Raw genomic sequence first — 57,671 nt, forward strand, 5'->3', positions numbered from 1 at the left:
CGTGAGCGCGTCCGCCCCGACGAGGGCGCCCTCAGCCAGGGCTACTGATGCGGCGCGGCTGGACCGGGCGCGTCCTCGCCCTGCCCGGCAGCCGCGGCCTGCTCCCCGTCTGCGTGCTGCTCGCCCTCGTGGTGGCCGCCGCGGTCGCGGTGCAGTGGACGCTGCTGGCCCGGGTGGTCGGGCGGGTGGTCGACCAGGACGTGGCACCGGCGGCCCTGCTCCCGCTGCTGGCGGGGGTGGTGCTCGCCTGGTTGGTCCGCTCCGGGGCGCTGGCGGTGCGGGACCGGACGGCGGCCCGGGCCTCCTCCCGCGTCCGCGCGGGGGCCCGTCGTGCGCTGGCGGAGAAGCTGCTGCGGCTCGGGCCCGAGGCGGCGGCCGGCGAGCGGGCGGGTGAGCTCGCCAGCACGGCCACCGAGGGCGTCGCACGGCTGGACGCCGTGGTGGGACGGTTCCTGCCCGGCGCCGTGAACGCCGTCGTGGTGGCCGGCTGCCTGCTGGTCCTCGTCCTCGTCCTGGACCCGCTCAGCGGGCTGCTGCTGCTGCTCACGGGCCCGCTGCTGGTGGTCTTCCTCTGGCTCGTCGGGACCCACGCCGGCCGCGCCGCCGAACGCCAGTGGGAGTCCCTCGGGATGCTGGGCGCCCTGCTCGTCGACACCCTGCGGGTGCTGCCGGTGCTCGTCGCCCACCGCCGCGGACCGTCGGCCGCGCGCTGGCTCGCCGGGGTCGGCGAGGCCTACCGCACGGCCACCCTGAAGGTGCTCCGCACCGCGTTCCTGTCCGGGTTCGTGCTGGAGCTCGGCGCGGCGCTGTGCACCGCACTCGTCGCGGTGACCGTCGGCATCCGGCTGTTCGAGGGAGGGCTGGAGCTCGAGCGGGCGCTGCTCGTGCTGCTGCTCGCCCCGGAGTTCTTCGCCCCGCTGCGCGCGCTCGGGGCCGACCAGCACGCCCGGCTCGAGGGCCGGCCGGCGGCCGAGCGGCTGTTCGCCCTGCTCGACCAGCCGGAGCCGCCGCGCGGCCGCCGACCCGTGCCGCCGGGGGTCCCGCACGTCCGGCTGGTGGGGGTGACGGTCCGGGCCCAGGACCGGGTGCTCCTCGACGCCGTCGACCTCGACCTGCCACCCCGGTCCCGGACGGCCCTGGTGGGGCCCAGCGGGGCGGGGAAGACGACCGCGGCCCGGGTGCTGCTCGGACTCACCACCCCGTGCACCGGGGCCGTGCTGGTCGACGGGGTGCCGCTCGCCGAGCTCGACCCGGACGCGTGGCGGGCGCGGGTCGCCTACGTGCCCGAGCGGCCGTGGCTGCTGCCGGGTTCGGTGGCCGACAACGTCCGGCTGGGGCGCCCGGACGCCGACCACGCCGCGGTCGGACGGGCGCTGGCGGCGGCCCAGCTGCTCGACGTCGTCCGCCGGCTGCCGCGCGGGGTCGACACCGTGCTCGGCGAGGACGGCGCCCGGCTCTCCGGCGGGGAACGGCTGCGGCTGGCCCTCGCGCGCGCCTTCGTGGCCGACGCCGGGCTGGTCGTCCTGGACGAGCCCACGTCGCAGCTCGACGCCGCCGGCGAGGCCGCCGTGCTCGCCGCCCTCGACACCCTGGCCGAGGGACGGACGGTGCTCACCATCACCCACCGGCAGGCTCCCCTGGAGCTGCACCAGCGGGTCGTGCGGCTCGCGGGCGGGCGGGTCGCGACGGAGACCGGGGTGGCCGCGGGGGAGGGCCTCACGGTGACCGGCACGGTGCCGGCGGGCGGGGAGAGCCGGGCATGAGGACCGTGCTGGCGCTGGTACCCCGCGGGCGGGGGCTGCTGGCGGTGCTGCTCGGCGCGGCCGCGGTGCTCACCGGCACGCTGCTGCTGGCCACGTCGGGGGCGTTGATCACCGCGGCCTCTCGGCAGCCGGAGTCCCTGCTGGTGCTGCTGCCCATGATCACCGCGGTGCGGCTCTTCGCCGTCTCCCGGGCCACCCTGCGCTACGCCGAGCGGGTGGTCGCGCACGACCTCACGCTGCGGGTGGTCGCCCGGCTGCGGGTGCTGGTGCTGGAGCGGCTGGTGCCGCTGGCGCCCGCCGCCCTGCTCGGCACCCGCGGCGGCGAGCTGCTGGCCCGGGTCCGCAGCGACGTCGACGAGCTGCAGGGGGTGGTCCTGCGGCTGGCGGCCCCCGTCGCCGTGGCCGCGGTGGCCGGCGGGGTCGCCGTGGGCCTGACCGCGACCGTGTCGCCGCCGTCGGCCCTGGTGCTCGCGGTGCTGCTCACCGTGCTCGGGGTGGCGGTGCCGGTGCTGGCCGCCCGGGCCGGCCGCGGCGCCGCCGTCACGACCGCCCGGGCCGAGGCGGCGACGGGGGCGGAGGTGCTGGACCTGGTGCGCGGGCTGGCCGACCACCTGGCCTCCGACGGCGGACGCACGGCGCTGGCCACGCTGGACCGCGCCCTGGCCGCCCAGCAGGCCGCCGAGACCCGGACCGCCCGGCTCACCGCCGCCACCACGCTGGCCCGCGAGGGCGTCCCGGTCCTCGGCGTCGTCGCCGCGCTGTGGTTCGTGGGTCAGGACGTCACCACCGGCCGGACGGACCCCGTGCTGCTCGCCGCGGCCGCGCTGGGTGTCCTGGGGGCCTTCGAGGCCGTGGCGTCGCTGGGTCCGGCCTGGGCCTCGGCCGGGCGGATCCGCGCCGCCGCGGCCCGCGTGACGGCGCTGTCGGCACAGACCCCCGTGGTCACCGCCCCGGAGCAGCCGGCGCCCCGCCCGGCGGGGTGCGGCCTCGTGCTGGACCAGGTGGGGTTCAGCTACCCGGAGGCCAGCAGTCCGGTCCTCGCCGGGATGGATCTCGAGGTGGCGCCGGGGGAGAAGGTGGCCCTGGTCGGGCCCAGCGGGTCCGGGAAGAGCACCGTGCTCGCGCTCGCGCTGCGGTTCTGGGACCCCACCTCGGGGCGCGTGCTGCTGGGCGGCGTCCCGGCCGACCGGCTGGCCCTGGACGACGTGCGCGCGGCGGCCGCGTGGGCCCCGCAGGCGCCGCAGCTGCTCGGGGGGACGCTGGCCGGCAACCTGCGGCTGGCCCGCCCCGACGCCACGCCCGCGCAGCTCGAGGCGGCGCTGCACGAGCTGGGGCTCGGGGAGGTGCTGCAGCGGGTCGGGCTCGACGGCTGGATCGGTGAGGCCGGGGAGCGCCTGTCGGCGGGGGAGCGGGCCCGGGTCGGGCTGGCCCGGGTGCTGCTCGGCCCCGCCCCCGTCCTGCTGCTCGACGAGCCCACCGCGCACCTGGACCGGGCCGGCGCCGACCGGGTGCTGCAGCTCCTCCTCACCGACCCCCGCGCCGTCCTGCTGGTCACCCACGACGAGCAGCGGCTCGACCCGGCCTGGCGCGTGGTCAGGCTGGCGGGTGCTCCGGGCTGAGCCGTGCCCAGACCGCGGCCACGACCTCCTCGGCGCTGTGCCGGCCGGTGTCGAGGACGAGGTCGCAGGGGTCCATCCCGGCCCGCAGCTCCTCGAACCGGCGGTACGTGCGCCGCAGGAAGGCCGGGTCCTTCGACAACCCCCGCAGCGGGTCGCCCTCGACCCGTCGCAGCGCCGCGTCGAAGGAGCTGAGCAGCAGCACCCGCAACACCGCCACGTCGCCCGGCACCGACGCCATCAGCGCGTCGGTCTCCTGGCGGGAGAAGACGGAGCCGTGGGCCACCACCACGTCGACGTCGGTGGCCAGCCAGCCGGCGACCAGCGCGCCGTGGGCGCGGTGGGCCTGCTGCCAGTGGTGCGTGGTGAGGCCACCGGGGGCGGCCACCATCCGGGCCACCTCGTCGACGTCCAGGCAGGCCACGGTGTGCCCGGCGCCGACCAGCCGCTCGGTGAGCAGCCGTGCGACGGTGCTCTTCCCGGCGGCGACCGGTCCGGTGACCAGCACCAGCCGGGCGGTCGGTCGCGGTGTCGTCATCGGGAGCCGAACCTACCCCGCCGTGCCCGCCGGCGATGTCAGCGGGAGCGCAGAACTATCAGCCACTGATAACGCCGGAGCCCTTGTGGCCCGCTCCCGCGGGTCCCTAGGTTGTCGCCGAGCCGCGGAGGTCCCAGGACGACGGTGTCCGGCCGCGGCAGGACGGAACACCCCCATGCGCCGTAGTGCTCGTACCCCCCGGCCGAGGCACGCCCCGGCCGTCTGCCTGCTGGTGGCCTCGCTCGCCGCCATCCTCGCCCTGGCGCCCGGCAGCGCCTCCGCCGAACCGCCCGGGACGCCCCCGACGGCCTCCCGCGACGTCGCCCGGGACGGCACGGCGACCGCGGCGAGCGTCTACACCGGCGACCCCGCGCGGTTCGCCGCCGGCCACGTGAACGACGGCGACCTGTCCACCCGGTGGGGCTCGGACTACGCCCGCGACGGCGTGGTGGAGCCGCCGGCCAGCGACCACGACCCGAGCGCGGACTGGGTGCAGGTGGAGCTGGCCGAGCCCAGCCCCGTGGACCACGTCGTCATCGTCTGGGAGACCGCCCACGCCGCCGAGTACGAGCTGCAGGTGTCGACCGACGGGTCGCGCTGGACCACCGTGGTCGACGTCGAGGACGGTCGCGGTGGCCGCGAGGTGCTGCAGGTCGACCAGCCGGAGCCCGTCAGCCACGTGCGCATGCAGGGTGTCCGGCCGGCCACCGGCTGGGGCTACTCGATCTGGTCGCTGGAGGTGTGGGACGGTCCCGCTCCCGGCAGCGGTGAGGCCGGCCGCATCCTGCCCGCCCCGGTGAGCCAGCAGCCGGGGGAGGGGCCGGCGTTCCAGCTGACGGCCGCCACCCGCATCTCGGCCCCCGACCCGGACGCGGCCGCGGTCGCCGGACTGCTCGCCGAGGAGCTGCGGCCCGCCACCGGGTTCGCCCTGCCGGTCGTCGACGACCCCGCCGGCGACGGCGACATCGGTCTCGACCTCGTCGCCGACCTGCCGCTCGAGGAGCAGCCAGGCGGTGAGCAGCAGGAGGAGGCCTACGTCCTCGAGGCGACCTCGAGCGGCGTGCGCATCGCCGCCACCAGCCCGCACGGGCTGTTCAACGGCACCCGGACGCTGCGCCAGCTGCTGCCGCCGGAGGTGTACGGCGACGTGCTGCGCCCCGGTCCGTGGCCCGTGGAGCCGGTCCGCGTCGAGGACCACCCGCGCTACGGGCACCGCGGGCTGATGATCGACCCGGCGCGCAACTTCATCGAGGTGGACGAGGTCAAGCACATCATCGACGACCTGGCCGCCCACAAGGGCGACGTGCTCCACATCCACCTCACCGACGACCAGGGCTGGCGGCTGCAGATCGACAGCTGGCCGCGGCTGACCGAGGTCGGCGGGGCGATGTCGATGCCGGGCGGACGCACCGGGTTCTACACCCAGCAGCAGTTCGGCGAGCTGGTCCACTACGCCGCCGAGCGGTTCGTGCAGGTGGTGCCCGAGATCGACATGCCGGCCCACTCCACCGCGGCCATCGCGGCCTACCCGGAGCTGACCTGCGGCGGGGGCGTGCTCTGCCCCACCAGCGAGCGCACCTACGAGTTCATCGACGACGTCCTCGGCGAGGTCGCGGCGCTCTCGCCCGGCCCCTACCTGCACATCGGCGCCGACGAGGCCCCGATGGCCCACGACGACTACGTGGGCTTCGTGCGACGCGCCGAGGACATCGTGCAGAGCCACGGCAAGACCATGATCGGCTGGTCGCCCAGCCCCGGCGTCGGGCTGGACCGGGAGACGGTGCACCACTACTGGCAGGACCAGAGCCGCGAGATGACCCCCGCCTGGTTCGAGGCCCGGCACCCGGTGGTGCTCTCGCCCACCCAGCAGCTCTACCTCGACTACCCCTACCCCGGCTACGACACCCGCCGCGCCTACAGCTGGGACCCCGCCGACATCACCGACGGCTGGACCGGGGAGTCGCTGAACGACCACGGCCTGCGGCAGGAGGACGTCCTGGGGCTGGAGGCCCCCATCTGGGGTGAGCGGATGCTCGGCGGGCTGCCCGACATCCAGCACCAGGTCTACCCCCGCCTCGGCGCCGTGCTGGAGAAGGCCTGGTCGCCGGCCGGGGCCACCGCCGACGCCGCCCCGCTGCTGGGACGGATGCAGACCCAGGGCGCCCGGTGGCTGTTCTCCGGCACCACCTTCTACGTCGACCCCGAGATCGACTGGACCGGGGCGGCGGCCGGACGCGTGCTGACCCTGGACTCCGGACGCACCGTCCGCGGTGACGTCGCCGACCTCGCCGTCCCCGGCGTCGACCCGGCCACCCTCAGCGCCACCATCGACTGGGGCGACGGCTCGTCGGACCCCGCCGAGGTGGTCGGCGGCACCGGCAGCCGACCCGCACTGGTCCGGCTCCGGGGCGAGCACACGTACCCGGCCCACGGCGACCACACCGGCACCGTGCGCGTCACCGGCCCCCGCGGGCTCGAGCTGAGCGCCACCTTCGAAGCCCGCACCGTGCCGCTGCTGGCGGGCGTCGCCGCGGCCGACGAGTACGTCGAGGACGGCAGCGCCGAGGTCGAGATCGAGCTGTTCAACTCCACCGACCGCCCGCTCCGGGCCGTGGTGACCCCCGCCGGGCCCGACGGCGTCCGGTTCACGCCCGGGAGCCGGCCCGTGGCCGTCCCGTCCGGCGCGGTCCGGACCGTCCGCTTCACCGTGCGCTCCACCGCCCCGGCCGGGCCGCTGCCGCTGACCTTCGCGGTGAGCACGACCTCAGGTCGTGACCAGGTGAGCCTGCCGGAGCTGTCGGTGGTGGTGGAGCAGCCGCACCGCGACCTCGCCGCCGCCTACGACGGGCACGGCATCACCGACGACGCCGACCCGGGCCCCCGCTGGCTGGGCGGCGGGATCGACGGCGACGGCTCGTCCTTCTCCTGGCAGGCCCTGGCCGAGCAGGGCGTCACCCCCGGTGGCGTCGTCGAGCGCGGCGGGTTCAGCTTCCGCTGGCCCGACGGCGGCGGGGACCCCGACCACGTGATCGCCGACGGCCAGCTGGTGGAGCTGGCGGGCCGTGGCCGGGAGCTCGGGCTGCTGCTCACCGGCGCCTACGCCCCGGTGTCGGGCACCGGCACGCTGCGCTACAGCGACGGCTCGGTGCAGGAGTTCCAGCTGCGGACCCCGGACTGGCACCAGCCGGGGACGTCGGAGGCGGAGCTCGTCGTGGCCACCGGCTACAACAACTTCCGCGACGGCACGCAGGTGCAGCGGCCCGCGAACGTGTTCCTGCAACGGGTGCCGCTGGACCCGGCGAAGACCCTGACCCACCTGGAGCTGCCCACCTCCGACCAGGGCGGCCCGTTTCACCACCGGGTCTTCGCGGTCGCCCTCCGCTGAACCGCGCCGGTGTGGTGCACGTCACACCGCCGCGCGCGTCACGGGCCGTGCTCCCGTGCGTCCTCCTGGTGAGGTCGCGACGAGCGCACCGCGGAGATGACGGTCGGGGGACACGTCCGCGGCAGCACCACCGGCCCCGGACGACAGAGGGCCCCGTGCGCACACGCACGGGGCCCTCTGCTGGTTGTCCGGGGCCGCCGGTCAGATCGCTCCGCCCGGCGGGCGTCACCACCTATGAAGTGGCCCTCGCTGCGCTGAGACGGGGAGCGACTGTGGAGCCGAGCCGGGACGTGTGCAAGCCGGACGCGACGGACGGGCCGCAGGCGCGCGGGCGTTCGCGGCCCGGAGCCGACGCCCGGCCGTCGTGCGGCGTCGCGTCGATCAGAAGGTCGCCGACAGGCCCCCGTCCACGGCCAGCGAGGTACCAGTCACGTAGGTGTTGTGCGGGCTGGCCAGCCACGCCACGTGGCGAGCCACCTCGACAGGCTCCCCGGCACGGCCGGCCGGCAGCTTGCCGAACCGCTGGTAGACCTGGGCGAACTTCTCCGTGGTGAGGTCGGTTCCGCGGGTGTCGATGAAGCCAGGTGCGACGGCGGTCACCAGGATGCCGTGCTCGGCCAGCTCCATCCCCAGCGTCCTGGTCAGCGCCGCCAGGCCGGCTTTGGAGATGTCGTAGGCCAGGCAGTGACGCGCGCCCCGGGAGCCGTGGATCGAGGTGATGTTGACGATGCGTCCGTAACCTCGTCGGGACATCCCGCGGGCCACAGCCTGGGAGAGGAAGACCGCAGCCTCGAGGTTGACCCGGAGCACCTGCTCGAAGTGATCAGGCTGCAGCTCCGGGAACGGTACGCGGCTCGGCACGGCGGCGCAGTTGACCAGGATGTCCAACGGCCCGTGCTCGTTCTCCACGCGGCTCACCAGACCAGGGATCCCGGCTGTGTCGGCGAGGTCGAACTGGTGGTGGGGGCGCCCGTCCGCGGCCGGGTCGACGTCCACGGTCACCACGTCGCAGCCCTGCTCCTCGAACGTGTCGGCGATCGCCGCTCCGATGCCGCGGGTCCCTCCAGTGACCAGGGCTCGCTGTCCAGTCAGGCTCATCGTCGTCTTCCTCCTGTGCTGTCGGACCGCCGTGGCGACGGTTCCACGGATTCGTCGGGGTGCTGCGTGCTCAGGGTCAGGAACGGCCCACGACCGGATGCACGAAGCGCCGGGACTCGGGGGTGGGACCGGTCAGGTAGTCCAGGTCGCAGCCCTGCGGTGCCTGCAGGACGTGCTCCTGGTAGTGGCGGGGCCAGCCGCGCAGGTGCTGCCGTGCAGGGGGATCGGTCTGCTGCCTCCGCCGATCGAGTTCGGGCTCGTCCACCTCGAGGTCGAGCCGTCGCCGCTCCAGGTCCAGGGTGATCCGGTCACCGTCGCGCACCAGCGCGAGTGCGCCCCCCACCGCGGCCTCGGGCGCCACATGCAGCACGACGGTGCCGAAGCTGGTGCCGCTCATCCGCCCGTCGGTCACCCGCACCATGTCCCGGACCCCTGCGGCGACCAGTCGCCGTGGGATCGGGGCCATGCCCCACTCCGGCATGCCCGGGACGCCGACGGGTCCGCAGCCACGGACCACCAGCACGTCCTCCGGGTCGACCGCCAGGTCCTCGTCGTCCAGCCGGACCCGCATCTCCTTGTAGTCGTCGAACACCACCGCCCGACCGGAGTGCTGCAGCAGGTCCGGGCTCGCCGCCGCGGTCTTGATCACCGCACCGGAGGGCGCGAGCGTGCCGAAGACCGCGGCCAGGGTAGGACCGGGCCGCAACGGCTCCGCCACCGTGCGGATCACTCCAGAAGGCGCAGGTGCGGCAGCCGCGATATCCGCCAGCGGTGCCCCCGACGCCGTCGCAACGCCACCGTGCAGCAGCCCGGCCGGGATCATCGCCGCGGCCAGCGAGAGCAGCCCCCCGGCCTGGTGGAAGTCCTGGATCAACCGCGTCCCGCACGGCTCCACGTCGACCAGCAGCGGGACGTCCGACCAGAGCCGATCGACCCGCTCGAGGGAGCAGTCGAGCCCCAGCCGGCCGGCGACGGCGGCCAGGTGGACGACCGCGTTGGTCGATCCACCGACTGCCGCGAGCAGGCGGAAGGCGTTGTCCAGAGCCGGCTGGGTGAGCCGGTGCTGCGGCAGCTGGTCCTGCTGGACCTGGCGCACGACCTGCACCCCGGTGGCGTGGGCCAGCCGGGCCAGCTCACCATCGGCGCTGGGACAGCCGGTGCTCCCGGGCAGGGCCATGCCCAGCGCCTCAGCCATCAAAGCCATGGTTGAGGCGGTGCCCATCGTGTTGCACGAACCGGGACCGGCGCAGCTCAGCACGCGCTCGACCTCGCCCCACTTCTCGGCGTCCACCAGGCCGGCCCGGCGCTGCTCCAGCAGCCGCCACAGGTCGGTCCCGCTGCCGAGCGGACGGCCGTCCAGCCGGGGAGCGCTCCGCGCGCCACCCAGCAGCAGCAGCGACGGGAGCTCGACGCTGGCCGCGGCCATCAGCGCGGCCGGCACGGTCTTGTCGCAGTTGGCGAGCAGGACCAGACCGTCGAGGGGATGTGCCCGTGCGTTCTCCTCCAGCTCGATGGCCAGAAGGTTGCGGTACAGCATGGCCGAGGGCTTCATGAGGTCCTCGCCCAGCGACATGGCCGGGAAGCGGACGGGGATGCCGCCGGCTTCGCGCACACCTCGCTCGAGCTCTGGCAGCACCAGCTCGAAGGCGGCGTTGCACGGGTTCAGCCCGCTGCTCGTGTCGGCGATGCCGATCACGGGTCTGCCGCGGTCGTGCGGTCCGACGCGCAGCGCGACGCGGTTCAGGACCGCGACCTCGTCGTCGCCCTCGAACCACTCCGCACTGCGGTACCGGGCCGCCGGCCCTTCGCCGCGGCCCTCTCCGTCACGCTCAGAGGCCGAGATAGCCGGTCTCCTTCCAGATCTTCTCCGCCTCGGCGACGGCCGCGTCGCTGGGCACCAGCTGACCGCGGACGCTGGGCCAGGGCTGACCGGGGCGGCGGTCCTCCGGCCACGGCGACCAGTCGTCGTCCTCGTGCAGCTTGCGCTGCTCCTCGTCCCGGAAGTCCGGCAGGTCGAAGGCGGCACCGTCCTGCAGCGCCGACTTCCAGGCCAGGATGCCTACTACCGACATCGCCACGGCCCGGTACACGTCGAGGTAGGGCTGCTGGCCGGAGCGGATGGCTTCGGCGAAGTGATAGGAGGTCCAGAAGTCCCCGCCGCCGTGGCCCGCCCGCTGGGCGAGCTCCTCGTGCCTCGGGAACCGGGCTTTGAACACGATTTCCTCGTGCTCCTCCGGCCCGATCTCCCAGGCGTTGCGGACGACACGGACGGACTCGTTGCTGACGTTGTCCAGCCGGCCCTCGAAGCCGTGCACCCGGTAGTAGTTGCGGTAGCCGGCGAACCCCCCGGTGAGGATCCGGAAGACGGCTCCGTTGTCCATGCGGCACAGGATCACCGCTCCTGGGTCGCTGGTCTTGACCCGGGTACGGAGCTGGTCGTCCGTGGCGGCGATGGCCAGGGCGTTAACACTGACGGGTCGGGTGTCGGTGATGTACATCAGGGGCGCGACCGCGTGCGTGCAGTAGTAGGTCGGCGGCATGTTGTTGCGCCAGTGGTCCAACCCGGGGGCGATCCGCATCGACTCCCGCGGTGGCATCGGGTGCACGTACTCACCCTCGGCGTAGCGCACCTCGCCCACCACACCCTGCTGGTAGAGCCGGCGCATCTCCTGGTTGGTGGCGAAGTAGGGGTAGTTCTCGGCAAACATGTAGATGAGCCCGCTCTTCTCGACCTCACGGCACAGCTCCACCCCCTCCTGCAGGGTCTTGCAGGCCTGCGTCTCGCTCATCACGTGCTTGCCGGCCCGCAGCGCCTTGATCGCGAAGGGGACGTGCTGGTGGAAGTAGTTGGCGACCACCACGGCGTCCATCTGGAACTGCAGGAACTCGTCGTAGTCGGTGAACACCTCGACCTCGGGGTGCGCCTGCTTGAACTCCTCGAGCTTGACCTCGTTCAGGTCGCAGACGGCGACGAGCTTGATGCCCAGCACACCCGAGTCCCTGGCGAAGGTGCGGCCCCGGGAAAGCCCGAGGACCCCGAGTCGGATAGGTGTCGGTTCTTCGTTGGTGGTCATGGTCTTCCTTGTGGGATCGGTGGACGGGCCCGGGCGGGCGGGTCCTGGGGTCAGTGCGCGGCGAGCTCGTCCAGCAGCTCGAGGACGCGTTCGGTGAGCAGGTCGGCGCTGTGGTGGGCGAAGGCCATCTGGTCCACCTCGTAGCCGCCGACCGCCGCCGCCGCCGGCGTCGGCAGGTAGCCGTTGGCACCGTTGGAGTAGCCGCTCAGCAGGGTGTGGCGGAAGGGAGACCGGGCGCGGACGGCCATCCCGATCTCGCAGAAGGGTTCGACCGGGAGCCCGATCAGCACCACGTCCCCGATGACCGTCAGATGCACCTCGAGGTCGTAGGTCGCCCGGCCGTGGAACTCCCGGGAACGCTGCAGTGCCATGTTGCTGCGGCGCAGCCGGAAGGCGACGTCATGGACCTCGTCCTCGGGGGCGCCGGTGCGCCTGAGCTCCTCCAGCAGGGCGAACAGCTCTTCGCTGCGTTGCTGGACCATCGCCGGGGGCGGCTGCTCCTGCAGCGGCAGCGGGACCGGCACGGAGGCCACCAGCAGAGGGGTCTCCGGGACCGGCCTGGTGGTCCTCGACCACACGCCGAGGTCGGCGCCCGAGCGCACCACGGTGGAGAAGGCGTAGTCGAAGCGCTGCTCGCCCGCCTCCAGCAGGGCCTGGCTGGCGGCGCAGCCGAGCTGGGTGCCGATGCTGTGGACGACGTCGAGGTTGCTGAGGAAGCCGCCCGGGCCGGGGCCCACGTCGCCGGCGGCGCCCTGCAGGAAGAGGCAGGTGCCGCCCACCGTCGCCTCGACGAACCGCTTCGTCACGCCGGGGTAGTCGGGGCTGAGCAGGTCGTTCGTGTAGCCCAGCGTGGTGGGATGGGCCGCGTAGTGGACGATGCTCGCCACGAGCCGCCCGTCCAGGTCGTCGAAGCGCACGACCGAGACGGTGGGGTCGGCTGTCCCCTCGGGGTCGTAGCCGGCGACCACCAAGCCGTCCTCCAGCCGCTGGCGCCGGCTCCGAGCCATGGTGCAGTGCCCCTGGTTCGCGCTGACGCGGACCGGGACCCGCTCGCGGGCCGCCTGCAGCGCGGTGCCGACGCAGTGCTCGCGCAGATAGGTGATGTAGTTCTCGTCGCCTCCGGGATTGACCGTGTAGTGGTCGGCACGCAGCACCGGCCCGGCGTGGGTGTGGGTCACCGAGACCCGGACCGCCTCCCGGCGGATGCCCAGCGCGGCGGCGACGTCGTCGCGGATCCGGTCCGCCCGCGAGTTGGGGATCGTGCACAGGTCGAGGTCGAGCAGGACGCTGGTGACGGGACCCTCGCTGAGAACCAGGCAGGTGACCCAGAAGTCGGACTCCAGCCCACGAGGAGTGACGTGCGCCTTGGCACCCCACACGCCCTGCTCCAGGGTGAGCGGTGGGTTGACCGTGGCGCGGGCGACGCCGGCGGTCAGCACGGAGGGGCTCATGCCGCCGCCGAGGGGTCGTCGTCGGGTCGGTACGTCAGCAACGGGCGGGTCCCTCTCAGCCGCGGGTCCGGGATCGGTACCGCGGAGAGCAACGCGCGGGTGTAGTCGTGCTGGGGGTTGCCGAACACCTCGGTCGCAGTGCCCTCCTCGACCAGCCGGCCGAAGTACATCACCGCGACGCGGTCGCAGATGCGCTCCACCACGGACAGGTCGTGGGAGATGAACAGGTAGGTCAGCCCGAGGTCCTGCTGGAGCTCGGCCATCAGCTCCAGGATCTGGGCCCGGACGGACACGTCCAGCGCCGAGACCGCCTCGTCGGCGACCACGAGGCGGGGCCGGGTGATGAGCGCCCGGGCGATCCCGATCCGCTGCCGCTCACCGCCGGAGAAGGCGTGCGGATAGCGGCTGGCCATGTCCCGGCGCAGCCCCACCCTGACCAGCATGTCGGCCACCCGCTCCTCGATCTCGTCCTTGCCGACGCGGGCGGCCCGCAGCGGGTCACCGATCACCTGCCGCACGGTGAGCCGGGGGTTCAGGGAGCCGTACGGGTCCTGGAACACCATCCGCACCTCGTGCCGGTAGGGCTTCAGCTGCTTCTCGTCCATCGCGGCCAGGTCGACGACGTCGCCGCCGGCCGAGCGGTAGAGCAGCTGTCCGCTGCTGGGCTGGTAGGCCCGCAGCACGCAGCGCCCGAGGCTGGTCTTGCCGCAACCGGACTCGCCGACCAGGCCCACGGTGCTGCCCTCGGCCACGTCCAGGGAGACCCGGTTCACCGCGTGGACCGGTGTCCCGCCCCGGCCGAACAACCGCCCCGAGGAACCGCTGAAGGTCAGGTCCAGCTCCTTGATCTGCAGCAGCGGAGTCGACTGCCGCAGCGTCGTCGGGCTGGTGCGCTGCCGCGCCCCGGTGCCCACCGCCCAGCCGCCACTGGCGTCCCGCTGGGGGAGCGTGGACAGCAGCCGCTGGGTGTACTCGTGCTGGGGCCGGTGGAAGATGTCGTCCACGCTGCCCTGCTCGACGACGGCGCCGTGCCGCATCACCACCACCTCGTCGGCGATCTCGGCCACCACGCCCAGGTCGTGGGTGATGAACATCATGGTCATCCCCATCGTCTCCTTCAGCTCCGCCAGCAGGGTCAGGATCTGCGCCTGGGTCGTGACGTCCAGAGCAGTCGTCGGCTCGTCGGCGATCAGCAGGGACGGCTTGCAGATCAGCGACATGGCGATCATCGCCCGCTGCCGCATCCCACCGGAGAGCTGGAAGGTGTAGGCGTCGAAGCGCTCCTCGGGGCGGGGGATCCCCACCCGCGCCAGGGTCTCGACGGCCCGGGCCCGCATCTCCTCCTTGGGTGCCGGGTCGTGCAGCCGGAGCACCTCCACGATCTGGTTGCCGATCGTGTGCACCGGGCTGAGGGCCGACATGGGCTCCTGGAAGACCAGTCCGATCTCCTTGCCCCGGATGGAACGGAGCGCGGCCCCCGTCGGCTCGAGCGCGGCCAGATCGATCACGGGTGCGTCGGGTGTCCGGCGGTAGAGCATCCGGCCGGCCTCGATCAGACCTGGGTTGTCCACCACCTGCAGGACCGAGCGCGCGGTTGCTGACTTCCCCGAGCCGGACTCGCCCACGATGCAGGTGGTCGCGCCGCGGCGGATGTCGGCGTCGATCCCGTCCACCGCGTTCACCACGCCATCGTCGGTCCGGAACACCGTGCGGAGGCCCCGCAGGCTCAGCAGCACCCCGGGGTCGGGTTCGTCGGCGCCGTCGACAGTCGCGGCATGTAGTCCCCGGGCGACGTCCAGGTCGAATCGCGTCCGCGCCCGGGCGGACCGACGTCCTGCCATCAGTCTCTCCTTCCGTAGGGATCGGCGGAGTCCCGCAACCCGTCGCCGACGAAGTTGAACGCCACGACCGCCAGCACCACGGCGATGCCGGGGATGAGCAGCCACGGAGCGCTGTACAGGGTCTGCACGTTCTGGGCGTCCTGCAGCAGCACCCCCCACGAGACCGCGGGAGAGCGGAGTCCGAGCCCCAGGAAGGACAGCGCGGTCTCGGCCAGGATCATCGAGGGCACGGCCAGGCTGACCGTGGCGATGATGTGGGAGGCGAACGAGGGGAGCAGGTGGCGGCCGATGATGTGCGCGGAGCTGACCCCGTCCAGCCGGGCCGCCATCACGAAGTCCTCACCACGTGCCTGCAACAGCCGTCCCCGGATCACCCGGGCCAGGGTGGTCCACCCGATGAGCGACAGGATCATGGTGATCATGAAGTACGTGAACGTGGAGCTCCACCGGGGCGGGATGGCCGCCGCCAACCCCAGCCACAGCGGGAGCGTGGGGATCGACATGATGATCTCGATCACCCGCTGGATCAGGTTGTCCACCCAGCCGCCGAAGTAGCCGGAGATGCCACCGATGAGCAGCCCCAGCACCAGCGACCCGGCCACCCCGAGCAAGCCGATCGACAACGAGATCTGCGCGCCGTAGATCGTCCGGGACAGCAGGTCGGCTCCCGAGCGGTCACCTCCCAGGGGGTACCAGCGCTCGCCCGGCTCCTTGGGCCCGAAGAGATGTCGGTCCGCGTCGATGAAACCCAGCAGCTGGTAGCTGTCACCCTTGACGAAGAAGCCGAGCTCGATGATGACGGTCTCGTCCTCCACGAACTCCAGGTTCATCGTTTCCAGGTTCGTCTTGCCGACGCTGGGGTGGACGTGGAGTCCGTGCTCGGTGGAGAACTTGGGCAGCTGCGGCGGTTGCAGCGCCTGCTCGGCGTTGAAGCTGGACTTGGAGAAGGGGGCGACGAAGCCGGCGAAGATCGCGACCAGGTACATCACCACCATGACGACCATGCCGATCATGGCCAGCCGGTGCCGGCGGAAGCGCCGCCACACCAGCCGCCACTGGGCGGCGTCGGTGCCCTTCACGCGCGGGTCGGACTCGGCCTCGGGACCGTGCTCCTGGGGTGGCAGCTCGGTGTGCAGGGTCATCGCTCTCACGCCTTCCCGAAGCGGACGCGGGGGTCGACCAGTGCCAGCAGGACGTCCGAGATCAGGGTCCCGACCACGGTGAGGACGGCGATGATCAGCAGGATCGCCCCCGCCAGGTACATGTCCTGCGCCTTGAGCGCTGACAGCAGCAGAGGCCCCATGGTTCCCAGTGCAAGCACCTGGGCGACGATCACCTCGCCGTCGAAGATCGCCGGGAGGTGCCATCCCGAGGTCGAGATGAACGGATTCAGCGCAATCCTCACCGGGTACTTCGTCACCAGCCGACCCTCCGGCATGCCCTTGGCCCGCGCGGTGGTGACGTAGGGCTTGTGGAGCTCGTCGAGCATGTTGGCCCGGGTCACCCGGATGATGCCCGCGGTGCCGCCCAGCCCGATGACCAGCACGGGGATCCACAGGTGGGCGAGCAGGTCGACGATCTTGGCCCAGCTCCACGGCGTGTTGGCGAACTCGGGGGAGAACATACCTCCGACGTTCTGCCCCAGCAGGAAGCCCACGTAGGCCAGCAGCAGGGCGGCCAGGAAGTTGGGGATGGCCAGCGCCAGGAACCCCAGTCCCGAGATGGCGTAGTCGCCGGCGGATCGCTGCTTGATGGCGGAGTAGATGCCCGCCGGCAGGGCGATCAACCAGGTGACCAGCATGGTCGCCACACCCAGCAGCAGCGTCAGCGGCAGCCGCTCGGCGATCAGGTCCCAGACCGGCCTGGAATACTGGAAGGACAGCCCGAAGTCGCCCTGGAACATCCCGGTCATCCACTTGCCGTACTGGACCAGGAAGCCCTGATCCAGCCCGTAGCGCACCCGCAGAGCCTCCAGGAACGCCTCGTCCACGACCTGGCCCTGCTCCTGCATCGTCGCCGTCAGCGTCGTCAGGTAGTCACCCGGAGGCAGCTGGATGATCGCGAACACGATGATGGAGATGGCGAGCAGGGTCGGGACCGCGTAGAGCAGCCTCGCGACGAGAAACCTGACCACGAACTATCCTCCCTCCCCGCGGCGGCCTTCCTGGGGGCCGCTCACGAGGCGTAGTACAGCTGCTCGGGGTGGGTGGCGCCGTCGAAGCCGTGGAAGAAGACCAGCAGAGCCTCCGCGTCGTCGCGGACGTTCTGCAAGGAGCTGTTGACCACGATCGGGCGGAAGGGGATGTCGATCAGGCCGAGTACGTAGACCTGCTCGTCCCACTGCCGCGTGATCTGCTGGCCGACGCTGATCCGCTCCTCGTCGGTGGGCGCCTGCACGAGCTCGTTCCACAGCGTCCACAGCTGCTCGAACTCGGGGGTCGGACGCAGGCCGCTCTCACCGCCGGTGAGCAGCCAGTCGGCGTAGGCGGGGGCGGCCCGGAACTGGGTGCTGGTGGGGGTGAACCAGATGGGCTCCATGTCCCAGTCCACCATGTGCCCGCTGTACTGGATGAAGTCGTAGTCGTTGGCCGGCAGCAGCTGGTAGTAGAGGGTGTTGTCCACGGCCTTGAGGGTCAGCTTGACCCCGATCTGCTGCCACGCGTTGGCGACGTACTCGAGCACGTCGGACACCTGCGCGGTGGCGTTGGCCTCGACGAAGATGACGACGAAGTCCAACGGCTCGCCGTCGGGACGCAGCCGCGTCCCGTCCCCGTCGCGCTGGTCCAGGCCCAGGCCGTCCAGCAGCGCGTTGGCCCGGGCGACGTCGAACTCCAGGAAGCGCTCCCCGGCGCCCTCGACGTAGTAGTCGTCACCAGGACCCGGGCAGAACTGGCGGTAGGTGCCGATGCTGCCCAGCAGCTGCGTGTTCAGCTCGTCGCGGTTGATGGCGTGCGACAGCGCGGCCCGGAAGTCGAGCTGCTGGAAGATCTCCCGCACCGCCTCGTCCTTGTGCGACAAGTTGGGGAAGATGTTGAGCTGGCTGGAGGCGGGCTTCCAGCGCAGCACCCGGTAGCCCTTGGACTGGGCGCTCTCCTGGAGCAGGCCGGTGCTGCTGAAGGAGAGCGAAAGTCCCTGCAGGTCGAGCTGGCCTCCGGCTGCGCGCAGGTTGAGGGTGTCCGGCTCCAGCACCTGCGCCTGCACCCGGTCGATGTAGGGCAGCTGGCGGCCGTCGGGGTCGGTCTTGTGGTAGTAGGGGTTCCTCTCGTACTCAGCGGTCCCCGTCTGACCGGTGGCGGCCGTCTTCAGCACGTAGGCCGCCGCTGTGGGCCGGTCGGGGTTGAGCCAGGCGTTGTCCCGGGCGATGAAGGCCTGGTCCCAGGTGTCGAAGCCGCCCTTCTTCGCCTTGGCCGCCACCTCGTCCTTGTCGGTGTAGTCGGGGTGGAAGGCGCTGAGGTAGTGCTTGGGCTTGATCGTCTGCGGGCCGAGGAACGGCATGTAGAGGTACTTGCGGAACAGCGCGAACGGGTTGGCGAAGGTGACGACGATACTGCCGTCCACCTCCTCCACCTGCGGGTCGGAGCCGTCGGTGTTGCGCAGCCACGTCGGAGGGGTGGGATTCAGCGTCTTGTGCTGGATGACGTCCTGGAGCGCGAACAGCACGTCGCCGTTGGTCAGATCCTCACCGTCGGACCACTTCAGACCCTTCCTCAGGGTGATCGTGAAGACCGTGTTGTCCTCGTTCGCCTCGAAGGTCTCCGCGAGGCTGGGCACCCCGTCGGTACCGAGCATGTTCCACTCCAGCAGCCCGTAGGTGCCGTACATGGTGTTCAGCTGCTCCTGCAGCGCGGTGGTCTGGGCGGCGCGGATGGTGCCGCCGTAGGGGCCGGGGCCGCCGAAGAGCTCTTGGACCATGGGCACCTCGGGCAGGCGCTCGGCCAGCGGGGGCAGCGACCCAGCCTTCACCCGCTCGGCGAGCATGGGTGCCTCGAGCTCCGCGCCCGCACCGGCGCCGCCGGACGGCGGCGTGGGCGTCGGGCTGCCGCCGCTGGTGCAGGCGATGAGCCCGCCTCCCAGGGCGGTGACCGCGAGGGCCCCGGCCCCCATGCCCAGCAAGCTACGACGACTGAAGGCGTGCGACGTCATTTTTGGTCCGCCCTTCTCACGACCGGTGTCGGCCGACTACGGGCCAGCCTTTCGGCCAGCGCAAGACGTTTTCACTGTGGCAAAGTTAGAGGCTGCTTTCACTCACCGTCAAGAGGTTCCGGCCTCCGACATCGGTGACCGCGGTGAGGACCGTCACAGGCTCCTCCGTTGTGCAGCCACGCACCGGCGCGTCCCCTACGCCACGGCTCGGTCCGAGCCGGCTGCCGGCCCGAGCAGGAGGTCGCGGCCGGCCGCGGGGCTCACGCGCCCAGGTGCCCCAGCTCGGTCGAGATGGCGGCTGCGGCCCGTCGGACCGCTTCGGAGATGCGCGGCACGGCGTCGAGGGTGATCCGGTAGGTGGGCCCGCTGACGCTGATGGCGTAGGTAGGTGCCCCGTGCGCGTCGCGCACCACCGCTCCGACGCACCGCAGGCCGATCTCGCTCTCCTCGTCGTCCACGGCCACCCCGTCGGCGCGGACGCGTCGCAGCGAGGCCAGGACCTCGTCGGGATCGGTCAGGGTGCGGCTGGTGAAGCGCTCGAGCGGACCCTGGCACAGCAGGGAGCGCGCCTCGTCGGGATCCAGCTCGGCGAGGATGGCCTTGCCCAGGGAGGTGGAGTGCCAGCAGTCCTGCTCGCCCACCTTGGCGCCCTTCGCGACCCCGTGGGAGGCCTCCACCGCCGCGATGATGACCAGCCGGTCCTCGTCGTGCACCGCGAGCACCGACGTCTCGCCGAACTGGTCGCGCAGCGCCTCCAGGTGGGGACGCGCAGCGGCCCGCGGGTCCTGGCCCCGCAGCGCGCTGTGGCCGAGCTCGAACAGCTTGATCCCCAGCGTGTAGGTGTTGGACTCGCTGTCGCGGGTCACCAGACGGTGCTCCCGGAGCGCCGCCAGGTACCTGTGCGTGGTGGGCTCGCTGAGACCGGTGGCACGCGCGACGGCGGCCAGCGTGGCGCCGGGGGACTCCCGCAGGGCGTCCAGGACGGCGACGATCCGGTCGAGGCCGTTGAGGCTGGAGGAGGCCTTCACCTCGTGCTTCTGCGCCGTCACGGTGTCCAACACTACCTCCGCCGCCTCTCAGCCGGGGAGCTGCCGGAAGGAGGCGCCGACCGGCGTGGCGCCCAGCAGGTCGTGGCCCACGGCGACCGACAGCCGGTCCACCAGCCGGTCCAGCTCCTCGCGGGTCTGGTCGTCGAGCACGAATCCCACCGGCTGCCGCTGACGGTCGCTGGGCAGCACCCCCTGCCGGTGCAGCAGATGCTTCTCCATGGCGATGTAGGAGTCGAGCCCGCTGACCAGGTTGAGCACCGGGCTGAGGCACTCCTGGATGCGGTACGCCCGCTCCAGGTCGCCGTCCACCAGGGCGCGCCACAGCGGCACGATGGCCCACACGAGGTCCGGTCCAGGCATGGAGCCGACGATCCCACGCTGGTAGTTGTCGACCAGAGCCAGACCACCGCTGCCCTCGAATACCCGCGCCGTGCCGTCGGTCATCTCCAGCAGGGCGCTCAGCCGCCCGCCCAGAGGCTGCGCCTCGGGCTTGAACTGCACCTTCACGGGACCGTACCTGCTGTGCAGCTCGACCAACGTCTCCAGCGACAAGGGCGTGCCGATGTAGCCGGAGGCGTCCTGGACGATCAGCGGTACGTCGCCGGCGGCGTCGGCGATGGCGGAGAAGTAGCTGAGCAGCTGCTCGTCGGACAGCGCGGCGACGGTCAGCGGCGGGTTGGCCATCACGGCGTCTGCCCCCACCGAGACCGCGTGGGCGGTGAGCGCGAGCGCCTGGTCGGTGGACTCCCCGCCGACGGAGACGACGCTGATGGCGCGACCCTGCACCGTGGTGACGACCGCCTCCGTGAGCTCGCGCCGCTCCTCGTGCGTGAGCCGGAGGACCTCCGACACCATGGCCACCGTCACGCCGTCGGCACCGTGGTCGAGCAACCAGTCCACCTCCGCCGCCAACGCATGACGGTCGAGCCGCCACTGGCCGTCGAAGGGTGTGGAGACGACAGGCAGGACGCCCTCGATCTCGCTCATAGTGATCACTGCACCGCCTTAGTTCCGGACATTGATAGCATCCTACGCACAGTGAAGGACATCAGCAATCGACGGACACGACGGGAACTCGGCATGGACAACTGGAGGCTGGTGGCGGAGGCGCGGGGGGTCCTGGTAGGGACCCTGGCCGGCGCCACGGGAGGTGGGGGCGTCCGCAGGTTCGGCGCAGCCGGGTCGCTGGTCCCGGCACTGGAGGAGCGGCAGGGCGTGGCGGCCCTGCTGTGGCACCCGACGCTGCCGGTCCTCTACGGGCTGACCATGGGACCGGAGGGGCGGCTCTTCGCCTGGCGGGAGGAGAAGGGCGTGGTGCACCTGGCCGCCGACCGTCCCTCGCACGGGACCGTCCCATGCCACCTGGCGGCGGACCCCCGAGGCGCCTTCCTGCTGCTGGCCAACTACGGCACCGGCTCCCTGACTGTCTTCCCCGTCGAGGAGGACGGGGTTCCGGCCGCGGCACCGGCCTGGTTGCAGGCCCTCGCCGGGCGGGGCCCGAGAGCGGACCGGCAGCAGCGTTCCTTCGCCCACCACGTCGCCTTCATGGACGACGAGGTCGTGCTGGTCAACGACCTGGGTGGGGACGCCCTGGTGAGCTTCCGGCTGGACCGCGGGACCGGTCGGCTGGAGCAGCTCGAGGTCTCGCCGATGCCGGCGGGGTCGGGTCCGCGACACATGGTGGTGCTGCCCGACGACCGGGTGGTGGTCTCCGGCGAGCTGGACAACACCGTGGTGCTGGGGCACTACGACCGCGCCTCGGCCCACGTGACGGTGGCGGCTGTGGCGCCCAGCAGCTGGAGCACCGAGGTCCGTCGACCGGTCGGGGAGAGCCTGGCCAGCGACATCCTCGCGGCGGGCGCGGACGTGGTCTACGTGGCCAACCGCGGCTACGACACCATCGCCTCCCTGCGGGTGGGCGCAGACAGCCTGACGCCGGTGTCCGAGCTGGCCGCAGGAGGATCGTGGCCCCAGCACCTGGCGGTGGTCGACGACACCCTGCTGGTGGCGTGCCAGCGCTCGGACGCGGTCGCCGTGTGGGTCGGAGCGGCCGGTGCGCGACCACGGCTGCTGGGCACCGTCCCGGTCGAGCGGCCGGCCTGGCTGCTCACCGCCCCCGGGGGGCGCGGCCTCAGTACGTGGCCCGACCGCCGCTGATGTCGTACACCGCGCCGGTCGAGAAGCTGAGCCGGTCCGAGCAGAGGAAGGCGACCAGCTCGGCCACCTCCTCCGGGCGGCCGACCCGCTTCATCGGGATGAGGCTGGTGATGTGGGCCAGGACGTCCGGAGCCGTGTTCTCGTTCATCGGGGTGGCGATGACGGCGGGGGCGATGACGTTCACCAGGACGCCCGTGGTCGCCAGCTCCTTGCCCGCAGACTTGGTCAGCGCGATGACGGCGGCCTTCGAGGCGGAGTAGACCGACAGGTTGGGGTTGCCGTCCTTGCCCGCCATGCTGGCGAAGTTGACCACGCGCCCCCACCCGCGCTCGACCATCCCGGGTACGAAGGCGCGCATGGTGCTGACGGTGCCGCCGACATTGACGTCGAGGACACCGCGCCACTGGGCGGTGGTCGTCTCGAGCAGAGGGAGGTTCGGTCCCACCACGCCGGCGGCGTTGACCAGCACGTCGACGGGCCCGACCTCGGCGGCGGCGGCGGCGAGGGCCTGCTCGTCCGTGATGTCGAGGGTCAGGTCGGCGTCGACGAGGTCCAGGGTGAGGACCCGGAGCCCTTCCGTGCGCAGGCGCTCGGCGCTGGCCGCACCGAGACCGCTGGCGCCACCGGTGACGAGGGCGGTGCGGGTCTGCTTCATCGGGTCTCCTCCGGTCCGGGTGAAGGCTGCATGTGCCTCGGCCTCCGAAAAGCAATCCTTCATTCGCTGAAAGATGCATCTGCTGAGTGGAACCACGATAGGTCGCCGTCGACCACGGGCGCAAATCTCCCAGGCGCCCCGGCGCCACGGCGGCACCTCGTGCGCACCGGAGGTGCCGGGCCCACGGCGGGCGGGTGCCCGGTGACGGCCGAGACGGTGCGCCGTCACGGCGCGGCAGCACCTCGAGAGCCGTGGGCGACCGGTCTGGGCTGGGACCGGAGAGGACCTCGCCCCGCGGCGGCATCCGGGGCGCGGACGACAGAGGGCCCCGTGCGCACACGCACGGGGCCCTCTGCTGGTGTCCGGACTCAGCTGAGCCGGCTCGTCTCGTCCTGGATGTTCAGCGCCACCTGCTTGAGGCGGTCGGCGTGCTCCTTGCCGTGGTGTGCGCAGAAGAGCAGCTCGCCCCCGCTGGCGAGGGTGACCCGCATGTAGGCCTGGGCGCCGCAGCGGTCGCAGCGATCGCCCGCGTTCAGCGCCCGGGCGTCGCCAATCACAGTTGTGCTCACGTGAGGCCTCTCTTTCACTCTGGGTCAGGACCCATTGTCGCAGTGGTCCTTGGCAGTGACCGCTGATGTCAACAGCCGAACGAGGGGGATTGTTCCTCCGCCCGGCTGCCGGTGCCATGAGACTACCCACCTGGGGCCAGCTGCACCGGGAGAGCCGGGCAGTGTTGCACAGTTGTCACCGACGCCACCCGGACGCCGGCCCGCGGGCGGTCCTGACGGCGGCGCACCGCGTGGTTCCCGGGCCGCTGCGGGGTGGCTGGCTAGGCTGACCGGGTGCCGGAGCCCCACACCACCAAGCCGCCCGAGTCCCGTGACTACGAGGCCCGCCACCTGCTCGTGCTGGAGGGCCTGGAGGCGGTCCGCAAGCGGCCGGCGATGTACATCGGCTCCACCGACACCCGCGGGCTGATGCACTGCCTGTGGGAGATCATCGACAACGCCGTGGACGAGGCGCTGGCCGGCTTCGGCGACCGCATCGAGGTGACGCTGGACGCCGACGGCTCGGTCCAGGTCGTCGACCACGCCCGCGGCATCCCGGTCGACCGCGAGCCGCGGACCGGGCTGAGCGGGGTCGAGGTGGTCTTCACCAAGCTGCACGCCGGCGGCAAGTTCGGCGCCGGCTCCTACAACGCCGCCGGCGGTCTGCACGGCGTGGGGGCCTCCGTGGTCAACGCGCTGTCCGCCCGGCTCGACGTCGAGGTGGACCGCGACGGCGCCACCTACGGCATGTCGTTCCGCCGGGGCACCCCCGGCACCTTCGCCGGCCCCGGCCCCGACGCCGCCTTCACCCCCGGCGGGTCGCTGCAGAAGCTGCGCCGGGCCCGCAAGGGCGCGAGCGGCACCCGGATCCGCTACTGGCCGGACCGCCAGATCTTCACCCCCGACGCCGGGCTCGACCTCGAGCAGCTCACCGGGCGGGCCCGGCAGACCAGCTTCCTGGTCCCCGGGCTGTCCCTCGTCATCACCGACGCCCGCAGCGGCGAGCCCGTCACCGAGGAGCACCGCCACGACGGCGGCATCTCCGAGTTCTGCGAGTTCCTGGCCCCCGACGCCTCGCTGACCGACGTCGTCCGGCTGCAGGGCCGCGACACCTTCACCGAGACCGTGCCGATGCTCGACGACGAGAGCGGTGCGCTCCACCCCACCGACGTGGAGCGGACCCTGGAGGTGGACGTCGCGCTGCGCTGGGGCACCGGCTACGACACCGTCACGCGCTCCTTCGTCAACATCATCGCCACCCCCAAGGGCGGCACCCACGTGACCGGCTTCGAGCGGGCGGTGACCCGCACGGTGGTCAAGGTGCTCGAGGGCACCCGGCTGCTCAGGTCGGGGGAGGAGGTCACCAAGGAGGACGCCCTGGAGGGGCTGACCTCGGTGGTGACCGTCCGGCTCGACGAGCCGCAGTTCGAGGGCCAGACGAAGGAGGTGCTCGGCACCCCCGCCGCCAGCCGGATCGTGGCCAAGGTGGTGGAGGGCGAGCTCAAGCAGTTCCTCACCTCGACCAGGCGCGAGGAGAAGGCGCAGGCGCGCTCGGTGCTGGAGAAGGTCGTCTCGGCCTCCCGCGCCCGGGTGCAGGCCCGCTCCGCCCGCGAGGCGCAGCGGCGCAAGAACGCGCTGGAGTCCTCCACGCTGCCCGCCGCGCTGGCCGACTGCCGCAGCACCTCCACCGAGCGCAGCGAGCTGTTCATCGTCGAGGGGGAGTCGGCGATGGGGACGGCCAAGCTGGCCCGCAACTCCGAGTTCCAGGCGCTGCTGCCCATCCGCGGCAAGATCCTCAACGTGCAGCGCGCCTCGGTGGGCGACATGCTCAAGAACAAGGAGTGCGCCCAGATCATCCAGGTGGTCGGGGCCGGCAGCGGTCGCACCTTCGACCTCGACGCGGCCCGCTACGGCAAGATCATCTTCATGGCCGACGCCGACTCCGACGGCGCCCACATCCGCTGCCTGCTCGCCACGCTGTTCTTCCGCTACATGCGCCCGCTGGTCGACGCCGGGCGGGTCTTCACCGCCGTCCCGCCGCTGCACCGCTTCGAGATCACCAACCCGCGCAAGGGCCAGGACCGGTACGTGTACACGTACTCCGACGTCGAGTACCAGCGCAAGGCGGCCGAGCTGACCAAGAAGGGCATCCGCTTCTCCGAGCCGCAGCGCTACAAGGGGCTGGGCGAGATGGACGCCGACCAGCTGGCCGAGACCACGATGAACCCGCGCCACCGCTCGCTGCGCCGGATCACCGTGGACGACGCCGCCGCGGCCGAGCGGACCTTCGAGGTGCTGATGGGTGACGAGGTCGCGCCGCGCAAGGACTTCATCGTGCAGGGCGCCTACCGGCTGGACGCCGAGCGCATCGACGCCTGACCGGGCTCCCGGGCCCGGTGCGCGGGGCCCGGCCGCGGCGAGCCGCGGTCGGCGGGCGGTGGGAGAAGCTGGTCCGGCGAGGACCCTTCACGGGTTCCTCGCCGGCGTGACCGAGTATGCCGGGCGGTGCACGCGACGCGCCCGGCCCCACCCGGAAATCACCCCTCGCTCACCCCGGCCCGGCCGGGCACCGCTCAGGCGACCTCGGTGAGCAGCCCGGAGTCCACGTCGTAGAGGAACCCGGCGACGGTCGCCCGCCCGGCCAGCAGCGGGTGCTCGCGCAGCAGCTGCAGGTCGGCCCGCAGCCGGCCGAGCTGGTCCGGGTCGGCGCCGGGGACGAAGCCCTCCGGCTCGAGCCCGGAGGCCTGCCGGACCCGGTCGAGGATCTCCTCGTCGGTGCCGCTGGCCATCGCGCAGCGGGTGTGGGGGACGACCATGATCCGCTGCACGCCGAGCAGGTGGACGCCGAGCACGCAGCCCACCACGGTGTCGGGGGTGACGTGCCCGCCGGGGGTGCGCAGGATCTTGGCGTCGCCGTGGCTCAGCCCGAGCATGGCCAGCGGGTCGATCCGGGAGTCCATGCAGGTCACCATCGCCACGCCGGCACGGGCGATGCCGTCGAAGCCGGCGACGTCGGCCGTGGCCGCGTAGCGCCGGTTGGCCTCGAGCAGGTCGGCGAAGTCCCCGGTGGTGGTGCTGTCGTCCATGGCCCGCACCCTAGCCGCCCGGGAGCCGCTGCCCGGCGCCGTCCCACCGCGCCCGCGGCAGGCTCAGGGCCGCCACCCGACGGCCTCGACCGGCTGGGCGACCGGCTGGCCGGAGCCGTCACGGCGCGGGTCGACGGCCGGCAGCTCCACCGGCGCACCCGACCCGGCCGCGGCCGCGGGCGAGGGCCCGACCCAGGCGGTGAGCAGGGCGTCCTCGCCCTTGAGCAGCCGCATGCAGCGCACCCCGGCGGTGCCGCGGCCCTTGCCGGGGTAGGCGTCCAGCGGGGTCACCTTGGCCGAGCCGGTGTCGGTGCCCGGCAGCGCCGAGGAGCTGCCGGCCACGGTGACCACCGAGGCGCCGGCGCGGGCGGCGCCGAAGTGCAGCACGCCGGCCCCCGCGGCGAGCTTGATGCCGGCGATCCCGCCGCCGGACCGGCCCTGCGGGCGGACCGCGGAGGCGGGGAAGTGCAGCAGCTGGGCGTCGCTGGTGATGAAGACCAGCTCCTCGGCGTCTGGGTCCTCCAGCTCGACCGCCCCGACCACCTCGTCGCCGTCGCGCAGGGTCACCACCTCCCAGGCGTCGCGGTTGAGCACCTCGGGGTTCACCCGCTTCACCACGCCCTGCCGGGTGCCCAGCGCCAGCCCGGGGGAGTCCGGGCGCAGGCTCGTCAGGCACAGCACCCGCTCGCCGGGCTCCAGCACCACCAGCTCGCTGAGCGGCACCCCGCCCTGCAGGTTGGGTGCGCTGGCCGTGGTGGGGATCTGGGGCAGGTCGAGGGCCTGCACCCGCACCAGCCGGCCGGCGCTGGTGACCACGCCGAACTCGCCGCGCGCGGTGGTCCGCACCCGGCTGGTGAGCACGTCGTGGGAGGCCCGGGCCCCGCCGCCGGGCAGCTCTTCGCCGTCCGGGCCCGCGGGCGTCCGCGCGATCAGCCGGCTGCTGGACAGCAGCACCCAGCAGGGGTCGTCCGCGACCTCCAGCGGGGCGGCGGTGGTGGCGGCGGTCACGCCGCTGGAGGCCAGCAGCACCGTCCGCCGCGGCGTCCCGAACTGCTTGGCGACCGCGGCCAGCTCCTCGCCGACCACCTGGCGCAGCACGGCCTCGTCCTCGATGATCCGGTTGAGCCGCTCGATCTCCTCGGCCAGCCGGTCCCGCTCCGACTCCAGCTCGATCCGGGAGAACCGGGTCAGCCGGCGCAGCTGCATGTCGAGGATGTAGCTGGCCTGGGCCTCGCTGAGCTCGAAGATCTCCATCAGCGAGGTGCGGGCGGCCGCGGCGTCGTCGGAGCGGCGGATCACCGCGATCACCGAGTCGATGTCGAGGATGGCGATCAGCAGCCCCTCGATCAGGTGCAGCCGGTCGACCGCCTTGTCCCGGTCGTAGCGGGAGCGGCGCAGGGTGACCTGCAGCCGGTGCTCGAGGTAGACGGTGAGCAGCTCGTGCAGCGACAGGGTGCGGGGCTGGCCGTCGACCAGGGCCACCGAGTTGATCCCGAACGAGGTCTCCAGCGCGGTCAGCCGGTACAGCTGCTCGAGCAGCACGTCGGGGTTGAACCCGTTCTTGACCTCGATCACCAGCCGGGTGCCGTGGGTGAGGTCGGTGAGGTCCTTGACGTCGGCGATGCCCTGCAGCTTCTTGGCCTGCACCAGGTTCTTCAGCTGCTCCATCACCTTCTCCGGGCCCACCGCCAGCGGGAGCTCGCTGACCACGATGCCCTTGCGACGCGGGGACGTCTGCTCCACCCGCGCGGTGGCGCGCATCTTGAAGCTGCCCCGGCCGGTGGCGTAGGCGTCGCGGATGCCGTCGAGGCCGACGATCTTGCCGCCGGTGGGCAGGTCCGGGCCCGGGACGAAGCGCATCAGCGTGTCCAGCGTCGCGTCCGGGTGCTTGAGCAGGTGCCGCAGCGCCTGCACCACCTCGACCAGGTTGTGCGGGGGGATGTTGGTGGCCATCCCGACCGCGATGCCCGAGGTCCCGTTGACCAGCAGGTTGGGGAAGGCCGCCGGCAGCACCGTCGGCTCGGACTCCTTGCCGTCGTAGTTTGGCCTGAAGTCGACGGTGTCCTGGTCCAGGCCGGTGGTCATCGCCAGCGCGGCGGCGTCCATCCGGCACTCGGTGTAGCGCATCGCCGCCGGGCCGGCGTCGGGGGAGCCGAAGTTGCCGTGGCCGTCCACCAGCGGCACCCGCATCGTCCAGGGCTGGGCCAGCCGCACGAGCGCGTCGTAGATGGCGCCGTCACCGTGCGGGTGGTACAGACCCATCACCTGCCCGACCACGCGGGCGCACTTGACGTGCCCGCGGTCCGGACGCAGGTTCATCTGGTCCATCGTGAACAGGATGCGGCGCTGCACCGGCTTGAGGCCGTCACGGGCGTCGGGCAGCGCGCGGCTGTAGATGACGGAGTAGGCGTACTCCAGGAAGCTGGTCTGCATCTCGGCGGAGACGTCGACGTCGAGGATCCGCTCGGTGAAGTCGTCGTCCACGGGAGGCGTGGTCTTGGCCATGGGTCGCCGGGCTCCTGGTCGGTCGCGGGACACGCACCCGGGCAGGCACGCGCGGGCTCATTGTCCCCGGTGGGGGCGGCCCCGCGGTGCAGGCACGCGGGGCCGGACGGCTCAGGCCCCGACGCGGGCCCGCAGCCGCTGGCGGATCTGGGGGAGCAGCCCCGCCCCGTCCGGGGCGCGGACCTCCGGCACCGGGCCGTGCGGGGCGTGCGACTCCTGCTCCTCGAGCCGGGTCACCGGCGTACCGTGCGCCAGCACCTGCTCGACCGGGTTCAGCTGCCGGATGCCGATGACCTTGACCCGGTCGGGGAAGCGGGAGGCGAACTGGTTGTACAGCGTGGGGTCGTGCTGCCCGTCGTCGCCGACCAGCACCCACGAGATCTCGGGGAAGTCGTGGGCGAGCGCGTGCAGGCAGTCCAGCTTGTGCTGGGGTCCGCTGCGGAACCAGCCGGTGTTGGTGGGACCCCAGTCGGTCAGCAGCAGCGGCCCGGGCGGGAAGTCGTGGTGGGCCAGGAAGCGGCGCAGGGTGGGCGCGGTGTTCCAGGCACCGGTGGAGACGTAGACCAGCGGGGCGCCGGGGTGCTCGGCCAGCAGCGTGCGGTACATCTCGGCCATGCCGGGCACGGGCTGACGGGCCGACTCCTCGAGCACGAAGGTGTTCCAGAAGGCCAGCAGCGGACGCGGCAGCGAGGTGCTGATGACGGTGTCGTCGATGTCGCTGACCACCCCGAAGCGGACGTCGTCGTCGAGCACGACCACCTCGACCTCGACCGGGTCGGACTCCTCGGTCTGCACGGTGACCGTCTGCCAGCCGGGTTCGAGGCCGTGCTCGAGGATGCGCAGGTCCAGGTAGCCGTTGCGGCTGACCGTCCCGGTGCTCCACCGGTCCCCGGTCCGCACGGTGACCGTGGCCCGCGTCACCGGCGCACCGAGGAAGTTGCGCCAGCCACGCCGGTCCAGGGTCTGCGCCACCGGCAGCGGGACCACCTCGTCGGTGGGGTCGAGCACGACCCGGGCAAGCACCCGCACGAAGTGGCGGTTGCCGTAGCCGGTGTAGCCCACCACCCGCTCGCGCCAGCCGAGCCGCCGCAGCACCCGGTTGAGACTGCTGTGGATCCCGTCCTCGATCCGCGCGGCGTAGAAGGGTCGTTCCGACATGCCTCCGACCCTAACGGACCCGCGGGGCGGCGACTCCGCGGAGCCCAGGGGCGGCGGCGCTAGCATGAGGCGCGTGTCCGCCCAGGAGTCCGAGCTGCCGGTCGGCTACCCGGTCGAGTGGGAGGCCGACGTCGTCCTCTCCGACGGCGGGACGGCCCGGCTGCGCCCCATCCGGCCCGACGACGGCCAGCTGCTGGTGGACTTCTACGCCCGGGTCTCGGAGGAGTCGAAGTTCCTGCGCTTCTTCGCCCCCTACCCGGTGCTCAGCCCACGTGACGTCGAGCGCTTCACCCACGTCGACTACGTCACCCGGGCCGCGCTGATCCTCACCATCCGCGACCAGATGGTGGCCGTGGGCCGCTTCGACCGGGTCGAGAACGACGAGGCCGAGGTGGCCTTCCTGGTCGAGGACTCCCAGCAGGGACGCGGGGTGGGGCCGCTGCTGCTCGAGCACCTGGCCGAGGCCGCGCGGGAGCGGGGCATCACCCGGTTCACCGCCGAGGTGCTGCCGCAGAACCGGGCCATGGTGCGCGTGTTCACCGACGCCGGCTACCGGGTCAGCCGCCAGTTCGAGGACGGGGTGGTGCTGGTCGACTTCCCGATCCTGCCCACCGACACCTCGGTCGGGGTGATGGAGCGCCGCGAGCACCGCGCCGAGGGCAACTCGATCCGCCGGCTGCTCACCCCGGAACGGGTGCTGCTGCTCGGCCCGGGCCGCCGGATCCAGCCGCTGGCCGACACGCTGCGCCGCAACCAGTTCACCGGCGAGGTGGTGGCGGTCGCCACCGACGAGGCCGAGGTCACCGGGGTGCCGGTGATCGCCTCGGTGCAGGACTGCGGGGACCCGCTGGACCTGGCGGTCGTCGCCGTCGCGGAGAGCGAGCTGGGCGGGGTGGTGATCGACGCCGCGCACCAGGGCGCCAAGGGGATGCTGGTGCTCAGCCCCAGCGGCTCGGCCGCCGCCAGCCGCGGCACCGTGGTCAGCCTGGCCCGGGCCTACGGCCTGCGGGCGCTGGGCCCGGACACCCTCGGGCTGATCAACACCGACGACGCCTACCGGCTGAACGTCACCCCCGCGCCGATGCCGCGGACCGGCCGCGTCGGGCTGTTCTGCCAGTCGGCGGCGGTCGGGGTGGTGCTGCTGTCGGCGGCGCTGGAGCACAACATCGGCATCTCGAACTTCCTCTCCACCGGCGCCTACTCCGACGTCACCGGCAACGACGTCATGCAGTTCTGGGAGGACGACGAGCGCACCGCCGTCTGCGTGCTGTCGCTGGACAAGATCGGCAACCCGCGCAAGTTCACCCGGATCGTGCGCCGGCTGGCGCGCCGCAAGCCGGTGGTGGTGTTCTCGCCGAGCCGCTCGCTGCGCTCCTCCCCGCAGGTCCGCGGGCGCTCGTCCCCGGTGGCGCCGCCGGAGGCCATCGACTCGCTGTTCCGCCAGTCGGGGGTCATCGTCTGCGAGCGCCGCGACGCCATGTACGACGTGGCCAAGCTGCTCGGCCGCCAGCCGCTGCCCTCGGGCCCGCGGGTGCGGGTGATCACCAACGACGACACCCTGGCCGCCCAGGTCACCGCGGCCGCTGCCCGGATGGGTCTGACCCCGAACGAGCCGGTGGCGCTGCCCACCGACACCGGCCCCGACGCCATCGTCGACGCCGCCCGCGCCGCCCTGGACGACCCCGTCAACGACTCGGTGCTGTGCGTCGTGGTCGGGGTCTACGACACCGTGGCCAGCGACGCCCACCACCGGCTGTCGGCGCTGGCCGACACCACCGTCAAGCCGCTGATCGGCGTCTTCGTCGACTTCGAGCGGGTGGCCCGCCGCGCGACCGGCACCGACGGCCCGGGCCAGCTGCCCACCTACGCCAGCTACGGCGACGCGCTGGCCGCCCTCAACGCCGTCTCCGCCTACGCCCACTGGCGGGCCCGCGACCCCGGCGCGGTGCCGATGCTCGAGCTGGACGTCGACGCCGCCCGCCGCATCGTCCACGACGTGCTCACCGACGCCCCGGAGGGCCGGGCGATGACCGACGACGAGGCCACCGCGCTGCTGCGCGCCTTCGGCATCCGGGCGGTACCCCGCTACCGGGTGAGCACCCTGGAGGAGGCGACCCGGGTGGCCTCGCGGCTGGGCTGGGACGTCGTGCTCAAGGCCACCGCCCCCGCGGTGCGCGGGCTGCCCGACCTGGCCAGCGTGCACCGCCACCTCGACGACCCGCAGGAGATGGCCGCGGCCTGGGCCGACCTGGGCCGGCTGATGGTCGAGCTCGGCCTGGGCTCCGTGGACGACCAGGCGCTCGCCGAGCCGGTGGTGCAGGCCACCATGCCGCCGGGGGTGTCGCTGGCCATCAGCTCGGTGGAGGACCCGGACTACGGTCCCGTCATCTCGCTGGGGCTGGCCGGTCTCGCCTCGGACATGCTGGGCGACGTGGTGCACCGGGTGCCGCCGCTGACCGACGTCGACGCCGCCGCCATGGTCCGCTCGCTGCGCGCCGCCCCGCTGCTGTTCGGCCAGGGCCGCAGCCGCGGGGTGGACGTCGCACGGGTGGAGGAGCTGCTGCACCGGGTGGCCGAGATGGCCGACGAGCTGCCCCAGCTCAGCGAGGTCGTGCTCAACCCGTGCCTCGCCTCGACCCGCGACGTGGCGGTGCTGGGGGCCCGCATCACCGTGCTGCCCACCCGCGAGGTGCGCGACCCGCAGGTGCGGGCGCTCTGAGCCGGGCGGTGCCCCGCTCGGCGGCGGCGCGGGGCGGATGCGTGCGAGGATGGCCGTCATGACCTCGAGCTCGACCCAGGCCGCCGCGCTCTACGAGGAGATCGCGGCGAGCGGCTACTTCCCGGCACTGATCGCCGACGCCGTCGCCGAGGGGGTCGACGAGGAGGAGATCCGCGCCTACTGCCTGCACCTGGAGCCGACCTTCACCCACGACGAGATCCACCGCCACCTGACCGTCCTGGTGCTCACCCCCAGCCGGCTCGTGCTGGTCCACACCGACGAGGCCCCGGCCGGCCAGGAGCCGGTGGGTGACGGCCGGCCGCAGGCCATCCTGTCCACCGAGTCGATCAGCCTGTCCGGGATCACCGCGGTGGGGCTGACCACCGTGGTCGCCGATCCGGCGGCGTGGCGCCCGGGCCACCGCGGCATCGCGGAGGTGTGGCTGAACGTGGGGTGGGGGACGATGCGCCGCATCGAGCTGGAGCCGGCGGGCTGCGACGACCCGCAGTGCAACGCCGACCACGGCTTCACCGGCACCGTCTCCACCGACGACCTGACCGTGCGGGCCAGCGTGGCCGCGGACGGGGCCGCCCAGGTCGAGCGGCTCAGCTCCTTCGCCCGCGCGCTGCAGCGGGCCACCGGTGCCGCCGGCCGGACGCGCGGACGCTGAGGGTGCCCGGGATGTCCTTGCCTGAGATGGTGCTGCCCGCCTACGGGCGCAGCAGCCTGGCCGACCTGCTGCCCGCGGTGGCGCACCGGCTCGGCGCCGAGCTGCCCGACGGCCGGGCCGCCCCGGCCGAGCTCGGCCTGCCCGAGGGCGAGCGGTGGGTGGTGATGCTGGTCGACGGGCTCGGCTGGGACCTGCTGCGCTCGGTCTCCCGCGAGGTGCCCTACCTGCACGGGCTGCTGAGGCGGGGCCGCGCCATCACCGCCGGCGTGCCCAGCACCACCGTGACCAGCCTCAGCTCGCTCGGCACCGGTCTGGCGCCCGGCCAGCACGGGATGGCCGGCTACAGCTTCCTCGTCCCGCGCACGATGGAGGTGCTCAACGCGCTGGTCTGGGACTCCGCCGTGCCGCCGCGGGAGCTGCAGCCGTGCCCGACCGTCTTCGAGGGGCTGCGGCCGGGCGTCTCGGTCTCCAGCGTCGCCCCGTCCCGCTTCCGCGGCAGCGGCCTGACCTTCGCCGCGCTCCGCGGCCCGGACTTCTTCGGCCTGGACGACGAGCGCGACGAGGACCGTCGGATCGAGCTGATCGCGCAGCGGGCGGTGTCGGGGGAGCGGACCCTGGTCTACGGCTACGAGCGCGAGCTGGACCACACCGGGCACGTCCACGGCAGCCGGTCCGAGCAGTGGCTGCGCCACCTGATCCGCATCGACGCCATGTGCGCCCGGCTGCGGGCTGCGCTGCCCGACGACGTGCGCCTCGTCGTCACCGGCGACCACGGCATGGTCGACGTCGCCTGGGCCGACCAGCTGGTGGTCGAGGACGAGCCCGGGCTGCTGGCCGGGGTGCAGCAGCTCGCCGGAGAGGGACGGCTGCGCCAGCTCCACGTCGGCCGTGAGCCCGAGGCCGCCGTCGCGGCCCGCTGGCGCGACCGGCTGGGGGAGCAGGCCTGGGTGCGGACCCGCGACGAGGCGGTGGACGAGGGCTGGTTCGGTCCCTGCGACGACCGCGTCCGGGCCCGCTTCGGTGACGTGCTGGTGGCCATGCGGGGTCCCGGTGCGGTGATGACCCGCAGCCTGGACCGCGAGCTGAGCCTGGTGGGCATGCACGGCTCGCTCACGCCGGCGGAGATGCTCGTCCCGCTGCTGGTCGACTGAGGGGGAGCGCGCGTGCCGGAGCTGGTCTTCTTCACGGGTCCGATGGACTGCGGCAAGTCCACCCTCGCCCTGCAGATGGACCACACCCACACCCTGGGCGGGCGCACCGGCGCGCTGTTCACCAGCCACGACCGGGCCGGCGAGGCGCGGATCTCCTCGCGGCTGGGGCTGCAGCGCCCGGCGGTGGAGGTGACCGCGGAGCTGGACCTGTGGCGGTGGGTGGTCGAGGAGCTGACCGCCGGCCGGCGGGTCGACTACCTCGTCTGCGACGAGGCGCAGTTCTACACCCGCGAGCAGGTGGACCAGCTGGCCCGGCTGGTCGACGAGCTGCAGCTGGACGTGTTCGCCTTCGGCATCCTCAGCGACTTCCAGACCCGGCTGTTCCCGGGCTCGCAGCGGCTGGTCGAGCTGTGCGACCGGATGGAGACCCTGCAGACCCGACCGCTGTGCTGGTGCGGCGCGGTGGCCACCCACAACGCCCGCATCGTCGCCGGCAGCATGGTCACCGAGGGCTCCCAGGTCGCGGTCGGCGACACCCTGGCCGAGGTGGAGGCCGGGGCCGGTGACCGGGTCGACCCGGCCGAGCCCGGTGCAGGTGGTCCGGACGACGCGGGAGTCACCTACGAGGTGCTGTGCCGCCGGCACCACCGGGCGAGGATGACCGCGGCCCGCTCGCGCGCCCTGCGCTACCCCGAACCGCTGCCCTTCGAGGAGGAACGATGACCGCGCAGACCCGACGCTGGCTGGTGGACGCCGACGAGCTGGCCCGCCTGCTCGCCGGTGACGACCCGCCGCTGGTGCTGGACGCCCGCTGGAACCTGCTCGGCCCCGACGGACGCGAGGAGTTCGAGGCCGGGCACGTGCCCGGCAGCCGGTGGGTCGACCTCGAGCACGAGCTGAGCGGGCACGACGACCGCTCCCGCGGTGGGGCGGGACGCCACCCCCTGCCCACGCCCGAGGTCTTCCAGGCCGCGATGCGACGCGTCGGGCTCGACCCGGGCCGTGCGGTGGTGGCCGTCGACGGCGGCGCGCTGCTGCCCGCCGCCCGGCTGTGGTGGCTGCTCCGCGACGCCGGCCACGACCGGGTGCAGGTCCTCGACGGCGGCTTCGCGGCCTGGCGCGCGGCCGGGCAGCCGGTCGAGACCGGGCCCTCGGCCGCGGTGGCACCCGGCGGCTTCGTGGCCGGACCGCCCCGGCTGCCGGCGACCGACGCCGCGGGGGTGCAGCAGGCGCTGGCCGAGGGCCGTCCCGTGGTGGACGTCCGCGCGGCCGCGCGCTACCGCGGCGACGAGGAGCCGGTGGACCCGGTCGGCGGCCACGTGCCCGGGGCGCAGAACCTGCCCTCGGCGCTGCTCTTCGGCCAGGACGGCCGGCTGCTGCCACCGGCTGAGCTCGCCCGGGTGCTGGGCGACCTGGGCCCGGAGCCGGTGCTGTACTGCGGCTCGGGCGTCACCGCCTCCCAGACCGTGCTGGCGCTGGCCGAGGCCGGGCGCGAGGACGGCGTGCTCTACGCCGGCTCGTGGAGCGACTGGGTCAGCGACCCCGGCCGCCCGGTGCAGACCGGCGGCTGAGGCCGCCCGTCCGCCCTCAGCTGCGGGGCGCCCCGAACATGATCTCGTCCCAGCTGGGGACGCTGGCGCGCTTGCGTCGTCCGCTCCTGCGGGCCGGGGCGGGCTGCTCGGTCGCCGGGGTGTCGGAGTCGTCCAGCAGGGACGGCTGCTCGAGGTCGCCGGACGCGGTCTGCGGCTCCGGCTCGTCGGCGGTCTCGTCCCCGGCCGCGGCGACCGGCGCCGGCTCCTCCCGGACCGGGTCGACCGGTTCCGGCTCGGGCTGGTCGGCGTCCGGCTGCACCGGCGGCTGCTGCGCCGGGTCCGCCGGCGCAGCGGTGACGCCCCCCTCAGCGGCGCCCGCCTCACCGGTCCCGGCGTCGCCCGAGGGAGTCTGCGGCTGCTCGTCGGCGTCCTTGTCGCGGCGGCGGCGACGACGTCGCCGCTCGGCCCGCGAGGTCGGTGCCTCCTCCGCCGAGTCCGGACCGGGCACGGGGTCGGAGAGACCGGCGTAGATGTTGACCGAGTCCTCCTGCAGCCCGCCGAGCATCTCGTACAGCACGTCGAGGTCGGACTGGTCGCTCGGGATGATGTCGTAGGGGTCGTCCAGCGGGGCGCCGGCCGGCTCCTCCACGGCCGGCCGCGGCGGCGAGGGCGGGGTGGATGAGCGGGGTGCCGGCGCGGGCACGGGGCGGTGCGCGGGGTCGAGGCGGGGCAGCCGTCCGGAGTCGTGGCGGGGGGCGCCGGGACGCCACACCGGCCCCGAGTCCTCCCGGTCGTCCTCGGGCTCGGTCAGGAAGCCGGGGTCGGCCAGCGGGCGTCCCTGCGAGAGCGCGCGGACCAGCGCCAGCTCGTCCTCGAGGTCCTCGGTGGGCTCGCTGTCCGGGTCGCCGGTGCGGGCACCGGGCCGCGAGGGCTGGCTCAGCTCGCCCAGCATCCAGCGGGCGTCGTCATCCTCCGCCGCGCTGGAGCGGGCCCGCTGGTCGAAGCGGAAGGTGGCCCGCCGCTCCGGCGAGCCGTCGCCGCCGGGGAGCGTGGCCCGCAGCCACCACTGCCGGTCCTCCGTGCGCCAGGCGTCCCAGACGAGGGCGTCGGCGCGCTGACCGACGGCCCCGAGCTGCTCGCCGACGACGTCGCGGAGGGTCCGCCCGGCCTGCGCCTCGCCACGGCGCCGGACCGGGGAGGCCAGGGCGAGCGAGGTGATGTGGTTGCGCTCGGCGAGGACGGGCGCGGCGAAGGCCTGGATGCGCTCCAGCGGCACCCCCGCCTCCTCGGCCACCTGCTCCGGCGAGGCACCACCGCGGATCCGGTCCTGGATCTCTCGTGGTCTCAGTTCGCTCTCCATCTGCATCTCCACCTGCGCCAGCCCGGGTCGGTCGCGCCGCAGCGCCGCCGCGAGACGCTCGTCGTTGGCGACGGCGACCTCTTCACCGGAGTCGGTGACGACGATCAGCGCCGAGCCGTCGGGGCTCAACCCCGTGGGCCGCGCGGTGCGCATTCGATCGGTCGCCTCCACTGTCGGATAGTCCCCCCAACCTACCCCGGCGGCGCCCGCCGGGCCGGGAGCCGCCTCGCGGACAGTGCGCGTCGTGGGAAGGACGCTGCGGTGGCTCGTCGCACCGACGCTCCGTCGCGGGCCGGTGCGGAGGCGTCTGGCAGGATGCGGGGCATGTCCTCCTCGTCCCCCGGGCACGGGCTCGCGCCCTACGACGCCCTGCTGCTGGTCTCCTTCGGCGGGCCCGAGGCACCGGAGGAGGTGATGCCCTTCCTGCGCCAGGTCACCGGTGGACGCGGCATCCCCGAGGAGCGGCTGACTGAGGTGGCCGGGCACTACCTCGCCTTCGGCGGGCGCAGCCCGATCAACGACCAGTGCCGGGACCTGCTGGCGGCGCTGCGCGCCGAGCTGGCCGGCCGCGGGCTCGAGCTGCCGCTGTACTGGGGCAACCGCAACACCGCACCCTGGCTCGGCGAGACCATGGCCGAGATCGCCCGGGACGGCCACCGGCGCGTGCTGGCCATCACCACCAGCGCCTACCCCTCCTACTCCTCCTGCCGGCAGTACCGGGAGAACCTGTGGGACGCCTGGTCCCCGGTGGCCGCCGCCGGCACCGAGCTGCAGGTGGACCGCGTCCGCAACTACGCCCAGCACCCCGGTTTCGTCGACGCCAACCTGGCCGCCGTCCGGGAGGCGGTGGAGCGCCTCTCCGACGAGGTCCCGCACCTGCTGTTCGTCACCCACTCGCTCCCTACCGCGATGGCCGAGACCGCCGGCCCGCCGCCCCGCAGCGAGACGGGCTCCTACGTCGACTGGCACCAGTCGGTGGCCCAGGAGATCACCTGGCAGCTGCGCCAGGAGACGGGGGTGGCGCACCCGTTCGACCTCGTCTACTGCTCCCGCTCCGGCCCGCCGAGCCAGCCCTGGCTCGAGCCCGACATCAACGACCGGATGGCCGAGCTGGCCGCGGCCGGCGTCCGCAGCGTGGTGGTGGCGCCCATCGGCTTCGTCTCCGACCACATGGAGGTCGTCTTCGACCTCGACACCGAGGCCCGCGAGACCGCCGAGGAGCTGGGGCTCAGGATGGAGCGCGCCGCCACCGCCGGCACGCACCCGGCCTTCGTCTCGGGGCTGGTCGACCTCGCCCTGGAGCGGGCCGCGGTGGCCCGTGGCGAACCGGCGGCGCCCAGCGTGATCGAGGGCGGCAGCCCCGGCCTGGTCGTCTGCCCGGTGGGCTGCTGCCCGAACCTGCGCGAGCCGGGACGTCCGGCCCTGTGCGGGGCCGTCGCACCGGGCTGAGCGGCCGCCGCCGGAGGTCCCCGGAGGCGCCGGACGGGCGTCCCCGGGAGGCCGGAGGAGCCTGCGCCGAACCCTGCGGGGCCGGCGCGTCTGGGGGTGCCCGGAAACGGGAACAACAAGTGGGCCCGGCTGGTTCGGGTGCTGTGATATGCATGCGCTCGTGCTCCTGCGTCTCGGGGGCACGTTCACGATTCAGGAAGGAACCATGGCGACCGACTACGACGCCCCTCGCAAGTCCGAAGAGGAGCTGAGCGAGGACAGCATCGAGGCGCTGAAGACCCGCCGGAACGACAAGAACTCGGGGAAGGTCGACGAGGACGAGGTCGAGGCGGCGGAGTCGTTCGAGCTCCCCGGGGCCGACCTCTCCCACGAGGAGCTCACCGTCCGGGTGCTCCCCAAGCAGTCCGACGAGTTCACCTGCGCCGGCTGCTTCCTCGTCCGTCACCGCAGCCAGATCGTCGAGCGGCGCGGGAACGACGAGTACTGCATGGACTGCGCCGGCTGACCCAGCGGCACCAGCCCACCACACCACGACCACACGGGTGCGGACCGACCGGTCCGCACCCGTGCTGCGTCCCGGCTCCGGACGGGCCTCGACCCGGGGAGCGGGCTAGGTTGGGCGGGTGATCCACCGCGAACGACTGACCGTGCCCTGGCTGTGGGTGCTGCTGGCCGCCGGCGTGGTGGCCTCGCTGGTCCTCACCTGCCTCGTCGTCACCCCGGGCTGGGTGACCGTGGTGGTGACGGTGCTCTCCACCTCGGTCACCGCGGTGCTGCTGTGGCAGCACTCGGCCCCCGTGGTGGCCGACGAGCACGGGCTGCGGGCCGGGCGGGCCCGGGTGGAGTGGGACTGGGTGGCCTCGGCGCGGGTGCTGACGGCCGAGGAGGTGCAGGACCGGCTCCGCGGCCGCGCCGACGTCGGCTGCTGGCGGCTGCAGCGGCCCTACCTCGACCGCCTGGTGCGGGTCGAGCTGTCCGACCCGGCCGACCCCCACCCGGCCTGGCTGGTGGCCACCCGGCGCCCCGAGGCGCTGGTCGAGACCATCCGGCACCACCTCTCCACCACCCGAGCAGGAGCTCCCGCGTGACCTCGCCGACCCCGCCCGTCCCGCCCCGCGACGTCGAGGAGCAGCCGGAGCAGCCGCTGGTGCCGGTGCGCCGGCTGGACCCCGGGCTGCCGCTGCCCGGCTACGCCCACGAGGGCGACGCCGGAGCCGACCTGTTCACCGCCGTCGACGTCCGCCTGGAGCCGGGGGAGCGGCGGCTGGTGCCCACCGGCATCGCCGTGCAGATCCCGCCCGGCTGGGTCGGCCTGGTGCACCCGCGCTCCGGGCTGGCCGCACGCTCCGGGCTGACCGTGGTCAACGCCCCGGGGACGGTCGACTCCGGCTACCGCGGCGAGGTCCAGGTGTGCCTGCTCAACACCGACCGGGAGCACCCGGTCGAGCTGCACCGGGGCGACCGGATCGCCCAGCTGGTGCTGCAGCGGGTCGGGCAGGCCCGGTTCGTCGAGGTCGAGGAGCTGGCGTCCTCGGCCCGGGCCACCGGCGGGCACGGGTCCAGCGGTGGCGTCCGTGCGTGGCAGACTTCGCAGGCGGAGCCGTCCGAGCACCCCCAGGAGAGCACACGATGATCTTCAGCCGTCGCCGCAAGGCCGCCGACGACGAGACCCCCGAGGTACCGGCCGAGCCGGCCGCCGAGGCGGAGGTCCCCGCCGAGCCGGCCCCCGCCGAGGACGGCGGCGAGGAGACCGGCGAGGGCGGCGAGCGGGACTGGGCGGCCTTCGACCGCTCCCGCGACTGGCGCGCCGACGGCCCCTTCGACATCTCCGAGGTCGACCTGGACGCCGACGACGTCCAGCGGATCGACCTCGGCTCGCTGGTCATCACCCCTCGCGAGGGGATGGAGCTGCGCCTCCAGGTGGCCCAGGACACCGGCGCGGTGGTGTCGGCGATGGTGCTGATCGGCCAGTCCGCGCTCGAGCTGGCCGTCTTCGCCGCACCCCGCAGCGGCGGGCTGTGGGCCGAGATCCGCGAGGAGGTGGTGGCCGCCACCCGCGCCCAGAAGGGCACGGTGACGCTGGTCGAGGGCCCCTACGGCACCGAGCTCCGCCGGCTGGTGCCGGTCACCGGGCCGGAGGGCCAGCAGGGCTACCAGCCCTCGCGCACCTGGGCGGCCGAGGGCCCGCGGTGGCTGCTGCGAGGGGTGCTGTACGGGCAGGCGGCGCTGGCGCAGGGGCTGGCCTCGCCGGCCGACGAGCTGCACGACGTGTTCGCCTCCACCGTGGTGCGCCGGGGCGACACCGCCATGGCCGCCGGTGAGGTGATCCCGATGACCGTCCCCGACGACGTGGCGATCCGTCCCGCACCGGGCTCGCAGCCGCCGGCCGCCCGCGGCTGAGGCGGCCGCCGGCCCCCCGACGGCGCCCGCCCGCCCGCCGGGGCGACGACACCGTCCAGCAGCACGTGCAACGGCTTCGCCACCGGCCCCGGGCGAGGCACAATGGGGTGCGGACCCGGGACTCCTCCCGGGCCCGGACCGATGTGGAGCGAAGCGATGGATCAGCAGGTCGGGGAGCGTTCCCGACGTGGCGCGTTCAGCCGGGCACTGGCCCGGCTGGTGTCCTCCAACGAGGAGCTGGAGTCCGAGCAGCTCCAGCGTGAGGTGCGCCAGTGCGGGGCGACCCCGCTGGCGGAGTGCGCCGACCGCAGCCGGGTCACGGCCAGCGGCACGGTCACCTGCATCACCATGCAGCCCCGTGGCACCACCCGGTGGCTCCAGGTCGACCTCAAGGACGGCTCGGGCACGCTGACCCTGGTGTGGATGGGCCGGCGCTCGATCCCCGGGATCGAGCCCGGGGTGCGGCTCAAGGTCGAGGGCCGGATCACCACCGTCGAGGGCCAGCGGGTGATGTTCAACCCGCGCTACGAGCTGCTCAGCGTCGCCCGCTGACGCCCCCGCGGGGTCGTCCCCGCGTCCCGCTCAGAGCCCGACGGTGTTGTCGATCACCGAGGGACGGACGTGGTGCGGCGTCAGCAGCTCGGCCAGCTCCCGCTCGTGCTCGGGGTCGGTGACGAAGAGCAGCTCGTCGCCGCCCTCCAGGGCCGCGTCGCGCTGCGGCGCCTGCGCCCGGCCGTCGCGGATGATCGCCACCAGCACCACCTGGCGCGGGAAGGCGATCGTCCCGATCCGCTGACCGACGGCGGGGGAGTCGTCGGGCAGGGTCATCTCGACCAGGTTGCTGTTGCCCTTGCGGAACTGGAACAGCCGGACCAGGTCGCCCACGGTGACGGCCTCCTCGACCAGCGCCGACATCAGCCGCGGCGTCGACACGGCGACGTCGACCCCCCACACGTCGTCGAACATCCACTCGTTGCGGGGGTGGTTGACCCGCCCGACCGTGCGGGGCACCCCGAACTCGGTCTTGGCCAGCAGCGAGTGGACCAGGTTGACCTTGTCGTCCCCGGTGGCGGCGATGGCCACGTCGCAGGAGTCCAGCCCCGCCTCCTCCAGCGAGGACAGCTCGCAGGCGTCGGCCAGCAGCCACTCGGCCTCGGCCACGGACTCGGTCTTGATCGCGCGGGGGTCCTTGTCGATCAGCAGCACCTGGTGGCCGTTGGCCAGCAGCTCGGTGGCGATCGAGCGGCCCACGTTGCCGGCGCCGGCGATGGCTACCCGCATGGTCGGTTCCCCTTCCGGGAGGTGGTGGCAGGTGGGATGTCGGGCACGGTCACTCCCGCGGCGGAGGACCGGCGAAGAGCGTCTCGACCTCGCTGATGCGGCCCTTCTCCACGGCCATGTAGGCGAGGTCGCCGTCCTGGAAGATCGTCTTGGGGCTGGCCACCTGGCCCTGCCCCAGCCGCAGCAGCACCGGGATCGGGGTCCGGGCGGCCCGCTGCATCTCGGCGATGGAACGCCCCACCCAGTCGCGGTGGACGTGCACCTCGATCAGCTGCACCTGGCCCGACACGTCGCGCCACAGCGGCTCCGAGCCCTCGGGCAGCAGCCGGCGCAGCACCTGGTCGGCGGCCCACCGGACGGTGGCCACGGTGGGGATGCCCAGGCGCTCGTACACCTCCGCCCGTCCGGGGTCGTAGATGCGGGCCACCACGTTGGAGACGCCGAAGGTCTCGCGCACCACCCGGGCGGCCAGGATGTTGGAGTTGTCGCCGCTGGACACGGCCGCGAAGCCGCCGGCCCGCTCGATCCCGGCCTCGACCAGCACGCCGCGGTCGAACCCGACGCCCTTGACCGTCGCGCCGTCGAAACCGGGCCCCAGCCGCCGGAAGGCGTCGACGTCGACGTCGATGACCGCCACGGTGTGGCCGCGCCGCTCCAACCCGCGGGCGAGGCTCGAGCCCACTCGTCCGCAGCCCATGATCACGATGTGCACACAGATCTCCTGCCGGCGATGTCCCTGCGGGGCCGACGCTATCTCACCGCGCGGGCCGGGCGGGAGGTGGCCGCGGACGTCGTCGGGCGGCCGTGCTGCCCTGCCGTGGCGGAACGGCCACCGGTTCAGGCGTAGTGTCGGCGCCCGTGAAGTTGATCGACGCGGGCAAGCGCCTGCTGGTCGGCCGGAAGCTCGAGAGCACGCAGCTGGGGGAGACCCTGCTGCCCAAGCGGATCGCGCTGCCGGTCTTCGCCTCCGACGCGCTGAGCTCGGTGGCCTACGCCCCCGACGAGATCCTGATCACCCTGTCGCTCGCAGGGCTGGCCGGCTACGCCTGGGACTGGAAGATCGCCCTGCTGGTCGCCCTGGTCATGCTGGTGGTGATCGCCTCCTACCGGCAGAACGTGCACGCCTACCCCTCCGGCGGCGGCGACTACGAGGTGGCCACCACCAACCTCGGCCCGCACGCGGGCCTCTCGGTCGCCAGCGCCCTGCTGGTGGACTACGTCCTCACCGTGGCCGTCTCGGTCTCCTCGGGGATCCAGAACGCCAAGGCGGTGCTGCCCTTCCTCGACGGGCACGAGGGCACCGCGGCCGCGGTGGTGATCCTGCTGCTGATGGCGCTCAACCTGCGGGGCATCCGCGAGTCGGGGACGATGTTCGCCATCCCCACCTACTGCTTCATGGTGGCCATGCTCGGCATGATCGGCGTCGGGCTGTTCCGCATCCTCGTGCTGGACGAGGACCTGCGCGTCCACTCCGCCCAGTACGGCATCGAACCCGACCCCGAGTTCGCCGGCTTCACCGGGCTGGCGATGGTGCTGCTGCTGGCCCGGGCCTTCTCCTCCGGCTCGGCGGCGCTGACCGGCATCGAGGCGATCTCCAACGGGGTGCCGTCCTTCCGCAAGCCCAAGAGCCGCAACGCCGCCACCACCCTGGCCCTGCTGGGAGCCACCTCGATCACGATGATGCTCGGCGTCATCTGGCTGGCCAAGCTCACCGGGCTGAAGGTGGTCGACCTCGGCAACTCCCACTACACGCTGGACGGCGAGCGGGTCGAGGTGGTGGAGCGCACGGCGATCGGCCAGCTGGCCGAGACGGTGTTCTCCGCCTTCCCGCCCGGCTTCTACTTCGTGGTCGCCGCCACCATGGTGATCCTGTTCCTGGCCGCCAACACCGCCTTCAACGGCTTCCCGGTGCTGGGCTCCATCCTGGCCCGCGACGGCTACCTGCCGCGCCAGCTGCACACCCGGGGGGACCGGCTCGCCTTCAGCAACGGCATCGTGGTGCTCGCCGTGGCCGCCGCCGTGCTGGTGCTGGTCTTCCGGGCCGAGGTGACCGCGCTGATCCAGCTCTACGTGGTGGGCGTGTTCGTCAGCTTCACCATCAGCCAGTTCGGGATGCTGCGGCACTGGACCCGCCACCTGGCCACCGAGCAGGACCCGGCGGAGCGCCGGCGGATGCGGCACTCCCGGGTGGTCAACGCCATCGGGCTGACCATGACCGGCACCGTGCTGGTCATCGTGGTGGTCTCCAAGTTCACCCAGGGGGCCTACCTGGCGATCCTGGCCATGGTGGTGGTGTTCCTGCTCATGAAGGGGATCCGCCGCCACTACGACTCGGTGGCCGAGGAGATCGCCCTCGAGCCCGGCGACACCGGCGAGCTGCCCAGCCGGGTCCGCGCCGTGGTGCTGGTCAGCCAGGTCCACAAGGCCACCCTGCGCGCGGTCTACTTCGCCAAGGCCGCGGCCCCCAGCACGCTGGAGGCCGTCACCGTGGCGGTCGAGCCCGAGCGGACCGAGCGGCTGATGGCCGCCTGGGACGAGCTGGGCATCGACGTCCCGCTCAAGGTCGTCGCCTCGCCCTACCGGGAGGTGACCACCCCGCTGCTGGACTACATCAAGGCCATCCGCACCGAGTCCCCGCGCGACGTCGTGTGCGTCTACGTCCCCGAGTACGTGGTCGGCCACTGGTGGGGCCAGCTGCTGCACAACCAGTCCGCGCTGCGGCTCAAGGCCCTGCTGCTGTTCACCCCGGGCGTCATGGTGACCTCGGTGCCGTACCAGCTCCGCTCCTCGGCCCGGGCCCGTGACCGCCACAAGAACGACCGCCCGGTGCGCCGCGGCGGCAGCCCGGTCGCCCGGTGAGCACCGAGGCGGGCCCCGGCGCGCTGGTCGGCCCGGTCGAGGTGGGACCGGTGGCCCACGGCGGGCACTGCGTGGCCCGGCACGAGGGCCGCGTGGTGTTCGTCCGCCACACCGCCCCCGGCGAGCTCGTCACCGTCCGGCTCACCGACACCAGCCACGACCGGTTCTGGCGGGGGGACGCCGTCGAGGTGCTGCGACCCGCCCCCGGCCGGGTGCCACGCCCCTGCCCCGTCAGCGGGCCGGGACGGTGCGGCGGCTGCGACTTCCAGCACCTCGACCTGCCCACCCAGCGCCGGCTCAAGGCCGACGTGGTGGCCGAGCAGCTGCAGCGGCTGGCCGGGCTGGAGCGCCAGGTGGTGGTCGAGCCGGTGCCCGGCGACGAGGGAGGCCTGGGCTGGCGCACCCGGATGCGCTACCACGCCGACGCCGACGGGGTGCTGGCGCTGCGCCGGCACCGCTCCCACGACCTGGAGCCCGTCCCGGCGCAGGGGTGCCCGATCAGCGACCCCCGCTCCCGCCCGGAGCGCACCGGGTGGCGTCCCGGGGCCACCGTGGAGACGGCCGTCGACTCCGAGGGGTCGGTGACCACGCTGGTCGACGGCGAGCGCACCGACGGACCCGCGCTGCTCCACCAGCAGGTGGACGACGCCCGCCTCGCCGTCTCCGCCGACGGCTTCTGGCAGGTGCACACCGGCGCCGCGCAGACCCTGGTGGACGTGGTGCTGGAGGGGCTGCAGCCGCAGCCGGGGGAGCGGGCCTTCGACCTCTACTGCGGGGTCGGGCTGTTCGCCGTGGCGCTGGCCCGCCGCGGCGTCCAGGTGTGGGGCGTGGAGTCCGGCCGGGCCGCCGTGGCCCACGCCCGGCGCAACCTGGCCGCCGTCGGGGCCGAGGGCAGCCGGGCCACCGCCGGGAAGGTGGCGCAGGTGCTGAGGCGGCTGCCGGCCCGCACCGACCTGGTCGTGCTCGACCCGCCGCGCACCGGGGCCGGCCCGGCCGTGGTGCGCGAGGTGCTGGCCCGCCGGCCGCGCCGCATCGCCTACGTGGCCTGCGACCCGGCGGCGCTGGCCCGCGACCTGCGCACCGCCGTCGACGCCGGCTGGCAGCTCACCTCGCTGCGCGCCTTCGACCTGTTCCCGATGACGGCCCACGTCGAGTGCGTGGCCGTGCTGGCCCCGCCCGCCTGAGCGGCGTGCCGCCGGGCCCGGCCGGGTAGTCCTTCCCGGGCGGGCAGTGATATCTTGACGTCAAGACAAATCGATCCGACATCGGGAAGTGAGCCAGATGAGTGTGAACAGCTTCGGCGCGAAGTCCACCCTCGACGTCGCGGGCACCTCGTACGAGATCTTCCGGCTGGACGCGGTGGAGGGCTCCGAGTCGCTCCCGTACAGCCTGAAGATCCTGCTCGAGAACCTGCTGCGCACCGAGGACGGCCGCAACATCACCGCCGAGCACATCCGTGACCTCGCCGGCTGGGACCCGACGGCGCAGCCCAGCAAGGAGATCCAGTTCACCCCGGCCCGGGTGATCATGCAGGACTTCACCGGTGTCCCCTGCGTGGTCGACCTCGCCACCATGCGCGAGGCCATGGCCGAGATGGGCGGCGACCCCTCCCGGATCAACCCGCTGGCCCCGGCCGAGCTGGTGATCGACCACTCCGTCATCGCCGACGTCTTCGGCACCGCGGACGCCTTCGTCAAGAACGTCGAGATCGAGTACGGCCGCAACCGCGAGCGCTACCAGTTCCTGCGCTGGGGCCAGGGCGCCTTCGACGACTTCAAGGTCGTCCCGCCCGGCACCGGCATCGTCCACCAGGTCAACATCGAGCACCTGGCCCGCGTGGTCTTCCCCCGCGAGGTGGACGGCGTGCTGCAGGCCTACCCCGACACCTGCGTCGGCACCGACTCCCACACCACCATGGTCAACGGCCTCGGCGTGGTCGGCTGGGGCGTGGGCGGCATCGAGGCCGAGGCGGCCATGCTGGGCCAGCCGGTCTCGATGCTGGTGCCGCGCGTGGTCGGCTTCAAGCTGTCCGGTGAGCTGCCCGAGGGCGCCACCGCCACCGACCTCGTGCTCACCATCACCGAGATGCTGCGCAAGCACGGCGTCGTCGGCAAGTTCGTGGAGTTCTACGGCTCCGGCGTCTCGGCCGTCCCGCTGGCCAACCGCGCCACCATCGGCAACATGTCGCCGGAGTACGGCTCGACCATCGCCGTCTTCCCGATCGACCACCACACCACCGACTACCTGCGGCTGACCGGGCGCACGCCCGAGCAGATCGCCCTGGTGGAGGCCTACGCCAAGGAGCAGGGGCTGTGGCACGACGACGAGCGTGAGGCCCAGTACAGCGAGTACCTCGAGCTCGACCTGGCCACCGTGGTGCCCAGCATCGCCGGGCCGAAGCGGCCGCAGGACCGGGTGCTGCTGAGCGAGGCCAAGCAGAGCTTCCGGGTCGCGCTGCGCGACTACGTCAAGCACGTCGACGTCGACGGCGACGCGGTGGACGAGGGCTCGGCCGAGAGCTTCCCGGCCTCCGACACCCCCTCCACCAGCACCCCGGGGGAGCAGCACGAGTCGCTGGTCGGCCGCCTGGCCGAGAAGGCCAAGGACGCCGTCTCCGACGTCGCCGCCCGGGTGCAGGACAAGACCGGCGTGGGCGAGAAGATCGGCTCGCTGGTGGAGCGCGCGCGTGGCGGGCGTCCCAGCAACCCGGTCGAGGTCACCCTGTCCACCGGTGAGAGCTTCACCCTGGACCACGGGGCGGTGACGGTGGCGGCCATCACCTCCTGCACCAACACCTCCAACCCCAACGTCATGGTGGGCGCGGCGCTGGTGGCCAAGAAGGCCGTCGAGCGCGGGCTGACCCGCAAGCCGTGGGTCAAGACCACCCTGGCCCCCGGGTCGAAGGTGGTCATGGACTACTACGACAAGGCCGGCCTGACGCCCTACCTGGACAAGATCGGCTTCAACCTGGTCGGGTACGGCTGCACCACCTGCATCGGCAACTCCGGGCCGCTGATCCCCGAGGTCAGCGAGGCCGTCAACGCCCACGACCTGGCCGTCACCTCGGTGCTCTCCGGCAACCGCAACTTCGAGGGCCGGATCAACCCCGACGTGAAGATGAACTACCTGGCCTCGCCGCCGCTGGTGGTCGTCTACGCGCTGGCCGGCAGCATGGACATCGACCTGGCTAGCGAGCCGCTCGGCACCGACGAGCAGGGCAACGACGTCTTCATGTCCGACATCTGGCCCACCCAGGCCGAGATCGACGCCGTGCTGAGCGGGGCGATCAGCAGCGAGATGTTCTCCGACTCCTACGTCGACGTCTTCGCCGGCGACCAGCAGTGGCAGTCGCTGCCGACCCCGACCGGGGACACCTTCGAGTGGGACCCGGAGAGCACCTACGTGCGCCGGCCCCCGTACTTCGAGGACATGCCGGCCGAGCCGGTGCCGGTCAGCGACATCACGGGCGCCCGGGTGCTGCTGAAGCTGGGCGACTCGATCACCACCGACCACATCAGCCCGGCCGGTGCGATCAAGACCGACAGCCCCGCCGGCCGCTACCTGTCCGAGCACGGGGTGGAGCGCAAGGACTTCAACTCCTACGGCTCGCGGCGCGGCAACCACGAGGTGATGATCCGCGGCACCTTCGCCAACATCCGGCTCCGCAACCAGCTGGCGCCGGGGACCGAGGGCGGCGTCACCCGTGACTTCACCCGCGGCGGGGAGCAGTCGACGGTCTACGACGCCTCGGTGAACTACCTGGCCCAGGGCGTCCCGCTGGTGGTGCTGGCGGGCAAGGAGTACGGCTCCGGGTCCTCGCGCGACTGGGCGGCCAAGGGCACCGCGCTGCTCGGCGTCAAGGCCGTGATCGCGGAGTCCTACGAGCGGATCCACCGCTCCAACCTGATCGGCATGGGCGTCCTGCCGCTGCAGTTCCCCGAGGGCCAGAGCGCCGACTCGCTGGGGCTGACCGGTGAGGAGAGCTTCGACGTCAGCGGCATCACCGCGCTCGACGAGGGCGGCATCCCGCAGACGGTCACCGTCACCGCCACCCGTGAGGGCGCGGAGCCGGTCCGCTTCGACGCCGTGGTCCGCATCGACACCCCCGGAGAGGCGGAGTACTACCGCCACGGCGGCATCATGCAGTACGTGCTGCGCTCCCTGAAGAACAAGGGCTGACCCCACCCCCCTCCCGGGGAGACTGGTCAGAGCCGACAGCGGGACGGTCCCTCAGGGGCCGTCCCGCTGTCGTTCCCGAGCACTTCCCGCGAGCGCGGGGCCGCCGGCCCCCAGCCCCCGGCCCGGCCACCGGCCCCCCGGCCCCTACCTCCCGGGGGGGAAGTGGTCGGGAACGACGTGGAGTGCGGCGCGGATCCGGCTTCCCCGTGTCGTCTCCGACCACTTTCCCTGCAGGGTCGGCCGGCGGCCGGCCGGGGCCGGTCGGGGCAGCGGGCGGGAGGAATCTCGCTCGACCGGGGAGGGGGAAGCGGCGGACGGCCGTGCGGCGGGGTGACGGGGGTCTGATGCCGTCGGTCGGGCGGGTTTTCTCCCGGGGATCCTCAAACGTTGTGCCGGACGCGTGGGCAGGTCAGGGGAGGGCGGCGGCGAGGTCGTCGGCGAGCTGGCGGGCCTCGCCGTCGCCGTAGCGGGTGCGGGGCCAGAAGAAGCCGCGCAGGCCGTCGCCGCGGCGGCGGGGGACCACGTGCAGGTGCAGGTGGGGCACCGACTGGCTCACCACGTTGTTCATCGCCACGAAGCTGCCCTGCGCGCCGAGCACCTGCTGCTGGGCCCGCGCCACCCGCTGGGCCAGGGTCAGCAGCGGCGCCATCAGCGTCGGCGGCAGCTCGAGCATGGTGTCGACGTGCTCCACCGGGGCGATCAGCACGTGGCCCTTGAACACCGGGCGGTGGTCGAGGAAGGCGACGAGCTCGTCGGTGCGGGTCACCACCGCCGCCTCGAGGTCGCCCGAGACGATCTGGCAGAAGACGTCGCCGGTCTGGTCCACGTCCGCAGCGTAACCACGCGACGTCCGTCGACGGTGGGCCGGTCGGTGTTCCTCCGCGGACCGGGGCGATGAGTCCGCCGTCGCTCCCTGACCGGTGTGGCTGCTGCGCACGCCGCGTACCCGGCCGTATCGTCTCCGCAGCGCTCAGCCCCACCGTCGAGGCAGATCCTGCAGGAGGTCACATGTCCGAGCCCACCCAGAGCCGACCGGCCGGCCTCACGCCGGTGCTGCGCACCAAGCTGTCGGCCCTGATGTTCCTGGAGTTCTTCGTCTGGGGTGCCTGGTTCGTCACCCTCGGCACCTACCTGGCCGGTGAGCTCGGCGCCAGCGGCAGCCAGATCAGCCTCGCCTTCCTGACCCAGTCGCTCGGGGCCATCATCGCCCCGCTGGTCGTCGGCCTGGTGGCCGACCGCTTCTTCCCCGCCCAGAAGGTGTTCGGGGTGCTGCACCTGGTGGCGGCGGTGATGATGTTCCTGGCCGGGCGTGCGGACGCCTTCGGCCCGTTCTTCGTCGCGGCGCTGGTCTACATGGTGCTGTTCATGCCGACGCTGGCGCTGGCCAACTCGATCTCGTTCAACCAGCTCCGCGACCCCGAGAAGCAGTTCCCCGCGATCCGCGTGTTCGGCACCCTGGGCTGGATCGTCGCCGGGCTGATCATCGGCTGGTTGGGCTGGGAGCAGGGCGGACGCCTCGAGCTCACCTTCGTGATGGCGGCGGCCGGCTCCGCGCTGCTGGGGGTGCTGGCCTTCTTCATGCCCGACACCCCGCCGCGCGGCCGCGGCCGGCAGGGCTCGGTGGGGCAGCTGCTGGGGCTGGACGCGCTCGGCCTGCTGAAGAGCCGCTCCTACCTGGTCTTCTTCGTCTCCTCGGTGCTGATCTGCATCCCGCTGGCCTTCTACTACAACTTCACCAACCTGTACCTCAACGAGATCGGGGTGCGGGGGGCGGCGGCCTACCAGTCGCTGGGCCAGATGTCGGAGGCGCTGTTCCTGCTGGCCATGCCGTTCCTGCTGAGCCGGCTCGGGTTCAAGAAGACGCTGCTCATCGGCATGCTCGCCTGGGGGCTGCGCTACGTGCTGTTCGGCTTCGGCGACACCGGCTCGCTGTTCTGGATGATCCTGGTCGGCCTGGTGCTCCACGGCATCTGCTACGACTTCTTCTTCGTCGCCGGCCAGATCTACACCGACAAGTTCGCCCCCGCCCACGTCCACAGCTCCGCCCAGGGGCTGATCTCGATGGCCACCTACGGCGTCGGCCTGCTGATCGGCTCGCTGATCTCGGGGCCTGTGGTGGACGCGTTCGCCACCGCCGACGGCCACCGCTGGACCACCGTCTGGCTGGTGCCGGCCGTCCTCGCCGTCCTGGTCGCCGTGTTCTTCCTGGCGCTGTTCCGCGAGGACGCCGGGATCCGCGAGACCGCGCCGCGGGGCCCCGGGGTCGGGTCCAGGACGTCCTGAGCCGGCGCGGACGACCGGCGCCGGCTCAGAGCCTGGGCACGAACACCCGGCCGCGCAGCGACTCCTCGACCAGCGCGACGGCCCGTCGGGTGCGGGTCAGCCGTGCCGTCTCCTGGTGCCAGGCGGCAGCTGCGGCCTCCACCACCTCCGGGCTGACGTGGTCGGCCAGCCGCACCCGGACCTGGGCCAGCCCGGTGCGGCTGGCGGTCAGCTGCCCCTCGACGTAGGCGGCGGCGAACCCGGCCAGCACCACCGGGTGGCGTCGCAGCACGGCGTAGCCGCGGTAGTCCGCGGGGCAGCAGTCGAGCAGGAACTCCGTGGCGGTCTGCTCCCAGCCCGGTGCTCCCGGCGGGTGCACCCGGTCGGGCCAGCCCGGTGGCACGTAGACGGTCCCCATCCCTCCTCCTTCGAACGCGTGTTCGATACCTAGCCTGCCCCCGCGGTCGCACCGGAGCAAGTGCGACCTCCGACCGCAGGCTGCCGGGACCGGTGCCGGTCGACGCCTAGACTCGACGCCATGCCGCACCTGGACCGGATCACCCAGCCCGCAGACCTGCGCTCCCTCAGCACCGCGCAGCTGACGGAGCTGGCGGAGGAGATCCGGGAGTTCCTGGTCACCAGCGTCAGCCGCACCGGCGGGCACCTGGGCCCGAACCTGGGGGTGGTCGAGCTGACCATCGCGCTGCACCGCGTCTTCGACTCGCCGACCGACCCGATCGTCTTCGACACCGGGCACCAGTCCTACGTCCACAAGCTGCTCACCGGACGTCGGGCCGGGTTCGAGCAGCTGCGCCAGTCCGGCGGGCTGTCGGGCTACCCGAGCCGCGAGGAGTCCGAGCACGACTGGGTGGAGAACTCCCACGCGTCCACGGCGCTGTCCTGGGCCGACGGGCTGGCCAAGGCCAAGGCGCTGCGGGGCGAGGACGGCACGGTGGTGGCCGTGGTCGGCGACGGTGCGCTGACCGGCGGGATGGCCTGGGAGGCCCTGAACAACATCGCGTTCCAGCCCGAGCTGCCGGTGGTCGTGGTGGTCAACGACAACGGACGCTCCTACACCCCCACCGTCGGCGGCATCGCCAACCAGCTGGCCGCGCTGCGCACCGACCGCCGCTACGAGCAGGTGCTGGAGCTGATCCGCCGCAGCGTCAGCTCCACCCCGCTGGTGGGGCGGCCGGCCTACGAGCTGCTGCACGGCATCAAGATGGGCCTCAAGGACGTGCTCGCGCCGCAGGGCATGTTCTCCGACCTGGGGCTGAAGTACGTCGGCCCCATCGACGGCCACGACCTGGAGGCCGTCGAGCGGGCGCTGCGCCAGGCCAAGCGCTTCGGCGGGCCCGTGCTGGTGCACTGCCTGACCGTGAAGGGCAAGGGGTTCCAGGCGGCCGAGCGCCACGAGGAGGACCGCTTCCACGCCGTCGGCCAGATCGACGCCCACACCGGCGAGCCGCTGTCCTCGGTCGTCCCGCACACCTGGACGAACGTGTTCGCCGAGGCCATGGTCGAGCTCGGCGCCGAGCACGAGGACCTGGTGGCGATCACGGCCGCGATGCTGCACCCGACGGGGCTGAACAAGTTCGCCGCCCGCTACCCGGCCCGGGCCTTCGACGTCGGCATCGCCGAGCAGCACGCGCTGACCTCGGCGGCCGGGCTCGCCAGCGCCGGGCTGCACCCGGTGGTGGCGGTGTACTCCACCTTCCTCAACCGCGCCTTCGACCAGCTGCTGATGGACGTCGCGCTGCACCGCCAGGGCGTCACGGTGGTGCTCGACCGCTCCGGGGTCACCGGCTCCGACGGGGCCAGCCACAACGGCATGTGGGACCTCTCGATCTGCGGGGTCGTCCCGGGGCTGCAGCTCGCCGCGCCGCGTGACGGCCGCCGGCTCCGCGAGGCGCTGGCGCACGCCGTCACCGTGGACGACGCGCCGACGGTCATCCGCTTCTCCAAGGAGAAGGTCCCCGACGACATCGAGGCCATCACCAGCCGCGACGGCCTGGACGTGCTGCACGCCGACCCCGAGCCCCGGGTGCTGGTGGTCGGCTACGGGCAGATGGCCGGCACGGCCCTCGAGGTCGCCGCCCGGCTCGGCCAGCAGGGGATCGGCTCCACCGTGGTCGACCCGCTGTGGGCGCTGCCGGTGCGTCCCTCGCTGGTCTCGCTGGCCGCCGAGCACGAGCTCGTGGTGAGCATCGAGGACAACGGCGTGGTCGGCGGTCTCGGGGCGCGGCTGCTGCTGGAGCTCGCCGCCGCCGGGGTCCCCACCCCCGTCCAGGTGCACGGCATCCCGCAGGAGTTCCTGCCCCACGCCAGCCGACCGGAGCTGCTGGAGCAGATCGGGCTGACGCCGCATGCCATCGCCCGGGTCGCGGTGGAGGCCGTGGCCGGCCGCGACGGCGTGGTGGAGCCGGAGGGCATCGAGGTCAACCCCGCCAGCTGACCGGCCTCCGGGCCGGTCCGGCCCGGCGGGTGGACAGCGCTGCGGCGACCCTCTTGGATGAGCACGGCGTCGCCGGCGGGCGGCGCCGCTGGCCCGAGCCCGGAGGACGAAGAGGCGACATGCAGCTGGACAGGACGCGCAAGGTGGCTCTGGGCGCCGGCGCCGCGGTGGTGGCGGCCGCCGTGGTGGCGGGTGCGGTGCTGCTGGGCCGGGACGGCGAGGCGGCCGTGCCGCCGCCCGCCGCCCCCAGCTCCGCCGCCCCGAGCCCGACGCCGTCGCCGACCCCCACGCCGACGCCGACGCCGACGCCGGACCCGGTCGACCCGCTGACCGGCGGCGAGGTCAGCGACAACGAGGTGTTCGCGGTGAAGATCGACAACCTCGCGCCCGCCCGCCCGCAGGTCGGCCTGGGTGAGGCCGACATCGTGGTCGCCGAGGAGGTCGAGGCCGGGCTGACGCGGCTGATCGGTGTGTTCCACACCCGCTTCCCCGACCGCGTCGGGCCCGTGCGCAGCGCCCGGAACACCGACGTGGAGCTGCTGCCGCTGTTCGGCCGGCCGGGGCTGGTCTACAGCGGGGCGAACCGCAAGGTGCAGGACAACGTCCGCGGCTCGGACCACCTGGTGGCCGTCGAGCGGGACTCCCGCGACCCCAGCCGGCCCGCCCCGCACAACGTGGTCGTCGACCTCGCCGCGATCGCCGAGAGCAAGGAGGTCGGCGAGGCGCAGGACATCGGCTGGCGCTTCGGGCCGCGCGAGGGGGCCTGGGAGTCGGCGCAGGAGTCCGGCGACCTGGACGTCCGGGTCGGCGGTGACCGGTTCACCTTCGCCCGCGACGGCAAGCGGTACCAGCCCGCCGTCAACGGCGACCCCTACGAGGACGCGGACTCCGGCGAGAAGGTGCTCACCGACAACGTGGTGGTGCTGTCGGTGCAGAACCGCCGCGACGACGACACCACGTCCAGCCAGTCCATCGTCTCCGACACCACCGGGTCGGGCGAGGTCAGCATCAGCCGGGAGGGCCGCACGGTCACCGGCACCTGGGAGCGCGAGGACGTCGACGAGCCGATGACCTTCACCGACGAGGACGGCGAGCCGATCCTGCTCAGGCCCGGCCGGACCTGGCTGGTGCTGCAGGGCTGAGCCGTCAGCCGAGCCGCTCGGCCAGCGTGGTCAGCGCCTCGCCGAGCGGCAGCCAGGCCAGCAGGTCGGCCTCGGCGTCGCCCCGGGTGGCGCCCTGGTTCACCACGACCACCGGGTAGCCGTGCCGGGAGGCGTGCCGCACGAAGCGGTACCCCGACATCACCGACAGCGAGGAGCCGAGCACCAGCAGCGCTCGGGTGCGGTCCAGCTCGGCGAAGGCCCGCGCCACCCGCTCCTTGGGGACGCTCTCGCCGAAGAAGACGACGTCCGGCTTCAGGCGGTCCCCGCCGCAGACCAGGCAGGGCACCACCCGGAACCCCGCCACCCAGGAGTCGTCCAGCTCGACGTCGCCGTCGGGGTTGACCTGCCGCACCTCGGCGGCGAGCTGCTCGAAGTCGGGGTTCGCCTCCGCCAGCCGGACCTCCAGCTCGCTGCGGGGGCTGCGGGTGGAGCAGTCGAGGCAGACCACCCGGTCGAGGGTGCCGTGCAGGTCGATGACGTCGGTGCTGCCGGCCGCCTGGTGCAGCCGGTCCACGTTCTGCGTGACCACTCCGCCCACCCGCCCGCACCGCTGCAGCGCGGCCACGGCGCGGTGACCGGCGTTCGGCCGGGCGTCGCCGATCAGCCGCCAGCCCAGGTGGCTGCGGGCCCAGTAGCGGCGGCGGCCGTCGGCGGAGCCGGAGAACTCCGAGAAGGTCATCGGGTCCGAGGAGCGACGCACCCCCGAGGGACCGCGGTAGTCGGGGATGCCGGACTCGGTGCTCAGCCCGGCCCCGCTCAGCACCGTCCACCGCGGCGTGGCGGCGACGGTGCGGACCAGCTCCTCGGTGACGGCCTCGACGTCGACCGGCTCGCGCGGACGCGGGTCGGCGTCCAGCACCCGGGTCCAGTCCACCGCACGACGTCGCATGCGGCGAGCCTATGCGCGCGAGATATCTTGACGTCAAGATGACTGGGACGCAGACGAGCGAGAGCCGGCAGGTGATGCGACGGCTGCTCTGGCCCGCCTTCGTGCCGACCTTCCTCTTCAGCCTCGGGACCGGGGCCAGCACGCCGGTCGTGCTGGTCGCGGCGCTGTCCCTGGGGTACGCCCAGCCCGCCGCGGCGGCGCTGGTCTCGTCGCTGGCGCTGGCCGCGGTGCTGGGGTCCGGACCGGCCGGGCTGGTGGTCCAGCGGGTGGGGGAGCGGCGCAGCATGCTGGCTGCGGCCGCCGTCGCGGTGCTGGCCCTCGCCGGCGCGCTGGTGGCCCTCGGCCGGGGTCCCGCGGCGCCGGCGTCGGGCGGGCTGTTCGCCGCGTCGGTGGTGCTGCTGTCGCTGGCCGAGGTCTTCTTCGGGCTGGCCCGCCAGACCATGGTCGCCGAGGCGGTACCGCCGTCGGTGCGGGCGCGGGCGATGAGCACCTTCGGCGGGGTGCAGCGCGCGGGTCGCCTCGTCGGGCCCGTGGTGGGGTCGGCCGCCATCGCGCTGACCTCGGTGGCCGGCGGGTTCTGGGTGCAGCTGGCGGCGGTGGTGCTCGCCGCGGCGGTGGTCGGCCGTGTCCCCGACCTGCCCCGCGCACCGGTGCCGCGGGCCGGCACCGCCGCCGTGGGGGTCGTCGACCGGGTCGACGTGCGGATGGTCGCCCTGGTGCTGGTCGGGGTGCTGGCGCTGGCGCTGGCCCGGGGCAACCGCGACGTCGTGCTGCCGCTGTGGGGCACCGAGCTGCAGCTCGACCCCGAGCTGATCGCCCTGGTCTTCGCCGGGGTGTCGGCCGTGGAGCTGGTGATGTTCGTGCCCGCCGGGGCGCTGATGGACCGCCACGGCCGGGTCGTCGTGGTCGTGCCCTGCCTGGTCCTGATGGCGGTCGGCTTCGCCGTGATGCCGCTGCTCGGGACGCCGGGGTACCTGGTGGGGGCCACCCTGATCGGGATCGGCAACGGCCTGGGCGCGGGCATCGTCAAGACCCTGGGCGCGGACCTCTCGCCGGCCGGTGGCCGGGCCCGGTTCCTGGGCTGGTGGACCGGGCTGGTGCAGATCGGTCAGGTGGCCGGGCCGGCCATGATCAGCGTCGGCACGCTGGTGGGCAGCCTGGCGCTCGCCGTCCAGCTCACCGGCGCCGTGGCCCTCGCCGGGGCCCTGTGGTTCGTGCTGCTGAGGGTCCGCGGA

At 73.2% G+C, this 57,671-nt stretch carries 44 protein-coding genes and 1 pseudogene (1 of these 45 running past the window's edge); 23 read left to right on the forward strand and 22 right to left on the reverse strand.

From position 1 onward, the window contains the following. Positions 1-47 precede the first annotated feature (47 nt). Both cydD and cydC read left to right on the forward strand, forming a co-directional pair. Positions 48-1,763, forward strand: coding sequence for a thiol reductant ABC exporter subunit CydD (gene cydD, locus GC722_RS06635; RefSeq protein ID WP_156609235.1), 1,716 nt, complete (start codon positions 48-50; stop codon positions 1,761-1,763). Continuing rightward, positions 1,760-3,382, forward strand: coding sequence for a thiol reductant ABC exporter subunit CydC (gene cydC, locus GC722_RS06640; protein WP_156609237.1), 1,623 nt, complete (start codon positions 1,760-1,762; stop codon positions 3,380-3,382). The genes cydD and cydC overlap by 4 nt, the downstream gene beginning before the upstream one ends. On the opposite strand, the gene GC722_RS06645 is transcribed toward cydC, so the two are convergent. Then, entirely contained in the window at positions 3,357-3,917 is a 561-nt protein-coding gene (locus GC722_RS06645; protein WP_156609239.1) for an adenylyl-sulfate kinase, read from the reverse strand. The genes cydC and GC722_RS06645 overlap by 26 nt on opposite strands. Positions 3,918-4,149: 232 nt before the next feature. On the opposite strand from GC722_RS06645, the gene GC722_RS06650 reads away from it, so the two are divergent. Next, positions 4,150-7,302 (forward strand): family 20 glycosylhydrolase, encoded by a 3,153-nt coding sequence (locus GC722_RS06650; RefSeq protein ID WP_197429868.1) that lies wholly within the window; start codon positions 4,150-4,152, stop codon positions 7,300-7,302. A gap of 381 nt (positions 7,303-7,683) precedes the next feature. Here GC722_RS06650 and GC722_RS06655 read toward each other — a convergent pair whose 3' ends face one another. The 10 genes from GC722_RS06655 to GC722_RS06700 all read right to left on the reverse strand — a co-directional run bounded on the left by GC722_RS06655 (position 7,684) and on the right by GC722_RS06700 (position 20,945). Next, positions 7,684-8,400, reverse strand: coding sequence for an SDR family NAD(P)-dependent oxidoreductase (locus tag GC722_RS06655; protein WP_156609244.1), 717 nt, complete (start codon positions 8,398-8,400; stop codon positions 7,684-7,686). A 76-nt stretch (positions 8,401-8,476) separates the two neighbouring features. After that, entirely contained in the window at positions 8,477-10,243 is a 1,767-nt protein-coding gene (locus GC722_RS06660; RefSeq protein ID WP_331714641.1) for a dihydroxy-acid dehydratase, read from the reverse strand. Continuing rightward, positions 10,230-11,390 carry a Gfo/Idh/MocA family protein gene (locus GC722_RS18215; RefSeq protein ID WP_331714466.1) on the reverse strand — a complete coding sequence of 387 codons (1,161 nt, stop codon included), beginning with the start codon at positions 11,388-11,390 and terminating at the stop codon, positions 10,230-10,232. The genes GC722_RS06660 and GC722_RS18215 overlap by 14 nt, the downstream gene beginning before the upstream one ends. A 134-nt stretch (positions 11,391-11,524) precedes the next feature. Beyond that, positions 11,525-12,925 carry a neutral/alkaline non-lysosomal ceramidase N-terminal domain-containing protein gene (locus GC722_RS06670; RefSeq protein WP_156609247.1) on the reverse strand — a complete coding sequence of 467 codons (1,401 nt, stop codon included), beginning with the start codon at positions 12,923-12,925 and terminating at the stop codon, positions 11,525-11,527. After that, positions 12,922-14,766, reverse strand: coding sequence for an ABC transporter ATP-binding protein (locus tag GC722_RS06675; RefSeq protein WP_156609249.1), 1,845 nt, complete (start codon positions 14,764-14,766; stop codon positions 12,922-12,924). The genes GC722_RS06670 and GC722_RS06675 overlap by 4 nt, the downstream gene beginning before the upstream one ends. After that, the gene (locus GC722_RS06680) at positions 14,766-15,908 is read right to left on the reverse strand and encodes an ABC transporter permease (protein ID WP_156609251.1); all 1,143 of its coding nucleotides are present in this window, start codon (positions 15,906-15,908) and stop codon (positions 14,766-14,768) included. Before GC722_RS06680 ends, GC722_RS06675 begins: the two co-directional genes overlap by 1 nt. A gap of 5 nt (positions 15,909-15,913) precedes the next feature. Beyond that, positions 15,914-16,900: an ABC transporter permease gene (locus GC722_RS06685; RefSeq protein WP_331714467.1), complete on the reverse strand. Its 987-nt coding sequence runs from the start codon at positions 16,898-16,900 to the stop codon at positions 15,914-15,916. Positions 16,901-16,941: 41 nt separating this feature from the next. Next, positions 16,942-18,870 (reverse strand): ABC transporter substrate-binding protein, encoded by a 1,929-nt coding sequence (locus GC722_RS06690; protein WP_197429870.1) that lies wholly within the window; start codon positions 18,868-18,870, stop codon positions 16,942-16,944. Positions 18,871-19,169: 299 nt separating this feature from the next. Then, the gene (locus GC722_RS06695) at positions 19,170-19,958 is read right to left on the reverse strand and encodes an IclR family transcriptional regulator (RefSeq protein ID WP_197429871.1); all 789 of its coding nucleotides are present in this window, start codon (positions 19,956-19,958) and stop codon (positions 19,170-19,172) included. Between the two features lie 27 nt (positions 19,959-19,985). Beyond that, positions 19,986-20,945: a dihydrodipicolinate synthase family protein gene (locus GC722_RS06700; protein WP_156609257.1), complete on the reverse strand. Its 960-nt coding sequence runs from the start codon at positions 20,943-20,945 to the stop codon at positions 19,986-19,988. 93 nt (positions 20,946-21,038) lie between these two features. Between GC722_RS06700 and GC722_RS06705 the strand changes: the two genes are divergently transcribed. After that, on the forward strand, positions 21,039-22,115 hold the full coding sequence (locus GC722_RS06705; protein WP_197429872.1) for a lactonase family protein: 1,077 nt from the start codon (positions 21,039-21,041) through the stop codon (positions 22,113-22,115). Here GC722_RS06705 and GC722_RS06710 read toward each other — a convergent pair. Next, positions 22,090-22,770, reverse strand: a complete 681-nt coding sequence (locus tag GC722_RS06710; protein WP_156609260.1) for an SDR family NAD(P)-dependent oxidoreductase — start codon at positions 22,768-22,770, stop codon at positions 22,090-22,092. The genes GC722_RS06705 and GC722_RS06710 overlap by 26 nt on opposite strands. Positions 22,771-23,138: 368 nt before the next feature. Next, positions 23,139-23,339: a DUF7455 domain-containing protein gene (locus tag GC722_RS06715; RefSeq protein ID WP_156609262.1), complete on the reverse strand. Its 201-nt coding sequence runs from the start codon at positions 23,337-23,339 to the stop codon at positions 23,139-23,141. Between the two features lie 273 nt (positions 23,340-23,612). Here GC722_RS06715 and GC722_RS06720 point away from each other — a divergent pair, with 273 nt between their 5' ends. Continuing rightward, a complete protein-coding gene (locus GC722_RS06720; protein WP_331714468.1) occupies positions 23,613-25,697 on the forward strand; it encodes a DNA gyrase/topoisomerase IV subunit B in 2,085 nt (694 codons plus the stop codon). Between the two features lie 194 nt (positions 25,698-25,891). Here GC722_RS06720 and GC722_RS06725 read toward each other — a convergent pair whose 3' ends face one another. The 3 genes from GC722_RS06725 to GC722_RS06735 all read right to left on the reverse strand — a co-directional run bounded on the left by GC722_RS06725 (position 25,892) and on the right by GC722_RS06735 (position 30,067). Next, a complete protein-coding gene (locus GC722_RS06725) occupies positions 25,892-26,404 on the reverse strand; it encodes a beta-class carbonic anhydrase (protein ID WP_156609263.1) in 513 nt (170 codons plus the stop codon). Between the two features lie 63 nt (positions 26,405-26,467). Further along, positions 26,468-28,909 (reverse strand): DNA gyrase/topoisomerase IV subunit A, encoded by a 2,442-nt coding sequence (locus GC722_RS06730; RefSeq protein ID WP_156609265.1) that lies wholly within the window; start codon positions 28,907-28,909, stop codon positions 26,468-26,470. Between the two features lie 111 nt (positions 28,910-29,020). Then, the gene (locus GC722_RS06735; protein ID WP_156609267.1) at positions 29,021-30,067 is read right to left on the reverse strand and encodes an App1 family protein; all 1,047 of its coding nucleotides are present in this window, start codon (positions 30,065-30,067) and stop codon (positions 29,021-29,023) included. Between the two features lie 73 nt (positions 30,068-30,140). On the opposite strand from GC722_RS06735, the gene GC722_RS06740 reads away from it, so the two are divergent. The 5 genes from GC722_RS06740 to GC722_RS06760 are packed head-to-tail and all read left to right on the forward strand — an operon-like array spanning position 30,141 to position 36,178. Then, positions 30,141-32,786: a GNAT family N-acetyltransferase gene (locus GC722_RS06740; protein WP_197429873.1), complete on the forward strand. Its 2,646-nt coding sequence runs from the start codon at positions 30,141-30,143 to the stop codon at positions 32,784-32,786. A 58-nt stretch (positions 32,787-32,844) separates the two neighbouring features. After that, a complete protein-coding gene (locus GC722_RS06745) occupies positions 32,845-33,456 on the forward strand; it encodes a DUF5998 family protein (protein ID WP_156609270.1) in 612 nt (203 codons plus the stop codon). 11 nt (positions 33,457-33,467) lie between these two features. Continuing rightward, positions 33,468-34,607, forward strand: coding sequence for an alkaline phosphatase family protein (locus GC722_RS06750; protein WP_156609272.1), 1,140 nt, complete (start codon positions 33,468-33,470; stop codon positions 34,605-34,607). Between the two features lie 42 nt (positions 34,608-34,649). Further along, a complete protein-coding gene (locus GC722_RS06755) occupies positions 34,650-35,330 on the forward strand; it encodes a thymidine kinase (protein ID WP_156609739.1) in 681 nt (226 codons plus the stop codon). Continuing rightward, positions 35,327-36,178: a sulfurtransferase gene (locus tag GC722_RS06760; protein ID WP_156609274.1), complete on the forward strand. Its 852-nt coding sequence runs from the start codon at positions 35,327-35,329 to the stop codon at positions 36,176-36,178. Before GC722_RS06755 ends, GC722_RS06760 begins: the two co-directional genes overlap by 4 nt. Before the next feature lie 465 nt (positions 36,179-36,643). Here GC722_RS06760 and sepH read toward each other — a convergent pair. Beyond that, positions 36,644-37,652, reverse strand: a pseudogene (gene sepH, locus GC722_RS06765) (septation protein SepH); the annotation flags it as partial. Positions 37,653-37,823: 171 nt separating this feature from the next. Between sepH and GC722_RS06770 the strand changes: the two are divergent. The 6 genes from GC722_RS06770 (at position 37,824) to GC722_RS06795 (ending at position 41,900) form a co-directional block, all read left to right on the forward strand. After that, positions 37,824-38,948, forward strand: a complete 1,125-nt coding sequence (locus tag GC722_RS06770) for a ferrochelatase (protein ID WP_156609277.1) — start codon at positions 37,824-37,826, stop codon at positions 38,946-38,948. A 205-nt stretch (positions 38,949-39,153) separates the two neighbouring features. Continuing rightward, positions 39,154-39,453 (forward strand): DUF4193 domain-containing protein, encoded by a 300-nt coding sequence (locus GC722_RS06775; protein ID WP_156609278.1) that lies wholly within the window; start codon positions 39,154-39,156, stop codon positions 39,451-39,453. A 118-nt stretch (positions 39,454-39,571) separates the two neighbouring features. Further along, positions 39,572-40,036, forward strand: a complete 465-nt coding sequence (locus tag GC722_RS06780; RefSeq protein ID WP_156609279.1) for a DUF3093 domain-containing protein — start codon at positions 39,572-39,574, stop codon at positions 40,034-40,036. Continuing rightward, positions 40,033-40,581, forward strand: coding sequence for a dUTP diphosphatase (dut, locus tag GC722_RS06785; RefSeq protein ID WP_456298111.1), 549 nt, complete (start codon positions 40,033-40,035; stop codon positions 40,579-40,581). Before GC722_RS06780 ends, dut begins: the two co-directional genes overlap by 4 nt. Then, a complete protein-coding gene (locus GC722_RS06790) occupies positions 40,578-41,348 on the forward strand; it encodes a DUF3710 domain-containing protein (RefSeq protein WP_156609280.1) in 771 nt (256 codons plus the stop codon). The genes dut and GC722_RS06790 overlap by 4 nt, the downstream gene beginning before the upstream one ends. A 156-nt stretch (positions 41,349-41,504) precedes the next feature. Next, the gene (locus GC722_RS06795; protein ID WP_156609281.1) at positions 41,505-41,900 is read left to right on the forward strand and encodes an OB-fold nucleic acid binding domain-containing protein; all 396 of its coding nucleotides are present in this window, start codon (positions 41,505-41,507) and stop codon (positions 41,898-41,900) included. Positions 41,901-41,930: 30 nt separating this feature from the next. On the opposite strand, the gene GC722_RS06800 is transcribed toward GC722_RS06795, so the two are convergent. After that, entirely contained in the window at positions 41,931-42,629 is a 699-nt protein-coding gene (locus GC722_RS06800) for a potassium channel family protein (RefSeq protein ID WP_156609282.1), read from the reverse strand. 49 nt (positions 42,630-42,678) lie between these two features. Continuing rightward, positions 42,679-43,326: a potassium channel family protein gene (locus GC722_RS06805; RefSeq protein ID WP_156609741.1), complete on the reverse strand. Its 648-nt coding sequence runs from the start codon at positions 43,324-43,326 to the stop codon at positions 42,679-42,681. 161 nt (positions 43,327-43,487) lie between these two features. Between GC722_RS06805 and GC722_RS06810 the strand changes: the two genes are divergently transcribed. The 3 genes from GC722_RS06810 to GC722_RS06820 all read left to right on the forward strand — a co-directional run bounded on the left by GC722_RS06810 (position 43,488) and on the right by GC722_RS06820 (position 49,667). After that, the gene (locus tag GC722_RS06810; protein WP_331714470.1) at positions 43,488-45,488 is read left to right on the forward strand and encodes an APC family permease; all 2,001 of its coding nucleotides are present in this window, start codon (positions 43,488-43,490) and stop codon (positions 45,486-45,488) included. Beyond that, positions 45,485-46,672 (forward strand): class I SAM-dependent RNA methyltransferase, encoded by a 1,188-nt coding sequence (locus GC722_RS06815; protein WP_331714471.1) that lies wholly within the window; start codon positions 45,485-45,487, stop codon positions 46,670-46,672. Before GC722_RS06810 ends, GC722_RS06815 begins: the two co-directional genes overlap by 4 nt. 97 nt (positions 46,673-46,769) lie before the next feature. Further along, entirely contained in the window at positions 46,770-49,667 is a 2,898-nt protein-coding gene (locus GC722_RS06820) for an aconitate hydratase (protein ID WP_156609283.1), read from the forward strand. Positions 49,668-50,076: 409 nt separating this feature from the next. Here GC722_RS06820 and GC722_RS06825 read toward each other — a convergent pair whose 3' ends face one another. Then, a complete protein-coding gene (locus GC722_RS06825; RefSeq protein WP_331714472.1) occupies positions 50,077-50,493 on the reverse strand; it encodes an HIT family protein in 417 nt (138 codons plus the stop codon). A gap of 182 nt (positions 50,494-50,675) precedes the next feature. On the opposite strand from GC722_RS06825, the gene GC722_RS06830 reads away from it, so the two are divergent. After that, positions 50,676-51,950: a nucleoside permease gene (locus GC722_RS06830; RefSeq protein WP_156609285.1), complete on the forward strand. Its 1,275-nt coding sequence runs from the start codon at positions 50,676-50,678 to the stop codon at positions 51,948-51,950. 25 nt (positions 51,951-51,975) lie between these two features. On the opposite strand, the gene GC722_RS06835 is transcribed toward GC722_RS06830, so the two are convergent. After that, positions 51,976-52,347 carry a hypothetical protein gene (locus GC722_RS06835; protein ID WP_156609286.1) on the reverse strand — a complete coding sequence of 124 codons (372 nt, stop codon included), beginning with the start codon at positions 52,345-52,347 and terminating at the stop codon, positions 51,976-51,978. A gap of 120 nt (positions 52,348-52,467) precedes the next feature. On the opposite strand from GC722_RS06835, the gene dxs reads away from it, so the two are divergent. Further along, positions 52,468-54,384 (forward strand): 1-deoxy-D-xylulose-5-phosphate synthase, encoded by a 1,917-nt coding sequence (gene dxs, locus GC722_RS06840; RefSeq protein ID WP_156609287.1) that lies wholly within the window; start codon positions 52,468-52,470, stop codon positions 54,382-54,384. 119 nt (positions 54,385-54,503) lie between these two features. Beyond that, positions 54,504-55,526 carry a DUF3048 domain-containing protein gene (locus tag GC722_RS06845; protein ID WP_156609288.1) on the forward strand — a complete coding sequence of 341 codons (1,023 nt, stop codon included), beginning with the start codon at positions 54,504-54,506 and terminating at the stop codon, positions 55,524-55,526. A 4-nt stretch (positions 55,527-55,530) separates the two neighbouring features. Here GC722_RS06845 and GC722_RS06850 read toward each other — a convergent pair whose 3' ends face one another. After that, positions 55,531-56,436 carry an NAD-dependent protein deacetylase gene (locus GC722_RS06850; protein WP_156609289.1) on the reverse strand — a complete coding sequence of 302 codons (906 nt, stop codon included), beginning with the start codon at positions 56,434-56,436 and terminating at the stop codon, positions 55,531-55,533. Between the two features lie 38 nt (positions 56,437-56,474). Between GC722_RS06850 and GC722_RS06855 the strand changes: the two genes are divergently transcribed. Beyond that, positions 56,475-57,671, forward strand: partial view of an MFS transporter gene (locus tag GC722_RS06855; protein WP_197429875.1) — the 5' portion only. The gene runs 12 nt beyond the window's last position; the window shows 1,197 of its 1,209 coding nt (coding positions 1-1,197); it begins with the start codon at positions 56,475-56,477; the stop codon falls past the right edge of the window.

Origin of the sequence: Auraticoccus cholistanensis (assembly GCF_009742705.1) — a bacterium.
Taxonomy (GTDB): Bacteria; Actinomycetota; Actinomycetes; order Propionibacteriales; family Propionibacteriaceae; genus Auraticoccus; species Auraticoccus cholistanensis.

Coding starts and splice junctions, on each gene's coding strand:
- GC722_RS06845 (WP_156609288.1), top strand. CDS start 54,504: ATGCAGCTGGACAGGACGCGCAAGGTGGCTCTGGGCGCCGGCGCCGCG.
- GC722_RS06750 (WP_156609272.1), top strand. CDS start 33,468: ATGTCCTTGCCTGAGATGGTGCTGCCCGCCTACGGGCGCAGCAGCCTG.
- GC722_RS06760 (WP_156609274.1), top strand. CDS start 35,327: ATGACCGCGCAGACCCGACGCTGGCTGGTGGACGCCGACGAGCTGGCC.
- GC722_RS06790 (WP_156609280.1), top strand. CDS start 40,578: ATGATCTTCAGCCGTCGCCGCAAGGCCGCCGACGACGAGACCCCCGAG.
- GC722_RS06755 (WP_156609739.1), top strand. CDS start 34,650: ATGGACTGCGGCAAGTCCACCCTCGCCCTGCAGATGGACCACACCCAC.
- GC722_RS06735 (WP_156609267.1), bottom strand. CDS start 30,067: ATGTCGGAACGACCCTTCTACGCCGCGCGGATCGAGGACGGGATCCAC.
- GC722_RS06680 (WP_156609251.1), bottom strand. CDS start 15,908: ATGACCCTGCACACCGAGCTGCCACCCCAGGAGCACGGTCCCGAGGCC.
- GC722_RS06670 (WP_156609247.1), bottom strand. CDS start 12,925: ATGAGCCCCTCCGTGCTGACCGCCGGCGTCGCCCGCGCCACGGTCAAC.
- GC722_RS06805 (WP_156609741.1), bottom strand. CDS start 43,326: ATGGGCTGCGGACGAGTGGGCTCGAGCCTCGCCCGCGGGTTGGAGCGG.
- GC722_RS06725 (WP_156609263.1), bottom strand. CDS start 26,404: ATGGACGACAGCACCACCACCGGGGACTTCGCCGACCTGCTCGAGGCC.
- GC722_RS06690 (WP_197429870.1), bottom strand. CDS start 18,870: ATGGGGGCCGGGGCCCTCGCGGTCACCGCCCTGGGAGGCGGGCTCATC.
- GC722_RS06645 (WP_156609239.1), bottom strand. CDS start 3,917: ATGACGACACCGCGACCGACCGCCCGGCTGGTGCTGGTCACCGGACCG.
- GC722_RS06700 (WP_156609257.1), bottom strand. CDS start 20,945: ATGAGCGAGATCGAGGGCGTCCTGCCTGTCGTCTCCACACCCTTCGAC.
- dxs (WP_156609287.1), top strand. CDS start 52,468: ATGCCGCACCTGGACCGGATCACCCAGCCCGCAGACCTGCGCTCCCTC.
- GC722_RS06775 (WP_156609278.1), top strand. CDS start 39,154: ATGGCGACCGACTACGACGCCCCTCGCAAGTCCGAAGAGGAGCTGAGC.
- GC722_RS06745 (WP_156609270.1), top strand. CDS start 32,845: ATGACCTCGAGCTCGACCCAGGCCGCCGCGCTCTACGAGGAGATCGCG.
- cydC (WP_156609237.1), top strand. CDS start 1,760: ATGAGGACCGTGCTGGCGCTGGTACCCCGCGGGCGGGGGCTGCTGGCG.
- cydD (WP_156609235.1), top strand. CDS start 48: ATGCGGCGCGGCTGGACCGGGCGCGTCCTCGCCCTGCCCGGCAGCCGC.
- GC722_RS06655 (WP_156609244.1), bottom strand. CDS start 8,400: ATGAGCCTGACTGGACAGCGAGCCCTGGTCACTGGAGGGACCCGCGGC.
- GC722_RS06835 (WP_156609286.1), bottom strand. CDS start 52,347: ATGGGGACCGTCTACGTGCCACCGGGCTGGCCCGACCGGGTGCACCCG.
- GC722_RS06675 (WP_156609249.1), bottom strand. CDS start 14,766: ATGGCAGGACGTCGGTCCGCCCGGGCGCGGACGCGATTCGACCTGGAC.
- GC722_RS06705 (WP_197429872.1), top strand. CDS start 21,039: ATGGACAACTGGAGGCTGGTGGCGGAGGCGCGGGGGGTCCTGGTAGGG.
- GC722_RS06820 (WP_156609283.1), top strand. CDS start 46,770: ATGAGTGTGAACAGCTTCGGCGCGAAGTCCACCCTCGACGTCGCGGGC.
- GC722_RS06850 (WP_156609289.1), bottom strand. CDS start 56,436: ATGCGACGTCGTGCGGTGGACTGGACCCGGGTGCTGGACGCCGACCCG.
- GC722_RS06710 (WP_156609260.1), bottom strand. CDS start 22,770: ATGAAGCAGACCCGCACCGCCCTCGTCACCGGTGGCGCCAGCGGTCTC.
- GC722_RS06770 (WP_156609277.1), top strand. CDS start 37,824: ATGTCCTCCTCGTCCCCCGGGCACGGGCTCGCGCCCTACGACGCCCTG.
- GC722_RS06795 (WP_156609281.1), top strand. CDS start 41,505: ATGGATCAGCAGGTCGGGGAGCGTTCCCGACGTGGCGCGTTCAGCCGG.
- GC722_RS06730 (WP_156609265.1), bottom strand. CDS start 28,909: ATGGCCAAGACCACGCCTCCCGTGGACGACGACTTCACCGAGCGGATC.
- GC722_RS06800 (WP_156609282.1), bottom strand. CDS start 42,629: ATGCGGGTAGCCATCGCCGGCGCCGGCAACGTGGGCCGCTCGATCGCC.
- GC722_RS06830 (WP_156609285.1), top strand. CDS start 50,676: ATGTCCGAGCCCACCCAGAGCCGACCGGCCGGCCTCACGCCGGTGCTG.